Origin of the sequence: Streptomyces sp. ID05-26A, assembly GCF_033794685.1 — a bacterium.
Lineage (GTDB): Bacteria > Actinomycetota > Actinomycetes > Mycobacteriales > Pseudonocardiaceae > Lentzea.
Genome location: NZ_JARAYZ010000005.1, coordinates 510092 through 567762 on the forward strand (window position 1 = coordinate 510092; position 57671 = coordinate 567762).

Sequence of the window (57671 nt, forward strand, 5' to 3'; positions counted from 1 at the left end):
TGCAACACGGCGAACTCGGTGAACCTGCCCTGTGCGTCAACGGTGAACTTGGGGCGCAACAGGTTCAGGCCCGTCGTCTCCAGCCACTGCGCGCTCCACCACGACAGGTCGCGGCCCGACGCCTCTTCCAGAGCGCCCAGGAGGTCGGCCAGCGTGGCGTTGCCCCAGGCGTGCTTCGCGAAGTAGACCCGCAGGCCCGCCAGGAAGTTCTCCAGCCCGACGTACGCGACGAGCTGCTTGAGCACCGAGGCGCCCTTGGCGTACGTGATGCCGTCGAAGTTGACCTCGACCGCCTGCACGTCCGAGATGTCGGCGGCGACGGGGTGCGTGCTCGGCAGCTGGTCTTGCCGGTAGGCCCACGACTTCTCGATCTTCGCGAACGTCGTCCAGGCCTGGCGGTACTCGGTGGCCTCGGCCTGCGCGAGCACGGACGCCCAGGTGGCGAACGACTCGTTCAGCCACAGGTCGTCCCACCAGCGCATGGTCACCAGGTCGCCGAACCACATGTGCGCCATCTCGTGCAGCACGGTCTCGGCGCGGCGCTCGTAGAGGTAGCGGGTGACGCGACTGCGGAAGACGTAGTCCTCGAGGAACGTGACGCAGCCCGCGTTCTCCATCGCACCCGCGTTGAACTCCGGCACGAAGCACTGGTCGTACTTGCCGAACGGGTACTGCACCCCGAACGCCTTGTGGAAGAACCCGAAACCCTGCTTGGTCTCGGTGAACAGCCGCTCGTGGTCCATGTGAGGAGCGAGCGAGGCACGGCAGTAGATGCCGAGCGGGATCGTGAAGTCACCCTCGACGAACTCGTCGCGCCACTCGGCGTACGGGCCGGCGACCAGGGCCACGATGTAGGTCGACATCGGCTTGGTGGTGGCGAACGTGTGCACGTCCGAACCACCCTCGCCGTCCTCGGTGGCGATGATCTCGCCGTTCGAGATGACCTTCCAGTCGTGCGGCGCCGTCACCTTCATCGAGTAGACGGACTTGAGGTCGGGCTGGTCGAAGCACGCGAACATGCGCTTGGCGTCCGCGGTCTCGAACTGCGAGTACAGGTACACACCGCCGTCGACCGGGTCGACGAACCGGTGCAGGCCCTCGCCGGTGTTCATGTACCGGCAGTCGGCCTCGATGGTGAGCTCGTTGGTCTCCGCGAGGTCCGGCAGGGGTACGCCGTCCTCCTCGCGGTACCCGGAGACGTCGAGTTCGCTTCCGTTGAGCACAGCGCGGTGCACGGTCGCCGCCACGATGTCGATCCACGAGGAAGCACCCGGAGTCCGGCTGCGGAACACCACGGTGGTGGTGGAGCGGAACGTGTCCGAACCGGGCTTTCCGCCACCGTCGGTCAGGTCCAGCTCGATCCGGTAGGACTCCACTTCCAGCAGCTCAGCACGGTCCTGAGCCTGGTCGCGGGTGAGGTTGGGCGCGGCCACTGGTCACCTCGTCTGCCACGCGTTTGGTTACGCGCTGACGTCGTCGGGAATGGTTATGACTCCCGCATCCAATCACGGAACCGGCGCTCGGGAAGAGATGACAGGGTGATCTGGTTGGGCTGATGGGGCGATAACGCCACCGACCGTCACTAAAGGGGCACGCATGACCGACAAGGCGAAGGTCGACTTCTACTTCGACCCTCTCTGCCCGTTCGCCTGGATCTCCTCCCGGTGGATCCTGGAGGTGGAGAAGGTCCGCGACATCGACCTGAGCTTCCACGTGATGAGCCTCGCCGTGCTGAACGAGGGCCGCGACCTGCCCGAGCAGTACCGCGAGCTCATGACCAAAGGCTGGGGTCCGGTTCGCGTGGCCATCGCCGCGGAGCAGAAGTTCGGCAACGAGGTGCTGCCGAAGCTGTACGCCGCGATGGGCACGCGCATCCACAACGAGGGCAACCAGGACTTCGACGAGATCATCAAGCTCGCGCTGGCCGACGCCGAACTTCCGGCCGAGCTCGCCGAGGCCGCGCACTCGACCGAGTACGACGAGGCGCTGCGGGCGTCGCACCACCGCGGCATGGACCCGGTCGGCATGGACGTCGGCACGCCGACCATCCACATCGACGGCGTCGCGTTCTTCGGCCCGGTGCTGACGAAGATCCCGCGGGGCGAGGAGGCGGGCACCATCTTCGACGGCGCCAAGCTGCTGGCCGGCTACCCGTACTTCTTCGAGCTCAAGCGGACCCGTTCGGGTGACCTCGACTTCAGCTGAGGCCGTTGAGGGCTTGAGCTGAGTTTTTCTGTCAGGGGTCCTGGCTAGCGTCCTCGACATGGCACACCACCACGTCGAAGTCGCAGTTCAGGGCCCCTGGTCGCTCGGCACGTCCCGGGCTTTCTGGGAGGGCTTCACGCCGTCCGCGCTGCCTCCGCGCTCCGACGAGGCGCTGCAGGCGACGTTCCTGGTCGAAGGCGAGTGGCGCCGTGCCTCGGTCTCCGTGACCCAGCGCGGCACCACTGCTTTCCTCTCTCTGTCCGGCGCCGGCGACCTGGACCTGGCCGCAGCCCAGGTGTGCCGCTTCCTGTCGCTGGACGTGGACGGCCGCGAGTGGCCCGCAGTCGGGCTGCGCGATCCGGTGATCGCGTCGGCCCAGGCGTTGTTACCCGGCTTACGGCCGTGCGGCTTCTACTCGCCGTACGAGGCCGCGGCCTGGTCGGTGCTGTCCCAGCGAATCCGCGTGTCCCAGGCGGCAGCGCTGAAGGCGTCGCTGCTGCGGGACGGCGTGTTCCCCACACCCGCCGAGCTGCTATCCCTGGACCTGGACCTGCCCGGCCGCAAACCGGAGTACCTGCGTGCCGTGGCGGAGGCGGCGTTGGACGGACTGTTGGACTGCGTGACGTTGCGAGCGATGAAGCCCGCCGCCGCCGTGCTGGCGGTGCAACAGGTCAAGGGCCTGGGCCCGTTCGCCGCCGAACTGGTGGTGCTGCGCGGAGCGAACGAGCCGGATGCCGTGCCGCACAACGAGTCCCGGCTGACCGACGAGGTAGCCGAACGGTACGGCCGGCCGCTGGCGGAGGTGTCCGAGGCGTGGCGGCCCTACCGGACCTGGGCGGCGGTGCACCTCCGCGTGCTGCGGGAGCGGCGCCTGGGAGGTGCGCTGGCGTCGGCCTGAAGGCTTGGCCGCGCCGCCGTCGCTCGCTCGCCTCCACCGACCCGCGCTGCCCGCTCACGCCACTGTTGACCCCGCGCACCGTCCACCGGCTCCACCGGCAGCCCACCCGGCGCTTGGCCCGCCGGACCCTTCGCCCAGCCCGCGCTCGCCGCCTGCCTGCCATCCATCCGCCGCCAACCCACGCCTGCCCGCCAATCCACGCCCGCCCGCTATCCAGCTGGTCGCCCATCGCCTACCGCTCGCCCGCAGCCCAGCCGCCGCTCGCCATCCAGTTGCCGCCCACCGCCCCAGCGCCCGCCGCCCCCCAGCGCCCGCCGCCCACCCAGCGCCCGCCGCCAACCCACCTCTGCCAGCCGACACCCACAGCCCCACCCGCTCACCCCCACCAGCCTCACACCGCCTCGACGTGACCCCCGCCCCAAGATGTGACACCCTGACCCATCAACAGCGAAGTCGTGTCACATCCGCCAGGAGGGCTCTCGTGATCGAGGTCGTCAACCCCGCCACCGAGGAAGTCATCGGCACGCTCGCCGAGGGCACCCCGGCCGACGTCGACACCGCCGTGGCAGCCGCGGCAGAGGCCTTCCCGGCCTGGTCGGAGACCTCGCCAGAGGAACGGGCCAAGGCAGTCCGGGCGATCATCGAGGGCCTCAAGGAACGAGCCGGCGAACTGGCGGCGACCATGACGCGCGAGATGGGCACGCCCCTCACCTTCAGCCAGAAGGTGCAGGTCGCGAACCCCATCGCCATCGCGGAAGGCGTGGCAGAAGTCATCGAGGGCGGCTACTTCGAGCCCGAGGAGATCGGCAACTCGCTGGTCTTCCGCGAGCCGGTCGGGGTGGTCGCGGCCATCACGCCGTGGAACTTCCCGCTGCAGCAGATGGTCGCGAAGGTCGTGCCGGCGCTCGCGGCGGGCAACACCGTGGTGCTCAAGCCCAGCGAGCTCGCGCCGCACACGGCCGACCTGCTGGCCGAGATCGTCGCGATGGCCACGCCCGAGGGCGTGTTCCAGCTGGTGCACGGCACCGGCCACACGGTCGGTGAGGCGTTGGCCGCGCATCCGGACGTCGACATGGTGTCGTTCACCGGCTCCACGAAGGCCGGGCGCCGGGTGTCGGTGGTGGCCGCGGAGACGGTGAAGCGGGTCGCGCTCGAGTTGGGCGGTAAGTCCGCGTGCATCGTGCTGGACGACGCCGACCTCGGGCGGGCGGTGAAGATCGCGGTGGCCAACTCGTTCATGAACAACGGGCAGGCGTGCAGCGCGTGGACTCGGCTGCTCGTCCCTCGGGACCGGCACGACGAGGCTGTCGAGCTGGCTGCCCAGGCCGCGAAGAAGTACACGTCGGCTGATCCGGGGGAGCCGTCCACGCGGATCGGGCCGGCGGTGTCGAGGGCTCAGCGGGATCGGGTTGTCGGGTACATCCGCAAGGGTGTCGAGGAAGGTGCGACGCTGGCCGCCGGTGGACCGGACGCGCCGTTGCCGCAGGGGTTCTACGTCGCGCCGACGGTGTTCGGCGGGGTGACGCCGGAGATGACCATCGCGCAGGAGGAGATCTTCGGGCCGGTGTTGTCGGTCATGCCGTACACCGACGAGGCCGACGCGGTGCGGATCGCGAACTCCACCATCTACGGGCTCGCGGGCGCCGTGTTCTCGGCGGACACCGAGCGCGCCATGAAGATCGCCAGGAAGCTGCGGACCGGGCAGGTCGACATCAACGCCGCCGCGTTCAACACGAGCGCGCCGTTCGGCGGGTACCGGCAGTCGGGCAACGGGCGCGAGTTCGGGAAGTTCGGGCTGGACGAGTTCTGCGAGGTCAAGTCGGTCCAGCGGTAATTGGGCTGCGAGTCGCGCCGTACCCGCGTATCACTGCGGGCATGGCTGACTCGGCGCTGAACATCAGGACGATCACCGAATCCGACTTCCCCGACTTCCAGCGGGTGATGGCCTGGGCCTTCCTCGCCGACGTGACGGGGGAGGACAGCAAGTGGCTCAAGGTCCTCGAACCGGACCGGGCGCACGCGGTGTTCGACGGCGACGAGATGATCGGCACCGGCGGGATCCTGACCCGCGAGGTCACCGTTCCGGGGGGTCGTCAGGCCCCGGCGGGCGCGGTGACCGTGGTGGGAGTGAAGCCCGGTCATCGGCGTCGTGGCGTGGCGTCGTTGCTGATGAAGGCACAACTGCACGGCATGCACGAGAGTGGTGAGCCGCTCGCGATGCTGTGGGCGTCGGAAGGCTCCATCTACCGCAGGTTCGGCTACGGCGAGTACACGACGAGCATCGCCATGCTCACGATGCCCACGCGTATGCCGTTCCATCCCAACGTGCACGTCAGCGACGCACGGATCCGTCAGGTGTCGCGAGAAGAAGCGCTGCCCGTCATGCGTGAGTTCTACGAGCAGGTGCGGCGCACACGAGTCGGCTGGCTGAGCCGCGTCGAGCACACCTGGGACGTGCACCTCGCGGACCGGGAGGTCGACCGCGACGGCCTTTCCTCGTACCGCTACTGCCTGCATCCCGAGGGCTACGTGGTCTTCCGGGTGAAGGCGAACGGCGATCCGAGCGGGCCGGCCAGTGAACTGCACGTGCGCGAGCTGGTCTGCACGACCGAACAGGCCTACGCCGACCTCTACCGGTTCCTGCTGGACATGGACCTCGCCGCGTCGATCTCCTTCTACACCGCCTGGGACGACCCGATCCTGCACATGGTCGACAACCCGCGAAAGGTCCGCCGCGAGGCCTCTGACGCGCTGTGGATTCGGATCGTCGACATCGACCGCGCACTACCGCTGCGCACTTATTCGTCCGATGTGGACAGTGTGCTGGAGGTCGAGGACTCGTTCTGTCCGTGGAACTCCGGCAAGTGGCGCCTGACCGTCAAGGGTGGCGAGGCGACGGTCGCGCGCACCGACGACCCGGCGGACGTGTCGCTGGACATCGCCGCGCTCGGCAGCGCTTTCCTCGGTGGTGCACGGCTTTCCGTGCTCAGGCGCGCACATCGCGTGGTCGAGCACACGCCCGGACACGTGGACGCGCTGACGATTGCGTTCCTCGGCACACACGAGCCGCACTGCCCCGAGGTGTTCTGACGGAACTCACGACGGTGCTCGCTCGTTGACGGTTCACCTGGTGTGGGAGGTAAAGCCGTGGGCACCATCGTGTGGGTCGTAGTGCTGGTACTGCTCGTCGCAGGCGTGTTCTACCTGGTCAGTCAGAGCAACGCGCGCAAGGCGCGGGAGCTCGACGACGCCAAGGCGGAAGCACGCCGCTGGGTCGAGCGGCTGGGTGGGCAGGTGATGAGCCTCACCGGCAGCAACACCGCGTCGACGCAGGCGATGGCGGACGCGTCCGAGCGCTTCACCGCCGCCGGGTCCCAGATGGAGCAGGCCCGCACGATCCCGCAGACCAAGCTGGTCACCGAGACCGCGATGGAAGGCCTGCACTACGTGCGCGCGGCGCGGGAGGCCATGGGCATGGACCCCGGCCCCGCGCTGCCCGAGAGCGCGGGTCAGAAGCAGGCGGGTGCCGTCAGCGAGGACCGTCAGGTCAGCGTCGAGGGCCACCAGTACGCCGCGTCGGCGCACTCCGGCCAGGGCACGCCCTACTACTACCCCGGTGGCATGGTCGCCGGACGCCCGGTGCCGCGTGGCTGGTACTCCGAGCCGTGGTGGAAGCCCGCGCTCGTGGCCGGCGCATGGGGCGTGGGCACGTTCCTGCTGATGGACGCCATGTTCTCCGGCATGCACGGTGTCGGCGACTACGGCATGGGTGACGCGGGAATGGGCGACGTCGGCATGGGGGACATGGGCGGCGTCTCCGACGTGGCCGACATCCCCGACTCCGGCGGCTTCGACTTCGGTGACATGGGCGGGTTCGACTTCTAAGTGCTCATCAACTGAGCACTTTCCAGCCGCACCCCAAAAGCCCCCCGACCCAAAAAATCAGGGCTGACAGACAGGGCACCAGAAGAGGTTGCGAGCCGCCAGTTCGGTGGTCAGGACCTCGGTGCCGCAGACCAGGCACGGCTCCCCGGCACGGCGGTAGACGTACACCTCACCGCCGTGCCGATCCACGCGTGGCGCGCGACCCATGGCACGGGGCATGTGCTCGGTGCGGACGGTGTTGATCTGGCCGACCTTCACGCCGTCCTTCATCAGCACGACGAGGTCCGCCCAGATCGCGTCCCACAGCTCACGGCTGACCTTGTTGCCGGTCAGCAGCGGGTTCACGTTGTGCCGGAACAGCACCTCGGCGCGGTAGACGTTGCCGACGCCCGCGAGGACGCTCTGGTCCATCAGCAGCACGGCCAGCGACTGCTTCGACCGGATGATCCGCTCGTAGGCGCGGTCCGAGTCGGCGTCACGACGCAACGGGTCGGGCCCGAGCCGCTGCTGGATCGCCTTGACCTCGGCCTTGTTCAGCACCTCGCACGCGGTCGGGCCGCGCAGGTCCGTCCAGTGCGTCTCGCCGGCCATCCGCATCCGGACCTGGCCCACGGGCAGCAGGACCGGCAGCGGCGACTCGGTGAACGTGCCGTACAGCCCGAGGTGGACGTGCACGATCGCGTCAGGGCCGTAGACGTGGAACAGGTGTTTCCCGTGGGCCTCGGCGCGCAGCAGCTTCCGTCCGTCCACAAGGGACGCCGAGAAGCGCCCTTGCGGACTGGTGACGGACACGGGCTTGCCCGCGTACCGGCGCTGGTGCAGCCGCGCGAGGCGGTGCAGCGTGTGCCCCTCAGGCATCAGGCCTTGTTTTCGTACGCACTGACCTGGTCGATGCGGCGCTGGTGGCGCGGCTCGCCCGAGAACGGCGTCTTGAGGAACGCGGACACGATCTCGGTCGCTTCCTCTGCCGTGTGCTGGCGGGCACCGATGCCGACGAGCAGGGCGTCGTTGTGCTGGCGGGCGAGCTGCGCGGTGTCGACGTTCCACGCCAGCGCGGCGCGGGCGCCCTTCACCTTGTTCGCGGCGATCTGCTCGCCGTTGCCGGAACCGCCGATCACGACACCCAGGCTGCCGGAGTCCGCGACGACCTTCTCGGCCGCGTCGACGCAGAACGACACGTAGTCGTCCTGGGCGTCGTACTCATGGGCGCCGACGTCGACGACCTCGTACCCCTGCTCGGTGAGAGCCGTGGACAGGTGGGACTTCAGCTCGAAGCCAGCGTGGTCTGCTGCCAGATAAACGCGCACGTCACGGAGTCTGACACGCTGGGGGTCGTGTTCAGCCAAGAGGGGTACCAGCTGAGGTTGGAATGGGGGCCTGACGGCGTCCGCGCGCTGCGGGACTGCGACGTGCTGGTCGTGGTGGACGTGCTGTCGTTCACCACGTCCGTCGACCTGGTGGTCGGCAACGGTGGCCAGGTCCGTCCGTCGCGGTGGAAGCCCGCTTCGGGGAAGACGTTGCGACCAGCATCACTCGTGGAGGCGGCCGGGTTGGTCGAGCTGCCGTCGCCGAACGGGTCGAACCTGTGTTCGCTCGCCGGGGAGACGGGCGCCCACGTGCTCGCGGCGTGCCTGCGCAACGCGACAGCGGTGGCCAGGAGGGCGCAGGAACTGGGGAAGACGATCGGTGTGGTCCCCGGCGGCGAGCGGTGGGGACTCGACATTCTCAAGTCCGGCCCCCGGGAGTTCGGGCCGTTGCGGCCGTGTGTCGAGGACTACCTGGGAGCGGGCGCCGTGCTGGCCGCTTTGCAGGGCACCGCGTCGCCGGAGGCCCGGATGGCGGCCACGGCGTTCCGGACCACCGACGTACCGGCGGCGGTGAGGGACTGCGGGTCGGGCCGGGAGCTGATCGAGAACGGCCACACCGCCGACGTCGGCCTCGCGACCCAGATCAACGTCAGCGGCGTTGCCCCTGTCCTGGTCGACGGGGTGCTGCGGTGATCGAGATCGCGCCCGGCGTGTTCGTCCGCCGCCACGCGGAGCTGGACCTGACCCTCGGCCTCATCACCGGGACGGGTGACTCACTGCTCGTCGACTCCGGCATGGACCCGGCGCTCGCGCGCGAGATCCGCCCGTCGCGGATCGTGTTGACGCACAACCACTTCGACCACGTGCTGGCCACCGAGGCGTTCCTGCCGTGCGAGGTGTGGGCACATGAGGGCTGCGTGGTGGACGACTCGCTGCTCGAAGACCGCGCGAAGCACTACGACGACCTGTTCGAGGGCAGGCTCGTCGCGCCCACCCACACGTTCCGCGACACCGTCACCTTCGACGTCGGCGGACGCAGGGTCGACCTGCACCACTTCGGTCCCGCGCACACCTCGCACGACGTGGTCGTGCACGTGCCGGACGCCGGCGTCGTGTTCGCGGGAGACCTGGTGGAACAGGGCGCACCCGCTCAGGCAGGGCCGGACGCGACACCGTCGAACTGGCGCCACGTCCTCGACCTGCTGCTGGAGCTCGATCCGCGGATCGTCGTGCCGGGCCACGGGGACCCGGTCGACGCTCAGTTCGTGCGGGAGATGGTCATCCCGGAGGCCACGTGAGACCGCGCCCGCCGAGGACGTGGCAGTGCACGTGGAAGACGGTCTGACCGCCGTCCTTCCCGGTGTTGAAGACGAGGCGGTAGCCGGAGGAGTCGACGCCCTCGGACTTCGCGACCTGGTGCGCGGTGGCGAGGATCTGCCCCGCGAGCACCGGGTCGACGTCGCCGATCGCCGTGTGGTGCTCCTTGGGGATCACCAGGACGTGCGTCGGCGCCTTGGGATCGATGTCGCGGAACGCGAGCGTCGTCTCGGTCTCCGTCACGACGGTCGCCGGGATCTCGCCCGCGACGATGCGGCAGAACAGGCAGTCGGTCACAACGGCATCGTATTGGTCCCGATGGACTCTGTTGCTGCTCCCCGGCGGCGATGAACCATGACGGCATGAAGGGCACCAAACTGCTGGTCATCGTCCGGTGCCTCATCAGCTTCGCGATCGGCGTGCTGCTCCTGGTCCTCGCGATCCGCTTCGGTGAGGCGCTCTGGCGCGCCGTTCAGTAGGGGTTCAGCGGACGAAGCAGAACTCGTTGCCCTCGGGGTCGCGCATGACCTGGAAGCTGCCCTGCTCGTCGGTGTGCACGACACCTTCGCGGGTGGCCCCGAGGCTCACGGCCTTCACGACCGCCGCCTCGATGTCGTCGACCTCGAAGTCGAGGTGGAACCGGTTCTTCACGTCCTTGCGCTCCGGCACCGGCTGGAACGACATCCGCACGCCGCCGGGCGGTTCGACGTGTGCCCACCCGAGCTCGCGGTTCACCGGCTCGCCGCCGAGCAGTTCCGCCCAGAACCGGACGAGCTTCGCCGGGTCGTTGCTGTCGATGACGATCTGTTCGAGCCTCACGTCTCCACCAGGTTCTCTCGGGCCCAGTCACAACACAGGTCGAGCAGTCCGAGCACCTTGCGCCCGTGCGCCGTCAGCTCGTACTCGACCCGCGGCGGGTTTTCCTCGAACGCCTCGCGCGAAACCGTGCCCTCGCGCTCCATGGCCCGCAACGTCTCAGCGAGCACCTTGGGCGTCACCCAGGACATCCCGGCCCGCAACTCACCGAACCGCCGACGCCCGTCCTGCAGCCCCCGCAACACGTGCGCGGTCCACTTGTCACCGATCTGGTACGGCAGTTCGTGCGCGCATTGCACCTGCTCACCCCCGATATCGTTGCGGAAACCGGCTGTCCGCACCCTACCTTCGCGCTCATGACGAAGATCGTTGTTTTCGGTGCGTCCGGCAAGGCAGGACGGCACATCGCGGCCGTCGCGGAGTCCCGCGGCCACGAGGTCACGAGGATCGGCCGCACCCCCGGCGTGGAGGCGGCAGCAGAGGTGGCGGCGGGCCACGACGTAGCGGTGAGCACGGTGGCCGACCTCTCCCGAGACCCGGCGGAGTTCTACACCTCAGCCGCCCGCGCGCTGGTCGCATCGGGCATCGGCCGCATCATCGTGGTCGGCATCTACCCGCTGCTGGAGACCGCGCCGGGCGTCCGCTTCCTGGACGCCCCTGACTTCCCGGCCGAACACAGGCCGTTCTGCCTGGGACACGCGGCAGGAGTCGAGGTACTGGCCGCCGCCAACGCGAACTGGCTGGTGATGAGCCCGGCAGGCAACTTCGGCGGCACCTCGACGGGCCGCTACCAGGTGAGCGGGCCCGCCCCAGCGGACACCCTGACCTACGAGGACTTCGCACTGGCCGTGGCCGACGAAATCGACAGCCCGACCCACCGCCACACCCAAATCGGCATCGCCTCGACGTAGACCCGCTCTTCGTGACGTGACCCCCCTGCACGAGGTGACCCGCCTGCACGAGGTGACTCGCCTGCACGAGGTAACCCGCCCGCACGAGGTAACCCGCCCGCACGAGGTGACCCCCCACGTGATGGGGGTCCGGGGACCGCCCCGGCTGGGGTCTGGGGGCTCGGCCCCCAGAAAAAGGACGAGAGGCCGACCCGGTCTGCGTTCTCCGCAGACATGGGCCGACCTCGGTCGCGAGCGGGCGACGGGAATCGAACCCGCGTAGCTAGTTTGGAAGACTAGGGCTCTACCATTGAGCTACGCCCGCGTTGCCGCCCTTTGCGGGGCTGCGATCACTACCTTAGCGGGTGGCGGTAAGCTGGGTGCAACCGGGGCGTGGCGCAGTTTGGTAGCGCACCCGCTTTGGGAGCGGGGGGTCGCAGGTTCAAATCCTGTCGCCCCGACGGTTGACGAAAGCCCTCGACGAAGCACGTGGTCGAGGGCTTTCGGCTTACCCGAGGTAGCGCCCCGCCCACGCCGCGAGCACCTCCGCCACGTACGCGGCGTCCGCGCGGTCGGTCAGCAGGTGGTCGGCGCCGTCCAGCGACACGAACGACTTGGGGTGCCGCGCCGAGTCGAAGACGAGCCTCGCGTTGTCGACGCCCACCGTGTCGTCCTGCGGGGAGTGCATGACGAGCAGGGCGCGTCCGAGGCCCGCGATGCAGGCTGTCTGGTTCTGCTGGTTGATGTCGCGCAGGAAGCCGTTGCTGATCCGGAACGGGCGGCCTGCCAGCAGCACCTCGGCCACGCCGTCGGTCTCGATCTTCTCGCGCGACGGGCCGAGCAGGTGCTCGACGTGGGAGGTGTCGAACGGCGCTCCGATCGTGACGACGGCTCTGACCTCGGGGATCTGGTGTGCGGCGGCGAGTACGGCGGCGCCTCCCAGAGAGTGTCCGATGAGGACGCTCGGGGCGCCGATGGTGTCGCGCAGGTGGGTGGCGGCGCAGACGAGGTCGTCGACGTTGGACGTGAACGTGGTGTTGGCGAAGTCGCCGTCGGACTGGCCCAGGCCGGTGAAGTCGAACCGGAGCACCGCCACTCCGCGTTCGGCCAGGCGGCGGGAGATGCGGCTGGCGGCCACCGAGTCCTTGCCGCAGGTGAAGCAGTGCGCGAAGACGGCGGTGGCGGTGATGTCACCCGCGGGCAGTTCCAGGCGGCCTGCCAGTGCCTGGCCGTTGATGCCCGCGAAGACCGCTTTCCGGTTGTCCATGCCCTCTATGGTGCGTCACGTGCGCTATCAGTACCTCGACGACCGGCTGCGGCAGGCGTTCGACGACGCCGGGCTCGGCCGGGGGCAGCGGGCGTTGCTGCAGGGTGTGCTCCGGGCGCTTGATCCCGACGCGCACCTCGGTGAGCACGTCGCGGGGCTCAACAGCGCTGTTCTCGCCGTCACGCGTGCCCAGACCGCGTTGGAGAGTCACGCGGCCGAGGACCAGCCGCGGTGGAACCTGTTGCGTCGCATCATCGCCACCTCGCTCGCGTGCATGGACGCGGCCAAGCCCGCCTACGAGCACGGCGGTGGGCTGGAACTCGCCAAGGCGCGCAGGGTGCTGGTGAAGGTCGACGCGGCCATCGCGGCAGACGGGCAGAAGATCGATCCGCAGGTGACGGCGGCCGCGGCGGCGAAGCTCGACCCGAGGGCGTTGCGCAACGCCGTGCAGAAGTGGGTCACTCCACTGTGGAACGGGGTGGAGCTTCCGTTGCGCGCCAGGATGATCGCCGAGGTCGCGGTCGTGGTGGCGATGCACGGGCGGGACGGCAGGCAGCTCAGGACAGACCTCTTGCGGTGGCTCAAGAAGCCCGGCGATCTCGGTGGCGTGCTGTGGCCGAAGGAGCAGAAGCACGTCGTGGCGCTCGTGGTCAGGGGCGCGCGGGTGCTCAGGCACCTGGACGGGCTGTTGCCCGGTGCGCGGCAGGAGCCGTTGCACCGCAACAGGTTGCCGAAGGACGACTTCCTGAAGGACGCCGTCAACGGGTCGTCGGTGCTGGTGCGGGTGCCGGTCGTGGCAGCGGACGTGCACACGGCCGCCCTGAAGGGCCGCCGCGTCCTCAGCGAGGTGCTCGACCAGTACGCGGCGGGGGAGCGGCTCACCGAACTGCACATCGCGCCCGTCTGGCAGGTCAGCGAGCCGGGTGGGCGGGTCACGCGCGGCACCGAGCACCAGCGCACGGTCGGCAACGCCTACCCGCTCACCGCCTACTGGCCGGCTGAGCTGCGCAGTGCGATGCGGGTGGCGAACCTGGCGCGGCAGGTCGACGCGCCGATGGCCAGCGCCGGGCTCGCGTGGAGTGCGCTGGAGGCGACCGGGCTCGACCCGAGCAAGATCGCGTGGCTGGCCAAGGCGTGTGCGCTGCAGATGCTGCGGCAGCACCTCGTCAGCCTGCACGTCGTGCTCACCACGCACGACACCGAACTGCGCAAACCGCTCGACGCGCACGTGCCGACCACCGGCGTGAAGCACCACCTGAAGTCCGTGGACACGTGGCTCGAGGTCCTCGTCGAGCACAACCGTCCGAACGCGGACCTGGACGCTGCCCAGAAGTCCATCACGGCGCTCGCCGAGAGCGAGGGCGGGCTCGTGCAGGACCTCACCGAACTGTGGCGCGCCCGGCTCGCGGACTCGAAGGTCCTCGCGGGCTGGTTGCGCGAACAGGAGGACACCGCCGCCGCGCTGCTGGAGTGGCTCTACGTCACCCGGAACCTGGCGTTCCACGCGGGACGGTTCGCCTCGCCCGCCGACACGCTGACCGCGCACGCCGGGCAGGCCGTCGCCGACCTGACGCTCGAGTTCCTCGGCAACTGGCGCACCGTGGAACGACGTGCCCAGAACGGGCAGCAGAGCCGGCAGGAGACCTCCGCCGTGGAGATCTACCGCCGGCTCGCGCAACGGGAGGACCAGCTGGTGGCCCGGCTCAAGCGAGCGGGGTCGGTCCGCAGGCTCAGCGTCGAGGACATCTCCGGCCCCGACGAGAAGTGGTGGTCGCGCGGGAGGAGTTGAGGACGGAAGTTACGGCTTGGCCTTCGACAGCCAGTCCTCGACCCGGTCCGGGTTCGCCTCGACCCACCGCTTCGCCGCCTCGTCGGGCGACATCTTGTACTTCGCGATGAACGACGCGACCGTGTCCTGCTCGTCGTTGCTCCACTGGAAGTTCTGCACGAGCCTGGCCGCGGGGCCGCGCTTGTCCATGAACTTCTTCGACGCGATCTTGTCGAGCTCGTAGCGCGGGTAGTCGCAGGCGACCTTGGCCGCGTCCGCGTCACAGCCCGCCGTGTACTCGGGCAGTTCGATCTTGACCAGTTCGATGTCGAGGTGCAGCCACTGCGGTTCGAAGAAGTAGCCGATGAGCGGCGTCTTCTTCTCCTGCGCCTGCCGGAAGGCCTTGATGCTGGCCTCCTCGCTGCCCGCGTAGACGACCTTGTAGTTCAGGCCCAGGTTCTTGACCAGGGCCTCGTCGTTCGTCACGAACGACGGGTCGCCGTCGAGCACCTGGCCCTTGCCCTCGGACTGGGCCGTCCTGAACTTCTCGGCGTACTTGTTGAGGTTCTGCCAGTTCGTGATGTCCGGGAACTCTTTTTTCATCCACGGCGGCACGTACCAGCCGATCACGCCCTTGTTGCCGGACGGGCCGACCCGCACGGCGGTGCGCTTCTCTTCGATGTACTTCTGCTTCAGGTCCTCGTGACCCCAGTTCTCCAGGATCACGTCGATCTCGCCGGAGTCGAGGCCCTGCCAGGCCGTCTGCTCGTCGACTTCCTTCTTCGTCACCTTGCAGCCGAGCCGCTTCTCGGCGAGATACGCGACCACGGCCGCGTTCGCTTCATAGCCGACCCATGGATTGACCGCGATGGTGATGGAGTCGCAGGGCTCGCTGGGGGCTGCCGAACTGGAACGCGGTGATGCTGTTGATCCACCGCCACATCCGGCAATTGTCAACACGAGCATCATTGCCAGAGCGATTCTGGGGGCTTGCACGAACAGCTCCTCATCGGAGGGGGAGAGCGGTGCAGGAGACCGGTTCGTTCAGCTTTTCCCGATCGATCAGACGGCGTCAAGTCATGGGATGACCGGTTGTCCACAAAGGATCAGATTTGTATCAGCCCTTGACCGTACTCGTGCGAAGGTCGATGCTGTCGCGCATCGAGAAACAGTGTGCGCAGTCCGCAACAGGTCGGAGTGGTTTGGCGTGGATCCCGTGATTTCGGTCAGGGACCTGTGGAAGGTGTTTGGCCCCAACGCATCCCAAGTGGTGGCCTCGGACGAGCTCAAATCGTTGTCGCGGCAGGAGTTGATGGACCGCACCGGTGCCGTCGCCGCCGTGCGGGGCGTCGACTTCGACGTCGCTCCCGGTGAGATGTTCGTGGTCATGGGATTGTCCGGTTCGGGCAAGTCCACACTGGTCCGCTGTCTCACGCGGCTGGTGGAACCGACCGCTGGAACGATTCTGTTCGAGGGCGAGAACATTCTCGACGCGGACGCCAAGCGTCTGCGCGACCTCCGCAGGAACAAATTTTCCATGGTGTTCCAGCACTTCGGTCTTCTCCCACATCGGACGGTGGCCGACAACGTCGGTTACGGCCTGGAAATCCGCGGGGTACCGCGGGCGAAACGTGGCGAGCGGTCACAGGAGGTGATCGACCTCGTCGGACTGTCCGGTTACGAGAAGTCCTATCCGGATCAACTCTCCGGCGGTATGCAGCAACGCGTCGGTCTCGCACGCGCATTGGCGGGCGACCCCGACGTCCTGTTCTTCGACGAACCCTTCTCCGCGCTCGACCCGCTGATCCGGCGCGACATGCAGTCCGAGGTCATCAGGCTGCACCGCGAGGTCGGCAAGACGATGGTGTTCATCACCCACGACCTCAGCGAGGCGCTCAAGCTGGGCGACCGCATCCTGATCATGCGTGACGGCAAGGTCGTGCAGGTCGGCACCGGCGACGAGCTGGTCGGCGCACCGGCGGACGACTACGTGCGCGACTTCGTGAGGGACGTGCCCAAGTCGCACGTGCTGACGCTGAAGTGGATCATGCGCCCGCCGCGCCCGGACGACGAGCTCGACGGTCCTGAGCTGTCCCCGGAGACCGTGGTGCGGGAGGCCGTCCGCAGCGTGCTGAGCGCCGACAAGCCGGTGAAGGTCGTGCGGGACGGTGAACTGCTCGGTGTGGTCGCGGACGAGGAGATCCTCGGGGTCGTGGCCGGGGAGGCGTGACATGGTCGCCGTCGCCGCCCCTCGGCAGCTCCCCCGACTGTTCCAGCACAAGAAATCGTTGATCTTCGCCGCGATCGTGGTCGCCTGGCTGGTGCTGTGGCTGGTGTTCCGCAACGTCGGGACGCTCGCGCTCGGTGCCGCCGACCTCACGCCGTTGCACCGCTGGATCAACAGCGTCAACGACGCGGTCGGCGCGTCCAGGAACTCGAACCCCGTCTTCCTGTACTTCTTCAACGAGATCCGGCTCGTCATCGACGAGTTCGTGACGTTCATCCAGGCCCTGATCGCGCAGCCGTCGTTCGGCCGGCCCGTGCCGGTGATCGGCTGGCTCGGTGTGGTCGCGATCGCCGGCTTCGTCAGCCTCGCGGTCGCCGGCTGGCGGATCGCGCTGCTCGCTGTCGCGGGCTTCGTGTTCCTCGGTCTGCAAGGCCTGTGGCAGGAGAGCATGGACACGCTCTCCCTGACGCTGGCCGCGGTCGTGATCTCCTTGCTCATCGGCATTCCGCTGGGAATCTGGGCGGGACTGTCCGATCGGGTCAACCGGGTCCTGACCCCGGTGCTCGACTTCATGCAGACGATGCCGACGTTCGTCTACCTGGCACCGCTGACGCTGTTCTTCCTGATCGGTCCGGCGAGTGCGACGATCGCGACGCTGATCTACGCGGCGCCGCCCGCGATCCGGATCACCGCGCACGCCATCCGCTCGGTGCCGCGCACCACCGTCGAGGCGAGTGAGTCCCTTGGCGCGACGCGGAACCAGACGCTGGTGAAGGTGCTGCTGCCGTCCGCGCGCAAGACCATCGTGCTCGGCGTCAACCAGACGATCATGGCCGCGCTGGCCATGGTCACGATCGCCGCGCTGATCGACGCGCCGGGTCTCGGCAAGACCGTCGTGAAGGCGCTGCAGACCCTCGACGTCGGCACGGCGTTCAACGCGGGCCTCGCGATCGTGGTGCTGGCCATCGTGCTGGACCGCGTGACCACCGCCGCGGCGAGCGAACGCCGCAAGCTCCCGCGCTGGGCGCTGTACGGCGGTGCCGGTGTCACGGCCGTCTGCGTCTACCTCTCCTACACCTACCTGTGGGCGGCGGAGTTCCAGTCGGACGTGGAGATCGGCAGCTCGATCAACAAGGGCGCCACGGCCGTGACGGAGTGGGCGCAGGACTCGCTTCCGGTGCTCACCAACGGTTTCAAGGACTTCGTCACGTTCGCGTTGATCAACCCGCTGCAGGCGCTGCTGGCCGAGTCGCCGTGGTTCCTGGTGGCGCTGGTGATCGTGGCGCTGTCGTTCATGATCGGCGGCGTCCGGTCCGCGATCGTCTCGGCCGTGTGCATCGCCCTGCTGATCGCGACCGGCCTCTGGCAGGACTCGATGATCACGCTGGCGTCCACCCTGGTCGCCACGATCCTGGTGATGCTGCTCGGGATCGTCGTCGGTGTCTGGATGGGACGGAGCAGGCGAGCCGACCGGTTCATCCGGCCGGTCCTCGACGCCGCCCAGGTCATGCCGGCCTTCGTCTACCTGGTGCCCTTCCTGGCGTTGTTCTCCGCGTCGCGCTTCACCGCCATCGTCGCCGCGGTGGTGTTCGCGGCACCCGTGGCGATCAAGATCATCGCGGACGGCATCCGCGCGGTGTCGCCCGCGACCGTCGAGGCGTCCACGGCGCTGGGGTCGAACTCGTGGCAGACGATCGTGAAGGTGCAGCTGCCCATGGCGCGCGGCGCGTTGACGCTCGCCGCCAACCAAGGACTGATCTACGTGCTCTCGATGGTCGTCGTCGGCGGTCTCGTCGGCGCCGGCGCGCTCGGTTACGACGTGGTGGCCGGGTTCTCGCAGGGCCAGTTGTACGGCAAGGGGCTCGCGGCCGGACTCGCGATCGTCGTGCTGGGCGTCATGCTCGACCGCCTCACCCAGGCGGCCGCCAAGCGGTGGACCAACTAGGAGGTCTGGAAAGTGGCAAGGCACAGCGTGCTGGGAGCGGTGCTCGTCGGAGCACTCGCTTTGGCTGGTTGCGGTGGCGCCAAGGTCGGTGACACCTCCTCGGGTGCGACCGGTGACTGCGGCACGTTCAACCTCGCGATCAACCCGTGGGTCGGTTACGAGGCGAACGCGGCCGTGCTCGCGTACGTGGCCGAGAAGGAGCTCAAGTGCAAGGTCACCAAGAAGGAGCTCAAGGAAGAGGTGGCCTGGCAGGGCTTCGGCACCGGTGAGGTCGACGCCGTGGTCGAGAACTGGGGCCACGACGACCTGCGCAAGAAGTACATCGACGAGCAGAAGACCGCCGTCAGCGCGGGGTCCACGGGCGTGAAGGGCCAGATCGGCTGGTACGTGCCGCCGTGGCTCGCCAAGGAGCACCCCGACATCCTGGACTGGAACAACCTCAACAAGTACGCCGACCAGTTCAAGACCTCCGAGTCCGGCGACAAGGGCCAGCTGCTCGACGGCGACCCGTCGTTCGTGACCAACGACGAGGCTCTGGTGAAGAACCTGAACCTCAACTACAAGGTCGTCTACGGCGGCAGCGAGACCGCGCTGATCCAGGCCTTCCGCCAGGCGGAGAAGGACAAGAAGTGGGTCATCGGCTACTTCTACTCGCCGCAGTGGCTGCTCAACGAGATCAAGCTGGAGAAGGTGAAGCTGCCCGCGTACACGCCGGGTTGTGACGCCGACGCCGAGAAGATCGCCTGCGACTACCCGGACTACGACCTCGACAAGCTCGTGTCGAAGAAGTTCGCGGACGCCAACGGCCCGGCCTTCCAGCTGGTCAAGAACTTCAAGTGGACCAACGAGGACCAGAACACCGTGGCGAAGTACATCGCCGAGGACAAGATGAAGCCCGAGGACGCCGCCAAGAAGTGGGCGGACGCCAACGCCGACAAGGTCAAGGCCTGGCTGCCCAAGGCCTAGCCGAGAAGCACGAGTCGTAGGGGGTGTGGTTCCTGGACGAGAGGAACCACACCCCCTACGACTACCCCCGGCATCACGCAGCCTGTGGCCCGGCGGGAACCTCAGGCTCGTGCCGGTGCGTCATCCGGTGCCACCACGACCGCGGCTTCCCGCCGTTGCGGTAGTACTCCTGGACGCGGCGGGCGTCCTCTCGCAGGGCCTCCTGCCGGTAGTCCATCTCCGCCTTGATCGCCTCGGGCGTCCATTCCATCCGACTCACTCCTCGGTTCGTCTTCCTGATGACGATGAGACAACTCCTGAGGGGTGGGCTCCGACATCGGACGATCACCTAAGGTCGCCTCGCCGGACCCCTTACGTCGCACTCCGATAGCCGGATCAGCGGATCCCGCCGGACTGGGTAAGGGGCGACGATCGAGGGCATGACTGTCGCCCACTTACCCACCCGGCCTGCGAAGTTCTTCGATCCCGCGACCGAGGTGCACTTCGATCCGGCGCTAGGCTCGTGGCACGTCTTCTCCCTCGCCGACGTCCAGCGGGTGCTCTCCGACGTCGAGTGCTTCTCGTCCGACTACGGCCTCGACGACGAGACGAGGCCGCTCGCGAACCCCGTGCTGAGCGGCATGTGGGCCGCGGACGGGCAACGTCACCGCGACCTGAGGGCCGCCGTCGCCGACCCGTTCAGCCCGCGGGTGATGTCGAAGCTCGAAACCCTGATCCGCGAGATCGCCACCGAGTTGGTCGACGGCCTCGATCCCACCGGCTTCGACGTGGTCACCGCCCTCGGCAAACCGTTGCCCACCAGGGTGATCTGCCACCTGCTCGGAATCGACCCGAGCGCCGAGACGCGGATGACCGAGTGGCTGGAGAAGTGGTACCAGGACGCCGTCACGACCAACACCGTGCCGCAGCAGGCCGAGATGGCGGAGTTCTTCGCCGCGGAGCTCGACCGCCAGCGCGGGGAACCCGGTGACGGGCTGATCGCCGAACTGCTCGCCGTACAGGCCACCGGCTATCTCGTCGACGGCAGGCCGATGTCGGACTGGGACCTCATCGGCTACTGCGCGATGCTGCTCGGCGCCGGCGTGGACACGACCGCCGCGACGATCCCGAACGCCGTGCTGTTCCTGACCGAGTTCGGCTGCTGGGAGGAACTGGGCGCGGACCCGTCGCTGATCCCCGGGGCGATCGAGGAGACCATGCGCTGGTACCCGGTATTCCCGGGACCGCGCCGGAAGGTGATGCGCGACGTCACGATCGGCGGCCAGGAGATCGAGGCGGGGCAGTGGGTGAGCGCGTGGCTCAGCGCGGCCAACCGCGACCCCGCGCGTTACGCCGACCCGGACACGTTCGACGTCCGGCGCAAGACGCGGATCATGACGTTCGGGCACGGGCCGCACCACTGCCTGGGCGCCGGCCTCGCGCGACTGGAGAAGCGGGTGCTGCTCGAGGAGATGGTGCGCCGGCTTCCCTTGTTGCGCAGGGAAACCGGCTCACCGGTGGTACGGCGTCAGTGGATGCTCGACAACCTCGAGACAGCCACCTTCCGCTTCGACTAGTTCGCCACGGCGTTCGTCCCGGCCGCCTTGCGCACGCTGGTCGTCGTGGCGCGCGCCTGGTTGTCGTCGGGCTTGGCGTCCGAACCCCAGTCGCGGTCGGGCATGGTGGCCTCCACGCGGAACTCCACCGTGCCCTTCGCGGCGTCCTCCGCCGAGTAGGTGTAGGCGAACGGGAAGCCGGTCCTGCCGGACGCGGACGCCGCGACCCACTGCGTGCTGCGGCCGATCTCCAGGTCGTAACCGCCAGGGGCGCCGCCGACCTTGTACAGCGTCACGCGGACGTTCTCGTCGTGCCGGGTGTTGGCGATCATGGCCTTGAACGACTTGGTCTGGCCCGCTCGTGCCGACGCCGGCACGGTGAACGCGGTCACGGCCACGTCGTGCGTGTCGACCTTCAGCGTGCCCGATCCGGTGCCGGTGCGGCCGTCCTTGGTCGTGCCGGTCACGGAGAGCGTGTAATCGCCGTCGGCCGCGTACCGGTGCCGGATCTGCTCACCGGGCACGATCGGGGCCGAAGCGCCGTCACCGAAGTGCACCGTCCCGCTGACGAACGGCCGCGGGTCACCGGTGTACGGCTGCAGCGTGACGTCGGTGAACACCGTGGGGTTGTTGGGGTAGGCGGAGACGTACGGCTTCAGCGGTGCCGCCTCGCCGACCTCCACGAAGAACGTCCCCGCGTCCTCCGGTGAGTCCGCGACCCGGATCAGGTAGGACTCGCCGGGCGTCGCCGCGAACACGGCGTCCGGGTAGATGTCGCGACCGGTCGGTTTGCAGTCCAGTTCGGACAGATCGGACTCCCGGTAGACGCTCACCACACCGTAGCCGGACATCAACCGCACGAACTTCGCCTGCGTCGGCGTGTAGCGGTACCAGACCGACTGCGTCGCACCGGTGCCGCAGCTCGCCGTGGGCTCGCCGGGCTCCGCCGACGCGCGGCGCAGGTCGCCCTCGACGCGCTGGGACAGCTCGACGGGTGCCGCCGCCGCGCGGGCGTCGTTCGGCGCGGCGGCGATCGGGAGCAGGGACACGCTGACCTGGCCGCCGCTTCCCTGGTAGTACTCGACGACCATGACGTGGTACGTCACACCCGCCTGGACGCGGAACGTGTCGTCGTTGGGAGCGCTGGAGGCGCAGGTGCCCTGCACCGGCGTGAGCGCGCCGCGCTGGCCGGTGAACACGCCGAAGAACGGCCCGAACCGGGTGGACTGCGTCCGCAGCCGGACGATGCCGTCCGCGGGTGCGGTGTAGCGCAACCACACCGAGCCCTCGCCCCAGTGGTTGCAGGCGTTCGGGTCGTCGGTCGCCTTGGTGGCACCGGTCGTGTCGATCGTCGACTGGAACGGCAGCGCGGTGACGTCGGTCGCGGTGTCGAAGTCGTCGCCCGCCGGAGCGGCCAGCGCCACCGCGGGAGCGAACGTCGCCAGCACCATCGCGGCGAACGCGGACGCGAGAATTCTCTTGGACAGTCTCATGATCTCCCCCGGATCAGTTCGCGACGGCGGCGGCGGACACCAGCGCCGGCTTGACGGTCGTGGCGATCGCGATGACCTCGTTGTCGCCCGGAACCGAGTCGCGCACCGGGTACGACAGCTGCGGTTCGGCGACCGCGCGGAACGAGACCTTGCCGGCCGCCGCGTCCTGCGGGGTGAAGGTGTACGCGAAGGGGAACTTCACCTTGCGCGTCGGGTGCGCCGGCACGTCGATCGTGAGCGTGCCGACCTCCTGCCATCCGTTGGGACCGCTGCGGTACAGGGTGGTCTTCACCTTCTCCTGGTAGCGGGTGTTCGAGACCTGCACGGAGATCTGCTTCTGCTCGCCCGCCCGCGCGGAGGCAGGCACCGTGAACTTGGAGATGCCGACGTCGTGCGTCTTCACCGTGACCGTCGTCGTGTTCGTCGCCGTGCGGCCGTCACCGGCCTTCGAGCGCACGGTCACCGTGTAGACGCCATCCGCGGCGTAACGGTGCGACTGGCTGTTCGCCGTGCCGGCCGGCGCGGTCGTGCCGTCACCGAAGTCCCACTCGGTCGTGACGGGGTCGTCGTGGTCGTTCGTGTGGTCGAGGGTGAAACCGATGGTCTCGAAGACCGACCGCTCGTGGTCGTACCCGGTGTAGACGATCGTCCGGAGCGGCTCCGACTCGGTCAGTTCGAGGGTCGAGGGGTAGCTGTAGTAGCCACCGCCGGACCACTGGACGTAGTACGTCTTGCCGGCGGTGACGGCGACCGACTTGCCGTCGCTGTGCTGAGGACCTTCACAGCCGAGGAAGGTCAGGTCGTCGATCGAGGTGCCCTCGTAGACGGCCGCGGTGGGGCCGGAACCCCATCCCTCGACGTGCATGAGCACCGAGTGGTTCCTCGTGGGCGTGTAGGCGTACCAGACCGACGGCGCGCTCGAACCGGCGCAACCACCGGCATTCGGCTCGTTGCGCTCGCGGGAGGCGCGGGTGTAGTCCGGCCGCGGCGCGCTGAACGGCAGCGTCGTCACCGGCTCGGCGCCTGCCAGATCGTCGTTGGGAAGGCGGGAGATCCGGTCCAGCGCGAGCTTCACCTGGCCACCGGGACTGTTCGTGCCGCTCACCATGAAGTGGTAGGTGGTGCCGGCCTTCACCGGGAACGTGAGCGGCGTGTCCCGCTCGGTCGTGCAGCCGTCGTAGAAGGAGTTCCAGACCGCCTTCAGGTCGCCGCGCTCACCGGTGAAGGTGGCCACGTTCAGGTCGCGGTCGCTGCCCTCGGTCTTCAGTCGCAGCAGGCCGTCCTCGGTCGCGGTGTAGCGGTACCAGGAGGAGCCCGGCACCGAGTAGCCGTTGCACCCGGCCGGATCGTCCAGCACCTTGGTCGATTCCGTCGTGTCCTGCTCGACGGCGTACGGCAGCGCGCCGATGACCGTGGCGGAGTCGAAGTCGTCGTTGGCGGGCGGCGCTGCGTGCGCGACCCCCGGCGTGATCATCCCCAGCGCGACCGCGGTGACCACCGCGATCGATCTCCAAGAAGGCATGCGAAAGTTCCCCCTCTGACTTTGCCCTCCGGCTGTGGAAGGCCCCCGCCCCCTAACGCAGGAGGGCGGGGTGTCGGTTGCCCACCCCGCCCCAAGTTGCGCCGTCCGGCCTACTTCTGCCAGGCCGTCACGTCCGCCGCCCACCGCCACGGCTCGGTGGTGCCGCCGGGCAGAGAGTTGAAGTACTCCCAGCCCGCCACGCCGCCGAAGTCGGTGTACTTGGTCTTCAGGCTCGTGACGGTGTTCTTCAACGTCGTCATGTTCACGTAGCCCGACCCGCCGTTGGCCGTGCTGGTGAGCGTGCCGAGCACGACCTTGTTCGCCGGGATCACCCGGCGGTTGACGATCTGGTCGTAGTGCGCGGTGCTGCCCGCGTTGCCCCAGCCGTTGTAGAACTGGCCGTTGAACCACGCGATCTTCGAGCCGTGGCTGCGGTACAGGTCCTCGTAGTTGAAGCCGGAGAGGTTGCCGCCGCCCCACAACGCGCTCGCCACCGGGGAGAGCGTGACGATGAAGCCGGCGCCGAAGTCGGTCTTCAACCGGTCGATCACGCGTCGGATGCCCGCGATCGACATGCGTTCCTCGACGTCGAGGTCGACGCCGTTGAGCTTGTACGTGCGGATCGTGTCGCGCAGCAACGGGTAGTAGGTGTCGAACTGGGTGTCGAGCCTCGCGAACGAACCTGGGGCCGCACCGCCGACCATGCCGATCACGTTGACGCCGCGGGCCTGCATCGCGGCGAGGTCCTGCCACATCCGGGTGTACCGCGAGTGCGACGGCGGGTGGTCGTTGAGGTGGACGATCCTGTTGTCGTTGAGGTGGATCGCGGCGACGAGCACGTCCGTGACGCCGGTGCCGCGGTCGAGCAGGGGCTTCGGCGAGACGTACGTTCCGGTCGCGCCGTTGCTGTACTGGGTCTGGTAGTAGACGACGGTTCGCTTCTGGGTGGCCGCCTGGGCCGGTGGCGCGGCGAGCGCCACCAGCAGCAGGGCGAGGAACAGCTTCTTCATGCGCTACCTCGTGATTCGCAGGGTGATCACTTGGAACGGGCGCAGCACCACCTCTGCCGACCGCTCGGCCAGGGGCCGTTCGAGCAGGTCGGTCTCCTGGATCCGGGTGTGGGCGAAGGAGGTGCTGATCGAGGCGCGGGCTCGGCCGCCGTGCGCCTCGTAGAGCCGGACGACCACGTCGCCCGACCGGTCGTCGGCCAGCTTCACGGCCTCGACCCTCACCGCCGGGTTGTCCGTGGACACCAGTGGAGCCGGTGCCTCGGAGCCCCGGACGGTCTGCGGCGGCAGGTTGATGCGGTATCCGGCGTCGATCGCCTCCGGGATGCCCGCGCCGACCACCAGGGCGTAGCGGAAGCGGTGCTCGCCCTGGTCGGTCTCGGGGTCGGGGAACCTCGGCGCGCGCAGCAGGGACAGGCGCACGGTCGTGGTGGTTCCGCCGTCCTCACGGGTGGTGCGGGTGACCTCGTGGCCGTAGGTCGAGTCGTTGACCACCGCGACGCCGTAGCCGGGTTCGCCGACGTGCAGGTAGCGGTGGGCGCAGATCTCGAACTTGGCCGCCTCCCAGGAGGTGTTGGTGTGCACCGGGCGGTGCAGGTGGCCGAACTGGGTCTCCGCCGTGGAGACCTCGGCGCGCAGGTCGAGCGGGAACGCGATCTTGAGCAGCTTCTCCCGTTCCTGCCAGTCGACCTCGGTGTCGAAGTCGACCTGCTTCGCGCCCTCGCGCAGCCGGATGGTCTGGGTGAGGACGGAGTCGCCGAACTTCGCCCTGACCACGAGACCGTCGGAGGCGTCGACGCGTTCGGACGGGGTCAGGTCGGCCTTCCAGTTGCGGTAGAACGGGTCGATGTCCCAGGCGTCCCACTGGTTCGGGTTGTCGCGGTGCAGCTGCGGCATGCCGGCGAACCCGTGCGGCGGCAGGACTTCGCGGTCCTCTTCGAGGTCCAGGATCGAGAGCACGATGCCGTCGGCGTCGATCGTGACGCGCAGCCTGCCGTTGTCCAGCACGCCGTCCACCGGTGCGACGAACGGCCGTGGGGTGTCGCCGCCGAGCACGTCGAACGTGACCTCGTCGTCGCCGTCACCCTTCAGCGCGTTGATGGCTTTCGCCGTGAGCGCCTTGAGTTCGGACGCCACGCGGGCGTAGGTGGCCTCGGCCTCGCGGTGCACCCAGGCGATCGAGCTGCCGGGCAGGATGTCGTGGAACTGGTGCAGCAACACGGTCTTCCACAACCGGTCGAGGTCCTCGTACGGATAATCGGCACCCTGCAGAGCGGCGGCGGTGGCCCAGTGCTCGGCCTCGCGCAGCAGGTGTTCGCTGCGGCGGTTGCCCTGCTTCGTCTTGGCCTGGGTGGTGTAGGTGGCGCGGTGCTTCTCCAGGTACAGCTCGCCCGCCCACACCGGCGCGTCCGGGTACTCGTCCTGCGCGGCCTGGAAGAAGTCGCGCGGGGGTTCGACGCGGACCGTCGGCGAGCCTTCGAGGTTCGCGACGCGGTGTGCGGTCTCCATCATCTCGCGGGTCGGTCCGCCACCGCCGTCGCCGTAGCCGAACGGCACGAGCGAGCGCGACGCCTTGGCGTGCTCGGCGAACTGGCGTGAGGCCCGCGCCAGTTCTTCGCCCGACAGCGACGAGTTGTAGGTGTCGACGGGCGGGAAGTGCGTGAAGATCCGCGTGCCGTCGATGCCCTCCCACCAGAACGTGTGGTGCGGGAACTTGTTGATCTGGTTCCACGACAGCTTCTGGGTGAGGAACCAGCGCGAGCCCGACAGCTTGATCAGCTGGGGGAGTGCGGCGCTGTAGCCGAACGAGTCGGGCAGCCAGACCTCCTCGGTCTCGACGCCGAAGTTGTCGAGGAAGAAGCGCTTGCCGTGCACGAGCTGGCGGGCCATCGCCTCGCCGCCGGGCATGTTCGTGTCCGACTCGACCCACATGCCGCCGACCGGCACGAACTGTCCACTCCGGACCTTCTCGCGGACGCGGTCCCAGACGTGCGGGTGGTGGTCCTTCATCCACGCGTACTGCTGGGCCTGAGAGCACGCGAAGTAGAAGTCCGGGTACTCGTCCATCAGCTTGGTGACGTTGGAGAACGTGCGCGCGCACTTGCGGACCGTCTCGCGCAGCGGCCACAGCCAGGCGGAGTCGATGTGCGCGTGGCCGATCGCGGAGACCTTGTGCGCGGAGGCGTTGGCGGGCAACGCGAGCACGCCGGCCAGTTCCTCGCGGGCGAGGCCGGCGGTCGCGGCGACCTCGTTGAGGTCCAGCGCGTCCATCGCCCGGTCCAGCGCGTGCAGGACCTTGTGCCGGCGCGGGTCGTGGTCCGGGAGTTCCCTCATCAGCGACTGGAGCACCTCGATGTCGAGCATCAGGTGCCACACCTGCGGCTGGAACACCGCGAGCTCGGCCTTGAGGATCTTGTACAACGGCTCGGTGCCCGCCGTGTCCTTGTCGCCCAGCGGGGTCGGCAGGAACGGGTGGAAGTCGAGGATCGTCGGGTTGCCCGCGGCCTCCAGGTAGAACAGGACCTCGGAGCCGTCGACGGGCAGGTAGGTGTTGCGCGGCTCGATGCCCTTGATGGGCAGGCCGTCGGCGGTGTAGGCGAGGCCCTCGGACTGGAAACCGGGGCCGGGGTGGGTGAAGCCGAGGTCCAGCACGACCTCGACCTGCTTGCCCTGCCACGACTCGGGGACGCTGCCGGTGAGCCGGAACCAGCTCGTGCTCCACGGCGCGCCCCAGTCGTCGCCGACGGCGGCCGGGACGTAGGTCGCTTCGAGGGCCTCGGCGACCGGGACGGGCTCGTCCGGCACCGTCCAGACGGCGAGTTCCAGCGGTGCCGTCTCGCCGTAGACGGCCGGGCGGATGCGTTCCTTCAGCGTGCGGTTGAGTCGTTCTTCCAGCAGCGCGCGTTCGTCGTGCACTTCGTCACCCCAGCTCGATCGAGGCCCGCACGCCGTCCCGCGCGAGGCCCATCCACTCTTCGAAGAAAGCACCGCCCGGACCCCACGAGGGCCGGTCGCCGTGCAGCGTGATCGGCGTGCGCTCGACCGGCTCGTGCACTGCTTCGCGCACGATCCGGGCGATCGCCGCGCCGAGCGGCTTGACCTCGCGTTCCGTCGTCAGCAACCCCAACTCGTACTCGCGTTCGGGGAAGTCCACCAACGCACGGTCGACGTCGTGCGAGCACCACCACGTGACGCCCCACAGGTTCGAGCAGGTCAGCACGTTCGCAAGCGTTTGCTCGGCGAACTGCGGTGCCTGCTCGGCGGTGATCTCGGGCTGGGCGGCGCCGACCTCCTGCAGCCACACCGGCCGGTCCGGGTCCTTGGCGTGTGCCTTCGACAGCTCGACCAGGTACTCGGCGTGGTGGACGCTCTCCGGCGAGAGCGACCCGTAGCGCTGCGCGGTGCCGTTGAAGACCCACGAGTGCACGGTCGTCATCGCACCCTTGTTGGCGGCGTGCTCCGGCAGGAACGCGTGCTCGCTCTCGTACCAGACTGCGTCGTACTCGGAGTGGACGTGCGGGAGGCCCGGTGCGGCCTTGTCGCACTCGTCGAGCAGCGTGTCGATCCACTCGCCGGCCTGCTCGGGCGCGCACGGGTTCGACTCGGTCAGCAGGTTGACCTCGTTGCCCAGGGTGAAGCCGAGGAAGTTCGACTTGTCCTTCAGGGCCTCGGCGAGCGTGCGCACGTAGAACCGCTGGCCGCTGATGACGTCCGGGTCGGTGAAGATGTTGCGGCGGTGCCAGGTCTGCACCCACGACGGGTAGAAGTCGAAGCTCGACAGGTGGCCCTGCAGCACGTCGACCTGGACGTCGAGGCCTGTCTCGCGGGCGGCGTCGAGCATCTGGGCGAGCTGCTCGACGGCCTGGGGACGGACGAGGCTCCTGTTGGGCTGGAACACCGGCCACAGCGGGAAGACCCGCACGTGGTCGAGGCCGAGTGCCGCGATGGACTCGAAGTCGGCTTTGACGTCGTCTAGGGAGAAGTCGAGCCAGTGGTGAAACCAGCCCTGGGACGGGGTGTAGTTCACGCCGAAACGCAAGGTTGAGCTCCTCGGGGTGTCAGCCCTTGATCGCGCCTTCTCCCACTCCGCGGAAGAAGTGCTTCTGCAGCAACAGGAACAACAGGATCAGCGGGACGACGGCGATGATCGTGCCCGCCGCCACCAGCCTCTGGTTCTGCACGAACGTGCCCTGGAGGTACGCCAGGCCGATGGTGAGCGTGTACTTCTCCTGGTCGCTGAGCACGATGAGCGGCCACAGGAAGTCGTCCCAGCTGAACATGAACGAGAACAGCGCCACCACGACCAGCGTGCCCTTCACCGACGGCAGCGCGAGGCGGGTGAAGCGCTGCCAGGCGTTGGCGCCGTCGATGATCGCGGCTTCCTCGACTTCGGCGGGGAGTGCGAGGAAGGCGTTGCGCAGCAACAGGACGTTGAGCGCGGCGATCGCGCCGGGCAGCACGACCGCGGTGAGCGTGTTGGTGAGCCCGAAGCCGCGCATCACCAGGAACAGCGAGATCATGATCGCCTCGAACGGCACCAGGATGCTGCTCGCGAAGACCACCGCCGCGAACCGGCGTCCCCTGAACTTCAGCCGTGCCAGGGCGTAGCCGGCCATGGCCGCGCCCAGGCAGTTCGTGATGACGTTGACGCTCGCGACGCCGAGCGAGTTGAGCGCGAAGTTCCAGACCGGCACCACGTCGGCGACGGCGGCGTAGTTGCCGAACGTCGGGTCGTCGGGGATGAAGTCGGGGACGAAGACGTCCTCGTTCGGCCCCTTGACGCTGGTGGCGAACTGCCACAGGAACGGCCCGATGCTGATCGCGAGGACGCTCAGCAGCCCGAGGTAGCGCAGGGCCAGGTAGACGTGGGCGCGCTTCACAGCTGGTCCTCCCTGCGGTTGAGCTTGAGGGTGACCAGCAGCAGGCCCAGCAGGATCACGAACAGGACCACGCTGAGCGCCGACGCGTACCCGACCTCACCGGTCAGGCCGCGGCCGACCGACTGGATGAGCATCACCAGGGTGGTGCTCGCCCCGCCCGGACCGCCGGACCCGCCCGAGAGCAGGTAGATCTCGGAGAACACGCGGAACCCGTTGACCGCGCTCAGCGCCGCGACCAGCACCATCGTCGGCCGCAGGCTGGGCACGGTGACCGACCAGAACCTCCTGACCGGTCCCGCGCCGTCGACCATCGCGGCCTCGTGCAGGTCCTTCGGCACGTTCGCGAGCGCGGCCAGGTAGATCACCATGTAGTAGCCGAGGCCGCGCCAGACCGTCACCACCATCGAGCTGATCAGCAGGAGAGTCGAGTCGGTCAGGAACCCGATCCGGGTACCGCCCAACGCCTCCACCACGTTGTTCACCAGGCCGCGGCTGTCGAGCAGCCACGTCCAGATGAGCCCGACCACGACCGTGGACGCGATCACCGGCGTGAAGAACGCCGTGCGGAAGATCCCGATGCCCGGCACGACCTTCTGCACGAGCATCGCGATCAGCAGCGGCAACAGCACCAGCGGTGGCACGACGCACACCATGTAGAGAGCGCTGTTGCGCGCGGCCGTCCAGAACTTCGGGTCCTGGAGCATCCGCACGAAGTTGTCCAGGCCGGTGAACCGGCCACCGCCCAGCGCGCTCGCGTCCGTGAACGCGAGCACGATCATGTTCAGGAACGGGAAGATCGTGAACATGAGGCAGATGGCCAGTCCTGGTGCCAGGAACAGCCACGGCGTGTACGGGCGATGAGTCATCTCCCGCTGCCTACTTGAGGAGGCGGTTGCACTCGGCGACCGCGTCGTCCAGGGCCTGCTTCGGCGACTTCTTGCCGAGCATGGCGTCGGCCAGTTGCTGCAGCAGCGCCTCGCGCATCTGATCGCTGAACTGCACGGGCGTGTAGTTCACCGCGGTCTTGAGCTGCTTGGCCGCGGCCACCCTGACCCGTGCCTCGTCCGTCCCGTCCTCCGTGGTGAAGTACGGGTCGTCACCGCCCTTGCTGGTGCTCGGGAAGATCGACGCGAGCTTGGCGAACTTCACCTGGTTCTCGGCGTTGGTGGCGAACCTGCCGAACGCCAGCGCCGTCGCCTGGTTCTTGCTGCTCTTCGGCACGCTCATGCCGTGCAGGAACATGTTGGCGCTGCCCGTGTTCGTGATGGGCGTGGAGATGCCGATGTTGGCGTAGAGGCTCGGCGCGTCGGTCTTGAACTTGCCGAGGTCGTACGCGCTGCCGGGGTTGAGCGCGGTCTGCTGCGCCATGAACTTCGCGCCGGCGCCGGTGTAGTTCTGCGTGAGCGCCTCGGGGATCAGCGCGCCCGCGTCGTACATCCGCTTGTAGCTCTCGACGAACTCGACGCCCTTGGCCTCGTTGAACGTGAACTTGTCGGTGTCGAAGAGTTTCACCCCGTACAGGCCGAAGTCGGCGATGCTCGGCGTCTGGCCGAGGATCGCGATCTTCTTCTGCGCCAGCTGGAGCGCTTGGGCTTCGAGTTCCTTGAAGTTCGTCGGTGGCTTGTTCGGGTCCAGGCCCGCCTGGGTGAACAGGGCCTTGTTGTAGAAGATCGGGCCGGTGTTGAGGTACCACGGGAAGCCGTAGCAGCCGCCCTTGCCGGGGATCTCGAACGCCTGCCAGGCGTTGTCGAGGTACTCCGGCTTGGCGTCCTTGAGGCTTTCGTCGAGGTTGACGAGCTGCCCCGCCTTGGCCAGCGGGAAGCTCAGGTCCGGCGGCACGTTGATCACGTCGGGCAGGCTGCCCGCGCTCGCGTCCGCCATGACCTTGGCCAGGTACCCGTCCGCGGGCTGGTCGACCCACTTCACGGTGGTGCCCTGGTGCTGCTTCTGGAAAGCGTCGATGACACCGTTGACGTAGTCGGTGTACTTGGGCTTGAGGGACCAGGTCTGGAACGTGATCTCGCCCGTGACCTGGCCGTTCGTGGCCGTGTTGGTGCTCGACGTGCCGGACAGTCCGCATCCCGCCACGGGCACCGCCGCCAGGCCCGCGAGGAACGTGCGCCTCTTCATTGACACCCACCTCCTTGGTCGCGGACCCTAGCTAAACCGGTTTATCTCCGGCTAGCCTCCGAACGTCTTGTTGTCTCCTTTCGGACAGAGCGGGGTGTGGTGAAGAGGCCGACGATCAAGGACATCGCGGCGGAGGCCGGGGTGTCCAAGGGAGCCGTGTCGCTGGCGTTGAACGGCCGTTCCGGGGTGTCCGAGTCGACCCGCGCGCGCGTGCTGGCCGTGGCCTCGTCGCTGGGGTACCGGCCCTCGGTCACCGCTCGGGCGTTGTCGTCCGCGTCCGCCGACGCGGTGGGGCTGGTTCTGGTGCGGCCGCCTCGTGCGCTGGGGGACGAGGCGTTCTTCTTCCAGCTGATCGCTGGGATGCAGTCCGAGATCTCGTGTGCGCTGTTGCTGCAGGTGGTGTCGTCGCGCGAGGAAGAGATCGCGTTGTACCAGCGGTGGTGGGCCGAGCACCGGGTCGACGGGGTGTTCCTCGTGGATCTGCTGGTGTCGGATCCTCGGGTTGCTTTGATGTCCTCGCTCGGGTTGCCGGCTGTTGTGGTGGGTGGGGCTGGGCATCATGGGTCGCTGGCTTCTGTTTGGGCTGATGACTACGCGGCCATGACGTCCGTGGTGGAGTACCTGAAGTCGTTGGGGCATCGGCGGATCGCCCGGGTTGCCGGGTTGGCTTCGTTGTTGCACACGGTTCGGCGGGATGCCGCGTTTGCCTCGTCCGTTGTGGACGGTGTTGTGGTGCCGGGGGATTACACGGCTGAGGCTGGTGCGGCTGCTACCCGGTCGTTGCTGGGGATGGATGAGCCGCCCACTGCGATCGTTTACGACAACGATGTGATGGCTGTGGCAGGGGCTGAGGTTGCTGCTGCGCTGGGGGTTGCTGTGCCTGCCGAGCTGTCTCTGGTTGCTTGGGACGACTCGGTTTTGTGTCAGCACGGGCGGTTGACCGCGTTGTCGCGGGACACGTTTGCGTTCGGGGCTCGGGCTGCTCGGGCGTTGGTGGCTGTCATCGGTGGGGCTTTGCCGTCGGATGTCGAGGACGTGTTGCCCGAGTTGGTGGTTCGGGGGAGTTCTGGGGGTGCGCCTGGGGTTTCGTAGCGTTCCCCTGTTGCGTTGGCGGCTGTCGCCTTGCGTGCTTCCCCTGGGGGCGCTGCCCCCAGACCCCCGGCAATCTGATCAGGGGGCCCGCGCCGTGCGTGGGTAGATGGCACGCCTGTGGCGTTGGGCGGCTGCCTGTTGCTTAGTGTGGTTGCGTTGGCGGTGGGGTCCCATCACGAGCCGAGCCAAGAGCGGGCCACATGAGAGAAGGGGTGTCAAACCGCCGAAAAGCGTGGCGGTTTGACACCCCTTCTCTCATGCAGCAAGAGCTGTGGCGCGACTCGTGATGGGACCCCACCGCCTGGACCGCTTGGTAAAGACGGCTCGCCTGCGGCTTCGCGTTCGATCTGTGTGCGTGCGTGCGTGTGCGGTCAGGTCAGAGAGGCGACCTGGTCGCTCACCACCTGGGCTGCCGCTGAGACCAGGGCCGTCACCGCCGGGTTCGTCGAGTTGTCCTGGCGCCAGCCGAACTGCGTGTAGACGCGGAACGTCGGGGACCAGGGCAAGCGGACCAACCTGCCGTCGGCCAGTTCTGCGGAGACTGTCACCTCGGGCATCAGGGCGATGCCCAGGCCTGAGGCCACTGCTCGTTTGGCTGCGTCCACCGAGTCCAGTTCCAGGACCGGAGCTCTGGTGTCGTCGTAGCCCAGGGAGTGTTCGAACAGTTCGTGGTAGCTGGCGCCGTTCTCGGCCCGGATGAGGGTGCTGCTCGTGATGTCGTCCTCGGCCAGGGTCTGGCGTTGGGTGAGCATGTGGTTCGGGCCCGCGACCACTACCAGGGGTTCGGGGCAGAGGACTGTTGTTTCCAGGCCCTCGCGGGGTTCTATGGCGCCTATGAAGAAGGCGCAGTCCAGTTGGCCGTCTCGCACCGAGTTCAGGTTGTTCAGCGCGTTGCGGGAGTGCAGGGAGAGTTGGACCGACGGGTAGCGCCAGCACATGTATTCGATGAGCGGTAGCAGACGGTAGTCGGTCAAGCTCTGTGCGGAACCGATGATCAGTTTGCCGTGGGGCTCGCCGTTCATCGTGATGGCTTTTCGGGCCTTTTCGGTGAGGTTGATGATGTTTCGCGCGAACGGGAGCAACTCCACGCCTGCGGAGGTCATCTGGATACCTCGGGGGAGGCGCCGGAAAAGGACGACCCCGAGGGCCTCCTCCAGCGCCTTGATGCGGGTGGTGATGGTCGGCTGCGAGCAGTTGAGCGTGGCAGCGGCCTTGGTGAAGCTCCCTGTCTGAACCACGGTCGTGAACGCGAGAAGCTGGCGTGTCTCCATCAGGCGGATCCTCGGGGTAAAACGGTGCGACGACTTTTTCTCGTTCGTTCCCGTGGTCCTGTTACGGATGGTGCGGGAGCAGTAACGCTACCTGCCCTCTGAGCTGGGGTGATTGGTGCTTATGGAGTCACCTTGATCGGTCTGGAAAGGCTGTTTCGGCCGAAAGAGTGAAATTGGAACTGCCGTCTTCGACGGGCGGTAGTGGGGCGAGTCGTTTCTGTTATGTGGTTCGCCAGGCGAAGAATAAAGAGCCGCCACCGTCGTGGTCTGGCGGCGGCGCTGAAGTGTCCGGCGCTGAAGAGGTCAGGCTCCGGAAGTCGGGTGAAGCCCCTCGGAACGGTGCGAATCGGCCGTCTGAGAGGGCGGTGGTGGAGGGGCCGGCGGTCCTGGACGGGCGTGCTCGCCGGGGTGGCGGCGGTCACAGCGCGGGTCTCGCCTAGACTCGCTGGGAATCCGGGCGCCCTGGTGGCGGTATCCGGCTGTCTTGCACGTTCTTGTTCGTATCGAGGAGTCCACGTTGAAGAGCACCGTCGAGCACCTGAGCCCGACGAGGGTCCGGATCAACGTCGAGGTGCCGTTCGACGAGCTCAAGTCGAACTTCGACCAGGCGTACCGGAAGCTCGCGAAGCAGGTCCGCATCCCCGGGTTCCGTCCGGGCAAGGCCCCCGCCAAGGTCCTGGAGAACCGCATCGGCCGCGCTCCGGTGCTGGACGAGGTCATCCAGGAGGCCATCCCGGCCAAGTACCTGGAAGCGGTCAACGCGGGTGAGGTGCGCACGCTCGGCCGTCCCGACTTCGAGGTCACCAAGATCGAGGACGGTCAGACCCTCGAGTTCACCGCCGAGGTCGACGTCCGTCCCGAGATCGTCGTGCCCGCGTTCGGCGAGCTCGCCGTGACGGTCGACGAGCAGGAGGTCACCGACGAGGACGTGACCACCCAGCTCGACGAGCTCCGTGCTCGCTTCGGCACGCTGACCGGCGTGACCCGCCCGGTCGAGACCGGTGACTTCGTCATCGTCGACCTGTCCGCGACGGTCGACGGCGAAGAGGTCGAGGAGGCCCGCACCAGCGGCCTGTCCTACGAGGTCGGCTCCGGCCAGCTCGTCGAGGGCATCGACGACGCGCTCGTCGGCGCGGCCGAGGGTGAGACCAAGACCTTCGCCACGACGCTCGTCGCCGGTGAGCACGAGGGCCGCGAGGCCGAGGTCACCGTCGTGCTGAGCAGCGTCAAGGAGCGTCAGCTCCCCGAGCTCGACGACGAGTTCGCGCAGCTCGCCAGCGAGTTCGACACGCTCGACGAGCTCAAGGCCGACCTGCAGACCCGCCTCGCCCGCGTCAAGAAGATGCAGCAGGGCGTGCAGGCGCGCGACAAGGTCCTCGAGGCTCTGCTGGAGACCACCGAGGTCCCGCTGCCCGAGGGCATCGTCCAGGGCGAGATCGACGCCCGCAAGCACGACGCCGTGCACGCCTTCGACCACGACGACGCGAAGTTCGCCGCCTGGCTGACCGAGCAGGGTCAGTCGGAGGAGGAGTTCGACGCCGAGCTCCGCAAGGCGGCCGAGCAGGCCGTCAAGACGCAGCTCGTGCTCGACTCGATCGCCGACGCCGAGCAGGTCACGGTGTCCGACGGCGAGCTGACCGAGCGGATCATCTACCAGGCCCAGCGCTTCGGCATCTCGCCTGACGAGTACGTCAAGCGCGCGCAGCAGTCCGGCCAGCTCGGCGCGATCTTCGCCGACGTCCGCCGGGGCAAGGCGCTCGCGAGCGTCGTGCGCCAGGCCGAGGTGTCCGACGCGAGCGGCACCAAGCTGGACCTCGACGAGCTCTTCGGCGAGACCAAGTCCGATGAGGACGGCCAGGAGTAAGGACCGACCCGCTCGCCCTTCCCCGCGAACGGGCGAGCTTCGGAAATACAGCTGATAGCGAACGCGGGCGGTGTCGGGCATCTGACGCCGCCCGCCTTCGTTAAGGTCGATCGCAGAGAGTTTTTGCTTCCAGATTCGTTCCACCTGGAGTTAGGCAGGCAGACGTGACGCAGCACTCCTTCCCGACCCCCGAATTGCGGTCGGCCACCGCCGGGATGAACCTCAACGACTCGGTGTACGAGCGGCTGCTCCGCGAGCGGATCATCGTCCTGGGATCGCAGGTCGAAGAGGGCATCGCCAACCAGATCACCGCTCAGCTGCTGCTTCTCGCCGCTGAGGACCCCGAGAAGGACATCACGCTTTACATCAACTCGCCGGGTGGTTCCGTCACGGCGGGCATGGCCATCTACGACACGATGCAGCTGATCCAGCCGGACGTGGCCACGGTCGCCATGGGCCTCGCGGCCTCGATGGGCCAGTTCCTGCTGTCCGCGGGCGCTCCTGGCAAGCGTCAGGCGCTTCCGCACGCGCGCATCCTCATGCACCAGCCCTCGGCCGGTGTCGGCGGTACGGCCGCGGACATCGCGATCCAGGCGGACATGCTGACGCGCACCAAGCTCGAGATGGCCGAGCTCATCGCCGAGCACACCGGGCAGTCGGTGGAGACCATCACCCGCGACTCCGACCGCGACCGCTGGTTCACGGCGCAGGAAGCGCTGGAGTACGGCTTCGTGGACAAGGTCGTCACCCGCGCGCAGCCGGTCGGCTCGAGCAACTAGCAGCTGAGGAGATCTCGAAGTGAGCCAGTTCCACGCCCCTCAGTCGCGTTACGTGCTGCCGTCGTTCGTCGAGCGCACCAGCTACGGCATGAAGGAGTCGAACCCGTACAACAAGCTGTTCGAGGAGCGCATCATCTTCCTCGGCGTGCAGGTTGACGACGCTTCGGCCAACGACGTCATGGCGCAGCTGCTGGTCCTCGAGTCCGAGGACCCGGACCGCGACATCCTGATGTACATCAACTCGCCGGGTGGCTCGTTCACCTCGCTGATGGCCATCTACGACACGATGCAGTTCGTTCGCCCGGACATCCAGACGTACTGCCTCGGTCAGGCCGCCTCGGCCGCCGCGGTGCTGCTGGCCGCCGGCACGCCCGGCAAGCGCCACGCGCTGCCAAACGCGCGAATCCTGATCCACCAGCCCTCCATGGAGGGCGCGTACGGTCAGGTGTCCGACCTGGAGATCCAGTCGAACGAGATCCAGCGCGTGCGCCGCCTGATGGAGTCGACCCTCGCGCGGCACACGAACCGGACGGCGGAGGAGGTTCGCGAGAGCATCGAGCGCGACCGGATTCTGACGGCCGACGAGGCCAAGGAGTACGGCATCGTCGACACGGTGCTGCCCTACCGCAAGCTTTCCGCCAAGTCCTGAGCGCGGCGTCCTAGGGGCTGGGAAACACCCGGCCCCCGGACACCGCGTGCCCACCCGACACGCCGATGTGACCGGGCAACCGGCCTGATCGGCGCGTCGGGGGACGCGGGTCCTCCCCTGAAACGGGGTCGGCCAGGTACCGTCAGGAGAACGGGCTCAGCACCCACAGCCAGTGGGACTGCCACAGCAAGTCAGCAGGCGCACTACAGCAGGTGTGCGCCGGAGGGGACATAGGTCAGCGGTCATGGCGCGTATCGGTGACGGCGGCGACTTGCTGAAGTGCTCTTTCTGCGGAAAGAGTCAAAAGCAGGTGAAGAAACTCATCGCCGGCCCCGGCGTCTACATCTGCGATGAGTGCATCGATCTCTGCAACGAGATCATCGAGGAGGAGCTGGCCGAAGCCGGCGACGTGAAGCTCGACGAGCTGCCGAAGCCCGCCGAGATCCACGAGTTCCTCGACCAGTACGTCATCGGCCAGAGTGATGCCAAGCGCACCCTCTCCGTCGCCGTCTACAACCACTACAAGCGCATCCAGGCGGGCGACCGCGGGCGCGAGGGTCGTGACGACGGCGTCGAGTTGGCGAAGTCGAACATCCTGATGCTCGGCCCGACGGGGTGCGGCAAGACCTACCTGGCACAGACCCTCGCGAAGATGCTGAACGTTCCGTTCGCCATCGCCGACGCGACGGCGCTGACGGAGGCCGGGTACGTCGGTGAGGACGTCGAGAACATCCTCCTGAAGCTCATCCAGGCCGCGGACTACGACGTCAAGCGCGCCGAGACGGGCATCATCTACATCGACGAGGTCGACAAGATCGCTCGGAAGAGTGAAAACCCGTCGATCACTCGCGACGTGTCCGGTGAGGGTGTGCAGCAGGCGCTGCTGAAGATCCTCGAGGGCACGACCGCCTCGGTGCCCCCGCAGGGCGGCCGCAAGCACCCGCACCAGGAGTTCATCCAGATCGACACGACGAACGTGCTGTTCATCGTGGCCGGTGCGTTCGCGGGGCTCGAGAAGATCATCCAGGACCGGGTCGGCAAGCGAGGCCTGGGCTTCGGCGCCGAGGTCCGCTCGAAGGCGGAGACGGACTCGGCGGACTACTTCGCCGACTCCATGCCGGAGGACCTGATCAAGTTCGGCCTGATCCCCGAGTTCATCGGGCGTCTGCCGATGGTGGCCTCCGTCACGAACCTCGACAAGCCGTCGCTGGTGATGATCCTCACCGAGCCGAAGAACGCCCTGGTGAAGCAGTACCAGAAGCTGTTCGAGATGGATGGCGTCGAGCTCGAGTTCACCAAGACCGCACTCGAAGCGATCGCCGACCAGGCGATCCTGCGCGGTACCGGTGCTCGTGGTCTGCGCGCGATCATGGAAGAGGTCCTGCTCCCGGTGATGTACGACATCCCGAGCCGCACGGACGTCGCCAAGGTCGTCATCACCGAGCAGACGGTGAAGGAGAACGTGAACCCGACCATCGTGGCCCGGCAGCCCTCGCGCCGTGAGCGCCGCGAGAAGTCGGCCTAGGTTCGATCGTTCAGGCGAAGGGCGTCCGGGAAACCGGGCGCCCTTCGCTCGTTCCGGCGCCGAGCGGCGAACGCAGCCGCGCGGACCTTGCGGGTCAGGCAGCGTCGCAAGGCTCCGTCCGCAGGTCTGGTGCCGCGCTCCCGCGTAATGCCCGCCCACCCCTCTGGTGCCTCGCAGGTGTGGTGTCGACCGTGTGTGGCGGCTCCCGCACGTGGTGACGCCCGTACGGCTAGTGCCGCCCGCACGCCTGGAGTCGCATGTGTGTGCTGGTGTCGCCTGCACGCCAGGCGCCTCGCGCCGCTCGCCCCGCGCCACCTGCACGCCACGCGTCGCTCGCCCGCGCCGCCTCCGCGCCGCTTGCCCTGCGCTCTCACCAGGACAAGCGGGAGCGGTGCCCCGAGGCGTGCCACCGGGCAAGGATTCACCGGTGGCTCCCCGCACCACGCCACTAGGGTGGAGGCATGTCGCTGCCCCACGTGCTCCTGCTCCACGGCTACACCGGCTCCGGCCCCGGCCACTGGCAGCGCTGGCTGGCCCAGACCGTGTCCGAGCACGGCGGCCTCGCGGACATGCCGCACTTCAGCAGCCCCGAGGCGCCCGACCGGGACACCTGGCTCCGCGAGCTCGACACGCACCTCGAAGCGCTGCCCGTCGACCGTGAACGGGTCGTCGTCGCGCACTCGCTCGGCTGCTACCTCTGGCTGCACCACGCGGCCCGCGAGGACATCGCCCACGTCGACCGGGTGTTGCTCGTCGCCCCGCCTGCGCTGGACCACCCGGAGCCGGCCATCAAGTCGTTCTTCCCCGCTCCGCTCGATCCGGCGGGGTTGCGTCGTGCCGCCACCCACACGCGGCTGGTCGCTGGTGAGGGTGATCCGCACTGCTCGATGCAGTCCGCGAAAGAGCTTGCCGAGGCGTTGCGGATCGAGATCGACGTTCTGCCGGGGGCTGCGCACGTCAACATCGACGCGGGCTACGGGGAGTGGCCCGCGGTGCTCAAGTGGGTGCGGTCGAGGACGGTGCCGCTCTCACCGCGCTAGCTGATCACTTCCTGGGGGGAACGTGAACGACACTGCAGAGTGGTTACGACGCAGGCTTCCCGAACTCGTGGCGGAGCACGGTGTCGGTGCTCAGGTCGCGGTGCTCGCGGACGGCGAGATCCACGACGCGGCCGCCGGTGTGCTCAGCACTGCCACCGGTGAGCGGGTGACCGTCGGCTCCTTGTTCCAGATCGGGTCGATCACCAAGGTCTGGACGGCGACGCTGGTCGCGCAGCTCGTCGGTGAGGGCCTGCTCGATCTCGACCGGCCGGTGCGTGAGGTTCTGCCCGAGTTCCGGCTCGCGGACGAGCGGGTGGCGCGGGCGGTCACTCCTCGGCAGTTGCTCTGTCATCTCGGTGGCTTCGAGGGCGACCAGTGGTTCGACACCGGGACGGGCGACGACTGCGTCGCGAGGTTCGTGGCTCTGCTCGCTGACGCGCGTCAGCTCACCGAGCCCGGCGAACTCTTCTCGTACTGCAACGCGGGCTACGTCGTGCTGGGCCGGATCGTGGAGGTGTTGCGCGGCCGGCCGTTCCACGTCGTGCTGCGGGAACGGCTCGTCGGTCCGCTGGGGTTGACGAACGTGGCCACGCACTACGACGAGTACCCCGCGCACCGGGGCGCCGAAGGGCACCTGTCGGCCGGGGGACCACCCGTCGACACCATGATGCCGGGCTCCGACGCTCCCGCCGGCTCGGCTTTCGCCATGAACGCGCGTTCTCTCGTGCGCTTCGCCCGGATGCACCTCGAGACGACGGCGTACGACGCGATGCGCGTGCAGCAGGTGAAAACGCCGGATGGCGGTGGCTGGGGTCTTGGTTGGACGGTGCACCACTACCCGAACGGCACCATCGGCGTTGGCCACGGCGGGGCCACCATGGGCCAGGACGCGGCCTTGCGTGTCCTGCCGGAGGCGGGCGTGGCGATCGCGGTCCTCACCAACGGCGGGGCGGAGGCGAAACTGCAGCGTGCCGTGTTCTCCCATCTGCTCGGCGAACTGGCGGGCGTTCATCTTGCCGAACTCCCCGTGCCGCCCGAGCCGCCCGTTCCAGTGGACGCCGCCGAGCTCACCGGCGTGTACCGCTCGTCCGCGCTGGACGTCCACATCACTCCGGCGGCGGAAGGCAGGGTCCGGGTCCGGTACGAGCCGAAGCACTGGATCTGCGAGACGACGATGACCGACCGGGATCGCGGCACCGACTACACCACCTTGAGTGACGACGCCCTGATCGCCGTGGACGAACCGCACACCGTGCTCCGGCTGGTCCGTCGCGACGACCAGGTGAGGTGGGTGCACTTCGGCCGGGCGGCGGTGCGCCGGTGAACGCGACCGAGTGGATCACGCGCAGACTGCCCGGACTGACCGAGGAACACGGCGTTGTCGGCGCCCAGTTCGCTCTCCTGGCCGACGGAGAGATCACCGACGTCGCCACTGGTGTGCTGAACGCAGACACGCGTGCGCCGGTGACGGTGGACTCGCTCTTCCAGATCGCGTCGATCACCAAGGTCTGGACTGCGACGCTCGTCCAGGAACTGGTGAACGAGGGCCGTCTCGACCTCGACCGGCCGGTGCGCGACGTGCTGCGGGGTTTCCGGCCGGTGATCACGCCACGGCACCTGCTGACCCACACGTCCGGCATCGATGGCGACCTCTTCCACGACACCGGCTCGGGCGACGACGCGATCGAGAAGTTCGTGGCACGGCTGGCCGACGCGCGGCAGCTCTTCGCGCCGGGTGAGGTGTGGTCGTACTGCAACAGCGGCTTCACGGTGCTCGGCCGGATCGTGGAAGTGTTGCGGGGCAAGCCTTTCAACACCGTCCTCAAGGAACGGTTGGCGGCGCCGCTCGGTCTCGCGGTCGCGACGACCTACGCGGAAGCCACGGCCGCGCATGCCGTCGGTCACGAGGACGGTCGGCCGGTGACCGATCCGGGACCGGAGTCCGACTGGCCCGCCGGATCGGCACTCGCGATGAGCGCACGGGATCTGCTCGCGTTCGCGCGCATGCACCTGGCCACGCCGGCGTTCGCGGTGATGCGCGAACCCCAGGTGTTGTTGCCTGACTTCGGACATCGCGCTTCGTGGGGCCTGGGCTGGGAGCTGCCGGGCTACTCCGGCGGCCCGGTGATCGGCCACCACGGGAGCAACCGGGGCCTGGCGTCGTTCCTGCGGATCGCACCGGAAAGAGGGATCGCGGTCGCCCTGCTCACCACCGGCGGCGACGCTCGCGCGGTGTTCGACCAAGTCATCGACGACGTCTTCAGCGAACTCGCGGACGTGCACAGACCGGAGTCACCGGTGCCGCCCGCGGCCCCCGAGCCGGTGGACGAACGCTTCATCGGCACCTATCGCAGTGCAGGCCACGAAGTCGTTGTCACACAAGCAGATCACGGCCGCGTGCTGGTCGATCTCGATGACGACGCACGAGAGTTCGTGGCCTTGCGCGAGGACGCGTTGATCGCCGTGGACGACCCGCACACCGTGCTGGTGCTCGTGAACGGCTTGCTGCACTTCGGCCGGGCAGCCGCCCGGGCCTGAGAACTCCTGGGGGAGTGACATGATCAATCTGGATGAACTGATCGAGGAACACGGCGTCGTCGGCGCCCAAGTCGCCGTGCTGCACAACGGCGAAATCACCGACATGGCAGCAGGTGTGCTCAACAACGTCACCGGCGAGAAGGTGACGCCGGACGCCATCTTCCAGATCGGGTCGATCACCAAGGTCTGGACTGCGACGCTCGTCCAGCAACTGGTGAACGAGGGCCTGCTGGACCTCGACCGTCCGGTCCGGGACGTGCTGCCGGAGTTCGCGCTCGCCGACGAACAGGCCGCGCGCGTCATCACGCCACGGCACCTCCTCACCCACACCGCAGGCTTCCAGGGCGACCTCTTCCACGACACCGGAAACGGCGACGACATGCTGGAGAAGTACGTCGTGCTCCTGGCGGACGCGCGGCAGGAGGCGCCGCCCGGCGAGCTCTACACGTACTGCAACAGCGGCTTCACGTTGCTCGGCCGGGTCATCGAGGTGTTGCGCGGCAAGCCTTTCCGCGCCGTCGTCCGTGAGCGTCTCATCGACGAACTTGGTCTGTGCACCGCGGTCGCGAGCCACGCCGAGTACGCCACGCAGATCGTCGCCACCGGCCACGTGGGCAAGGAACCGGAGCCTGCGGGCAAGTTCATGGCCGAGGGCGACGCGCCGGCGGGCACGGCGCTTGCGATGAGCGCGCGGGACCTGCTGGAGTTCGTGCGGATGCACCTCGGCACCAGCGAGTTCGACGCGATGCGCGAGAGCCAGGTCGTGCCACCGAACTTCGCGCACGGCGGCAGCCAGGGGCTCGGCTGGGCGGTGCACGAGTACGCGGACGGGGTCACCGGCATCGGGCACACCGGTTCGACCCTGGGGTACCGGGCCTACCTGCGGGTGATCCCCGCGGCCGGACTCGCGATCGCCGTTCTCACCAACGGCGGTGAGAGCCTGGCACTGGCGCGCGCGGTCTTCGAAGAGGCGCTGGGCAGGGAGGACATCGCCCTGCCCGGCCTGCCCACACCACCGCCGTTGCCGGTGCCGGTGGACGTGGAACGGGTCGTCGGCGTCTACCGGTCGACCGGTCTGGAACTGCACGTCACCGAAGGCGACGGCGGCAGGGTCAAGCTCCGGTACGTGCGGCTCGACCCCGGCTGGGAGTCGTTCGTCGACGGTGACGAGCACGAGTTCACCGGACTGCGGGAGGACGCGCTGATCGCCGTCGACAGCGAGACCGGCTATCACCAGGTGGTCGTCCTGTGTGGACGCGACGAGCAGGACCGGGTGAAGTACCTGCACTGGGGCCGCGCGGCCCAGCGGGTCTAGACGGCGCGCTTCGCGTACTTGGCGAGGAACTGCACGACGTCGGGCGTCACCTTCCGGTACAGCCCGTCGTCGTGGCCGCCGCCCTTGACCGTGCCCACCTCGGGCCGCACGTCGCGGATGAATCGGCGGGTGCCCTCGATGAACCGGTCGCGGTCGCCGATCCACACACCGAGTGCGGTCGGGCCGGTGGCCTTCAGGTGCCGCAACGGGTCGAGCGACGCCCACTCGCCCTCGTCCTTGAACGCACGCCGCTTGGCCATCTCCGGCCACGTCGTGATCAGACCGGGGGAGATGGCCGCGGCGGCCGCGACCGGGTCGCCGCGTTCGGCTCGGCGACGCGCGTAGAGCAGCGAACCGAAACCACCCATCGACACGCCCGTCACCGCGAACGGTTCGCCGTAGCCGCGTTCCTTGAGCCAGCGCGGGACCTCGTCGAGCAGCATCGCCATCGGGTCGTCGCCGGGGACGTTCTCGTGCCAGTAGCTGTTGCCGCCGTCGACCGCGACGAAGCCGAACGCGGGCACGGAGCCCTTGGCGACGGCGGCGGCCAGGACGTCGGGCAGGTTGCCCACGGGGGCGTGCCTGGCGTCACCGTTGAGGCCGTGCAGGAGGATCGACATCGGCAGGCCGCGGGTGTTCGCGCCGGCCGGGAGGTAGAAGGCGAGGGTGACCTCGCGGTGACGTGCGGCCGAGTACACGCGTTCGAAGCGGATCACCGGCTTCGCGGCCGAGGTGGCCCGCACCCGGTCGGTCGTCGCGATCTGCTGCTCGACGGCGTTGGACGACGACACGTACGTCGCGACGCCCATGGCTGTCGCGATGACCACGCCGATCGCCGCGAGGAGGGTGCGGCGGCTGTACCTCGGTTCCCCCATGCTCACCTCATCGCGTGGGCACCGTTCCTCGTTTCCTTCTCAGAGGACGGAACGCACGCGTAAGGAAGACAGTTCCTCACTCGAACAGCCCAGCCACGTCAGCACGTCGTCAGTGTGCGCGCCGAGTGCCGGAACCGCAGCCGGTGACCACTCGAAACCGGCCACCGGCGGCGGCAGCATCCGGGCCGTTCCGCCGGGAACCCGCACGTCAACCCACGTGCCGAGCTGCGGGTGCGTGGGTAGTTCGGTGATCGAGCGGGTCAGCGCCGCGGGCACGTCCGCACCGTCCAGAGTGATCAGCAACTCGGCCGCGGTGAGATCCGAGAAGGCCTGTTCGAGCAGCTTCTGAAGCTCCGCGCGGTGCTCGACGCGGGACGCCACTGTGGCGAACCTCTCCTGCGGGGCGAGCCCGATCAGATCGCACAGCCGCTGCCACTGCCCGTCGTTCTGCACGGCCAGGTGCACGGCGCCGTCCGCGCAGGCGACCGGCCCGTACGGCGCGATGCTCGGGTGGTGCGCGCCCGACCGCGGCGCCGCGGCCCCCGTTCCGGCGGCGTAGAGCATCGGCTGGTGCATCCACTCGGCCATCGCCTCGAAGAGCGACAACCGCAACCGCGCGCCCTCCCCGGTTCGTCCGCGCTGCAACAACGCCGCCAGCACCGCGGCCTGCAACTGGACACCCGCCGCGATGTCCGCGACCGAGATGCCTGCGCGGGCCACCACGTCGCCCTCACCGGTCAGCGACACCAGCCCTGCCTCGGACTGCACCAGCGCGTCGAACGCCTTGCGGTCCGCGTACGGGCCTTCCCAGCCGTAGCCGGACAGCTCACCGACGATCAGCGACGGCGGCAGGTCGAGCGCCAGACGCGACCACACCCGCGGCGACAGGTTGCACAGCAGCACGTCCGCCCGCGCGACGAGCCGTTCGAGCACCTCACGGCCGTCGGGGTGGAAGATGTCGAGGGTCACCGACTCCTTGCCGACGTTCGTCCACGCGAAGTACGACGACACCTCGCCGCACGACGAGTCGTAGTGGCGAGCGAAGTCACCGGTGCCAGGCCGTTCGACCTTGATGACCCGAGCGCCGAGATCGGCCAGCAGCCGCGTCGCGTACGGCACGGCGACGGCCTGCTCCAGGCTCACCACCACGACACCGTCAAGCGGTCTCAACCACGCGCTCCCCACCGGTGTAGACGTTCATCGAGTCGCCGCGCAGGAAGCCGATCAGCGTCATGCCCTGCTCCTCGGCCAGTTCGACCGCGAGCGACGACGGCGCCGACACCGCCGCGAGCACCGGGATCCCGGCCATCGCGGCCTTCTGCACCAGCTCGAACGACGCCCGTCCCGACACCATCAGCACCGCGCCGCGCAACGGCACCAGGTTCTGCAGCACCGCCCAGCCCAGCACCTTGTCGACGGCGTTGTGCCGGCCCACGTCCTCGCGCACGACGAGCAGTTCGCCGTCGACGAAGAGCCCGGCCGCGTGCAGCCCGCCGGTGCTCTCGAAGACCTTCTGCCGCTCCCGCAACGCGTCCGGGAAGCCCGTCAGCGCCTCGGGTGTGACCCTCACCTCGTCCAGCGCGGGGGAGTAGCGGGTCTTGAGCTTCACCGCGTCCAGCGCGCCCTTGCCGCACACCCCGCACGACGACGTGGTGTAGAAGTTCCGCTCCACCCCGGTGTCCGGCGGCGGCACGCCCTCGGCCAGCGCGACGTCCAACACGTTGTAGGTGTTCATCCCGTCCGGCCCGGTGCCCTCGCAGAACCGGGCGATCGAGATGTCCTCGGACGACCCGATCACACCCTCGCTGAGCAGGAAGCCGTGCGCCAGTTCCACGTCGTGGCCAGGCGTGCGCATCGTGACGGCCAAAGCCTTGCCGTCGACCCGCAACTCCATGGGTTCCTCGGCGGCGAGCGCGTCGATCCTGCGGCGCCGACCGCTCGGCGACACCCGTTCGACCGCTCGGCGCACCGTCACTCGGCCCATGTGCACATCTCCTTCGGACCGCTAAGTTCCCACCGACCAGGCTACGTGGGAGGGATTCCGGGGCATGGACGACGTCGTGATCGTGGGGGGCGGCCACAACGGGCTGGTGGCGGCCGCGTACCTCGCCAGGGCGGGGAAGTCGGTCAGGGTGCTGGAGAAGCTGCCGCACGTCGGCGGGGCCGCGGTGAGCGCCTCGCCGTGGGAGGGCGTGGACGCCCGCCTCTCGCGCTTCTCGTACCTCGTCTCGCTGCTGCCCGACCGGATCGTGTCGGATCTGGGGCTGAAGCTGGCCCTGCGGTCTCGTGCCGCGTCCTCGTACACACCGAACGGCCGTGGCGGGTTGCTGGTCGAGCGTTCACCCGGCGAGGCGACGGTGCGGTCGTTCGAGGCCGTCTGCGGGTCGCTCGACGACTGGGAGACGTGGCAGCGCTGGTACGCCGACCTGGAGTTGATGGCCCAGGCGCTGGCGCCGACCCTGCTGGAACCGTTGGTGTCCGAAGAACACCTTCGCGTCCACGTCGACGCGGTGGTGCGCGGCCGGTTGTGGGAGCAGGTCTTCGAACGACCGATCGGCGCGACGCTGCAGGAGTTGTTCGACGACAACCTGGTGCGCGGGGTCGTCGCCACGGACGCGTTGATCGGCACGCACTCGTCGCTGCACTCGTTGAGCGCCAACAAGTGCTTCCTCTACCACGTGATCGGCAACGGGACGGGGGAGTGGAAGGTCCCGGTCGGCGGCATGGGCGGGGTCACCGCCGAGCTGGAACGGGTCGCGCGCGAGGCCGGTGCGCGGATCATCACCGGTGCCGAGGTCACCGCCGTCGAGTCCGACGGCAAGACCGCCGCGGTGACGTACGGGGGTGAGACGGCCGAGGCCCGGTTCGTGCTCTCGAACGTGGCGCCGTCGGTGCTGGGACGGTTGCAGGGCAAGGACGTCCAGGACGCACCCGGCTGCCAGCTGAAGATCAACATGCTGTTGCGCAGGCTGCCCGAGCTGAAGTCCGGTGTCGACGCGCGGCTGGCGTTCGCCGGCACGTTCCACCTCGACGAGTCCTACGACCAGCTGGAGACCGCGTACCTGGAGAGCGCCGCCGGCCAGGTGCCGTCGGTGCTGCCCGGCGAGATGTACTGCCACTCGCTGACCGACCCGTCGATCCTCGGGCCGTCGCTGCGGGGTCACGAGACGCTGACGCTGTTCGGCCTGCACCTGCCGGCGTCGTTGTTCGAGGGCCGCAACGACGAGCTTCGCGACGAGCTGGTGAAGCGCTACCTCGATCAGCTCAACGTCCACCTCGTGGAGCCGATCCAGGACTGCCTGGCCGTGGACGCCGCCGGGAACCCGTGCATCGAGGCGCGCACCCCGCTCGACCTGGAGTCCGAACTGGGCCTGCCGGGCGGCAACATCTTCCACGGAGAACTCGACTGGCCGTTCGCCGAGACCGACGAGCAGGTCGGCAAGTGGGGCGTGGAGACCGAAGTGGACAACGTCCTCGTCTGCGGCGCGGGCTCCCGGCGCGGCGGCGGGGTCAGCGGCATCGGTGGCCACAACGCGGCGAAGGCGGTTCTCGAAGCCCTGTAAGACATTCTTGATGACACCCCGCGTCATCTCTGGTTACAGTTGCCGGCGTGGGGGACTTCTACGGAATCGCCGAGATCGCCGACGCCATGGGGCTCAGTCGGCAGCTGGTGGCTGTCTGGCGCAAGAGACGCTCGCACGGCATTCCCGAGCCGGACGCGGAACTCGCGTCCGGTCCGATCTGGCGGCGCGAGACGGTCGAGCCGTGGATCGAACGCACCCGCGGACGACTGGGTCTCGCGGGTACGCGGGAGTCCGCGAGCAGGAGCCTGCGGCTGCGCACCTGTCGTCGCGTGCTGCGGCTGGCGGCGTTGATGCTGGAGGACCCGCAACGGCCGCGCGTGCTCAACGAGGCCGCGGACCAGTTGCGCGACCTGATCCACGAGGTCGACCAGTCCGCGGACGACGTCGTCGGCGCGTTGTTGCGGGAGCTCGTCGAGCCGGTGCGCGACCCCGATGTGCCCGCGGAGTTGTTGCGGGTGCCGGTGATCGAGTCGTTGCCGCTGGTCACGGCCGTGGCGCGGAACTCGCCGGACTGGTGACCCGCTAACTCAAGACTTCTATATCAAGGAACCTTGCTAAAGGTTCCTTGATACGCGTACCTTGGTGTCATGACGGACTCTCCGATCACTGACACCAAGGCGCTGCGGGCGCTCTCGCACCCGTTCCGGTGGAAGCTGTTGCAGCTGCTCATCGAGTTGGGGCCGTACACCGCGACGCAGTGTTCGGAGAAACTCGGAGAGAGCGTCGCGAGCTGCTCGTACCACCTGAACATGCTGGCCAAGTACGGCTTCGTCGAAGAGGTCGAGGGGCCTGGGCGGCAGAAGCCGTGGAAGATCGTGTCCAAGCGCCAGTCGATCGATCCCGACGGACTGGAGGGGGAGGCCGCGATGGCGGCCGAGGCTGCCTCGATGGCCTATCTGGATCAGGAGTTCGAGCGCATCCGCCACCGTTTCCGGCAGCGCGAGCACCTGCCGGAGGAGTGGCGCAAGAAGGTCATCACCGAGGGCACGATCAAGTTCCTCACGCCCGAGGAGGCTGCCGAGTACCAGCGCGAGTTGGAGGCGTTGCTGGACAAGTACGAGGACCGCCGCCTCGACGAGTCGGCGCGGCCGGAAGGCGCGCGACCGGTCAGGTACTTCTTGGCCATCACGGTCACACCCGAAGCCGAATAACGAACAAAGGGAGATCTGCCATGTTCTCGCACCACGAAGCGTTTGCTATCGCGAAGTACCGTCAGCAGGACTTCGAGTCCGACGCCGCCGCGCGCCGACTCGTCAAGAAGACCGAGGAGACCGCGCCGAAACCCGAACGGCGCCGGTTAGGGCTCTTCGTCCGGGTCCGGCACGCCTGACAGGGTCAGGCAGCGGCTTCGAGCCGCACGATCACCGACTTCGACGTCGGCGTCCCCGAGATGTCCGCCTTGGAATCGAGCGGCACCAACGGGTTCGCCTCCGGGAAGTACGTCGCCACACACCCGCGGGCGGTCGAGTAGGACACGATCCGGAACGACTCGGCGCGGCGTTCGACGACGCCCGTCGGGTCGTCCTTCCACTCCGAGATGATGTTGACCATCTGCCCGTCCTGGAAGCCCAGCGCCGCGATGTCGTCGGGGTTCACGAACACCACGCGACGGCCGTCCTTCACGCCGCGGTAGCGGTCGTCCAGGCCGTAGATCGTGGTGTTGTACTGGTCGTGGCTGCGCAGCGTCTGCATCAGCAGCCGGCCCTCGGGGATGTCGATCACCGTGAGCTCGTTCGCCGTGAAGTTCGCCTTGCCGGTCGCCGTCGCGAACTCCTGCGAGTCGCGCGGCGGGTGCGGCAGCACGAAACCGTCGGGCTGACGCACGCGGGTGTTGTAGTCGGTGCAGCCCGGCACGACGCGGGAGATGTGCTCGCGCACGACGTCGTAGTCCTTCTCGAACTCCTCCCACGCCACGGGGTGCGAGGTGCCGAGGGTCTTGCGCGCGAGCCGGCAGACGATCGACACCTCGGACAGCAGCTGCTCCGACGCGGGCGCCAGGCGGCCACGGGAGCGGTGCACGACCGACATCGAGTCCTCGACCGTCACGAACTGCTCGCCCGAGTGCTGCACGTCGCTCTCGGTGCGGCCCAGCGCGGGCAGGATCAGCGCGGTACGGCCGTGGACCACGTGCGAGCGGTTGAGCTTCGTGGAGACGTGCACCGTGAGGGAGCACTGCTCCAGGGCCTTCTCGGTCACCGGGGTGTCCGGGGTGGCGCTGACGAAGTTGCCGCCCATCGCGATGAACACCTTGCCGCGGCCGTGGCGCATCGCGTTGATGGCGTCGACGGTGTCGAAACCGTGCTTGCGCGGCACGGAGATGCCGAACTCGTTCTCCAGCGCCTTCAGGAAGAACTCCGGCATCTTCTCGTAGATGCCCATCGTGCGGTCGCCCTGCACGTTGGAGTGGCCGCGCACCGGGCACAGGCCCGCGCCCGGCTTGCCGATCATGCCCCGCAGGAACATGACGTTCGTGATCTCGCGGATCGTCGGCACGCTGTGCTTGTGCTGCGTCAGACCCATGGCCCAGCAGGCGATCGTGGCCTTCGAGTCGACGAACATGCCGGCCACGCGGGTGATCTGCTCGCGGGTCAGGCCGGTCGCGGTGAGCACGCCGTCCCAGTCGAGCTCGCGCACGCTCTCGGCGTACTCCGCGAACCCGTGCGTCTTGTTCTCGATGAACGTCTTGTCGAGCTTGTCCCACTGCAGGATCAGGTGACCGACGGCCTGGAACAGCGCCTGGTCGCCGCCGACCCTGATCTGCACGAACTCGTCGGACAGCGCGGTGCCCTTGCCGACCACGCCCGCGACGTTCTGCGGGTTCTTGAACCGCATCAGGCCGGCTTCCGGCAGCGGGTTGATCGCGATGATCTTCGCGCCGTTCTTCTTCGCGTCCTCCAGCGCGCTGAGCATGCGCGGGTGGTTCGTGCCGGGGTTCTGGCCGATGACCACGATGAGGTCGGCGAGGTCGAAGTCCTTGATGGACACCGAGCCCTTGCCGATGCCGATCGTCTCGTTGAGCGCCGAGCCGGACGACTCGTGGCACATGTTCGAGCAGTCGGGGAGGTTGTTGGTGCCGAACGAGCGGACCAGCAGCTGGTAGAGGAACGCGGCCTCGTTGCTGGTGCGGCCGGAGGTGTAGAAGATCGCCTCGTCCGGGGATGACAACGCTGTCAGCTCGCCGGCGATGAGCGTGAACGCGTCGTCCCAGCTGATCGGTGTGTAATGCGTCGCACCGGGCCGCAGGACCATGGGTTCGGTGAGCCGGCCCTGCTGTCCGAGCCAGTAGTCGGTCTTCGTCCGCATGCTCTCGATGGAGTGCTCCGCGAAGAACGGGCGCCCGATTCGTCGTTTGGTGGCTTCCTCCGCGACGGCCTTCGCGCCGTTCTCGCAGAACTCCGCCATCTTGCGGTGACCCTGCGGTTCGGGCCACGCGCAACCAGGACAGTCGAAACCTTCACGCTGGTTGAGCAGTCGCAACGTCTTGACCGTGCGCCCGACACCCATCTGCTCGACCGCGCGGTCGAGCGACACGAGCACACCGGGAATACCCGCTGCCCAGGTCTTGGGGGTGCTGACTTCGAGCGCGGACTCGTCGACGTCGTGCTGCGGGGGCTTGCTGCTCATGCGTCCCATTGTTCGCTGATCGAGGTCGGCGCCGCCAGCGCCCCCGAAGAACGCGGCGGCGTCGCCCGTCACGGGCCCTAAGGGGTTCAACGGTCCGTGACGGTCAATTGTGATCGCCGTCACTCCTGCTCGGCACCTCTGAAAGAGTGATCAATCGCAGGTGTTCTCCGCCGGCATCTCCTCGTCCGCGGAGAAGTACCGGCGGTCGTCGGCCACCATCCCCGAACCCTGCTCGAAGGGCTCGGTGAACTGCGGCGCGAGGAACCCGTCCCGTGCCGCCCCGCACGCGACCGAGTAGTGGAACCCCCTGGCGCCCGAGGGCCACAGGCCGTCCGGAGTGACCGTGAACGACACCCGGTGCCTGCTCACCGCGATCATCTCCCGCTGGTCGCGCAGCTTCGCGGGATCCGGCGGCCGGAACGCGTAGGCGAAGACGTAGTCCGTCGTCACGTCCGGGAAGCCGTTCTTCTCGCCCAGCGTCATCTTCCCCGCGACCTTGATGCCGAGCAGCGTCGTGCCGGCCCGGAGCCGGGTGGTCCAGCCGGGGAGGTTCCCGGCGATCTCGTCGCGCACCTGCGGCGCGATCATCGTGAGGAAGTGCTCCGGGCGGTGGTCCACGAGCATCGCGAGGTCGGTGCGGGACGCGATGAGTGCCTGGCGGACCTGCCTGAACACCAGGTCTCCCGCCGGCACGACGATCCCCTCCTCGCCGTCGGCCCACTGCTCGGCGGGCGTGCCGGCGAACGGGACCTCCAGGTTGATCGCCGGCGGTGGCACCCGCGGCAGGTGCAGCGCGACCAGCACCACGACGATGACGACCAGGGAGATGGCGGACACCGTCTTGTTGTTCACCAGATGACCACGTTCGCGGGCCCGCCGGGGTTGCCCGCCGCGTTAGCAGGTATCTCGTTTCAAGTCGAGACCCCGACCTCCGTAGACTTCACCGCTGTGACTGAACTCGACACCGCAACCCAGCGTCCTGACCTCCCCGCCGCGTGGACTCCGGCGGAGGTAGAGGCGGAGCTGTACCAGCGGTGGGTCGACCGGCGTTACTTCGAGGCGGACGTCAAGAGCGACAAGCCGCCGTTCACGATCGTCCTGCCCCCGCCGAACGTCACCGGTTCGCTGCACATGGGCCACGCCATGAACCACAGCGTGATGGACGCGCTGTCCAGGCGCCGCCGCATGCAGGGCTACGAGGTCCTCTGGCTGCCGGGCATGGACCACGCCGGCATCGCGACGCAGAACGCCGTCGAGCGCGACCTCGCGAAGCAGGGCCTGTCGCGGCAGGACCTCGGGCGCGAGAAGTTCATCGAGCGCGTCTGGGAGTGGAAAGAGGAGTACGGCGGCAAGATCCTCGACCAGATGAAGAGGCTCGGCGACGGCATCGACTGGTCGCGCGAGCGCTTCACCATGGACGAGGGGCTGTCGCGCGCCGTCCAGACGATCTTCAAGAAGATGTACGACGACGGCCTGATCTACCAGGCCGAGCGGATCATCAACTGGTGCCCGCGCTGCCAGACCGCGCTGTCCGACATCGAGGTCGACCACAGCGAGGACGAGGGCGAGCTCGTCTCGATCCGGTACGGCGACGGGGAGAACTCGATCGTCGTCGCGACCACGCGCGCCGAGACGATGCTGGGTGACACCGCGGTCGCCGTCCACCCGGACGACGAGCGCTACCGGCACCTCATCGGCACCGAGGTCGAACTGCCGCTGACCGGCCGCCGCATCCCGATCGTCGCGGACGCGCACGTCGACCCGAAGTTCGGCACCGGCGCGGTCAAGGTCACCCCGGCCCACGACCCGAACGACTTCGAGATCGGCCAGCGCCACGGCCTGCCGAACCTCACGATCATGGACGGCCGCGCGACCATCACCGCGCACGGCCCGTTCTTCGGCCTCGACCGCCTCGAGGCGCGTCCGGCGATCGTCGCCGCGTTGCGCGCGGAGGGCCGGATCGTCGCGGAGAAGCGGCCGTACGTCCACTCCGTCGGGCACTGCTCGCGGTGCAACACGGTGGTCGAGCCGCGCCTGTCGCTGCAGTGGTGGGTGAAGGTCGAGAACATCGCCGCGGCCGCGTCCGCCGCCGTTCGCGACGGCCGCACCAAGATCCACCCGGCCGAGCTGAACAAGCGGTACTTCGACTGGACCGACAACCTGCACGACTGGTGCATCTCGCGCCAGCTGTGGTGGGGCCACCGGATCCCGGTCTGGTACGGCCCGGCCGGCGAGGTCGTCTGCGTCGGACCGGACGACGAGATCCCGACCGGTGAGGGCTGGCGTCAGGACGAGGACGTCCTCGACACCTGGTTCTCGTCGGGCCTGTGGCCGTTCTCGACGCTGGGCTGGCCGGACTCCACCGAGGACCTGAAGAAGTTCTATCCGACGTCGGTCCTCTCGACCGGCTACGACATCCTGTTCTTCTGGGTCGTCCGGATGATGATGTTCGGCCTGTACGCGATGGATGAGGTCCAGCCGTTCGACCACGTCTTCCTGCACGGCCTGATCCGCGACCAGCACGGCAAGAAGATGTCGAAGTCCAAGGGCAACGGCATCGACCCGCTGGACTGGATGGAGCGCTACGGCGCGGACGCCACCCGGTTCACGCTGCTGCGCGGCACGAACCCCGGTTCGGACATGGCCGTCGCCGAGGAGTGGGCGGCGGGTTCCCGCAACTTCACCACGAAGCTGTGGAACGCCACCAGGTTCGCGCTGGCCAACGGCGCCACGGTCGAGCGTCCGCTGCCGGCCCGTGACGAGCTGACGGCGGCCGACCGCTGGATCCTCGACGAGCTCGACGCGCTGGTGTCCACTGTGGACACGAACTTCGAGGCGTTCCAGTTCTCCCGGGCCTGCGACGCGCTGGCCGCCTTCACGAGGGACGAGTTCTGCGACTGGTACCTGGAGATCGCGAAGGTCCAGGTCGCGGACGGCCGCGTCGAGGCCACGCAGTCGGTCCTGGGTCACGTCCTCGACACGCTGCTGCGCCTGTTGCACCCGGCGATCCCGTTCATCACCGAGACGCTGTGGACGTCGCTGACCGGCGGCGAGTCACTCGTCGTCGCCGAGTGGCCGAAGCCTTCCGGTGCCGAGCGCGACCTGGACGCGAAGGCCGAGATCGAGGGCTTGAAGAAGCTCGCGACCGAGATCCGCCGCTTCCGTTCCGAGCAGGGCCTCAATCCGGGTCAGAAGGTCGCGGGCAAGGTCCGCGGCGCGTGCTGCGTCGGCCTGATCGACCAGGTCCCGTCCGTGCGGTCGCTGACGCGTCTTACGGAGCCGGGTGACGAGTTCACCGTCTCCGCGACGCTCGAGGTCGGCCTGCCCAAGGGCGCGGTGAAGGTCGAGCTGGACCTGTCCGGCACGATCGACGTCGTGGCGGAGCGCAAGCGCCTCGCCAAGGACCTGGCCGTCGCGCAGAAGGAACTCGAGGGCACGACGAAGAAGCTGGGCAACGAGGCGTTCCTCGCCAAGGCGCCCGCCGACGTCAAGGCCAAGATCGAGGAGCGCAAGGCCACCGCCGAGTCCGAGATCGCCCGCATCAACGAGCGCCTGGCCGCGCTGCCGGAGGCGTAAGCACCGTGGAAACCAACCTCGACGAGTTCCTCGACGTCGAGAACGAGCTCAACCAGCGGTGGCCCGAGACCAAGCTCGAGCCGTCGCTGGACCGGATCAAGGCGCTCGCCCACGTGCTGGGTGATCCGCAGACGTCGTACCCCGTCGTGCAGTTGACGGGCACGAACGGCAAGACGTCGACGTCGCGGATGGTCGATGCGCTCTTCACGCGCATCGGCCTGCGCACCGGCCGGTTCACGAGCCCGCACCTGCAGCTCGCGACCGAGCGGATCAGCCTCGACAACCAGCCGATCTCGCCCGAGCGCTACGTCGAGGTCTACCGCGACGTCGAGCCGTACATCGCGATGGTCGACGCGCAGTCCGAGATCCGGATGAGCAAGTTCGAGGTGCTCACCGGCATGGCCTACGCGGCCTTCGCGGAAGCGCCGGCCGACGTCGCCGTGGTCGAGGTCGGCATGGGCGGCACGTGGGACGCGACGTCCATCGTGGACGCCCAGGTGGCCGTTCTGACGCCGATCGGCGTCGACCACACCGAGTACCTGGGCAACCGTCCCGAGGACATCGCGGTGGAGAAGTCCGGCATCATCAAGCCGGGCTCGGTCGCCATCATCGGCGAGCAGACCCCCGAGGTCATGAAGGTCATCCTGCAGCGGGTGGCCGAGGTCGACGCGACCATCGCCCGTTTCGGCAGCGAGTTCGGCGTCGTCTCCCGCGCCGTGGCCGTCGGTGGCCAGATGATCACGTTGCAGGGCCTCAGCGGCGTCTACGAGGACATCTTCCTGCCGCTGCACGGCGAACACCAGGCAGCGAACGCGGCGCTGGCGCTGGCCGCGGTCGAAGCGTTCTTCGGCGCGGGCCCCGAGCGTCAGATCAACATCGACTTCGTCCGCGAGGGCTTCGCCTCGGTCATCACGCCGGGCCGTCTCGAACGGGTCCGCTCAGCCCCCAACGTCTTCGTCGACGCGGCTCACAACCCGCACGGCGCGGCCGCTCTGGCCCGCGCGCTGGAATCCGAGTTCGGCTTCCGCAAGCTGGTCGCGGTCGTGTCCGTCATGGCGGACAAGGACGCCGAGGGCATCCTGTCCGCACTGGAACCGGTCGTGCAGGAACTGGTGATCACCACCAACTCCTCGCCGCGCGCCATGGACCCGGACGTCCTCGCCGGTCTCGCCGTCCCGATCTTCGGCGAGGACCGCTTCGAGGTGCGTCCCCGTCTCGTGGACGCCATCGAGGAAGCCATCCACCTCACCGAGGACGAGCAGTCCGGCGGCGGCATCATCGTCACCGGCTCGGTCGTCACCGCGGGCGAGGCCCGCGCGCTGTTCGGAAAGGAGCCGGCATGACCACCCCGGCCCCTCTGAAGAAGGACCCGATGAAGGCGTTCCGGGGCATCATGGCCGGAACGCTGATCCTCGAGGTCATCGTCGTGGCCCTGGCCCTGCCGGTGATCGCCAAGCTGCACGGCGGTGTCACGTCGCTGGTGGGCTGGACCGCGTTCGGCTTCATCGCCGCGTTCATCACGATGTGCGCCTTCGTCCGCAAGCCGTGGGCGATCGGCGCCGTCGTCGGGCTGCACGTGCTGCTGATCGCCAGCTGGCTGCTGCTGCCCGCGATGGGCGTGATCGGCGTGATCTTCGGGCTGGTCTGGGCGTACCTGCTGTGGCTGCGCAAGGACCTGCTCAAGCGCATGGCCGAGGGTCGCCTTCCGGCCCAGCAACAGCAGCAGTCCTGACGTATTTCCACGCAATTCGGCAAAAGCATTACCTGTTCACCCGATCGTGCTTTGAGTCCGGCACGGCTACCGCTACCTGGCGCTATGCTGCTCGACGCACGATTCTGCGGGAGGAACCGGGATGAGCGGGACCAAGGTCGATCTGGAGA

General features: G+C 68.2%; 53 protein-coding genes and 2 tRNA genes (2 of these 55 running past the window's edge). 31 read left to right on the forward strand and 24 right to left on the reverse strand.

The window, feature by feature from the left end:
- Positions 1-1433: the 5' portion of an aminopeptidase N gene (pepN, locus tag PV646_RS37055; protein WP_500346968.1), read on the reverse strand. The gene continues 1129 nt to the left of window position 1, outside the view; only the first 1433 of its 2562 coding nucleotides appear in the window; its start codon is at positions 1431-1433; its stop codon lies beyond the left edge, outside the window.
- A 163-nt stretch (positions 1434-1596) separates the two neighbouring features.
- Between pepN and PV646_RS37060 the strand changes: the two genes are divergently transcribed.
- From PV646_RS37060 to PV646_RS37080, 5 genes are all read left to right on the forward strand, one after another.
- Positions 1597-2205, forward strand: coding sequence for a mycothiol-dependent nitroreductase Rv2466c family protein (locus PV646_RS37060; protein ID WP_500346969.1), 609 nt, complete (start codon positions 1597-1599; stop codon positions 2203-2205).
- 58 nt (positions 2206-2263) lie between these two features.
- Entirely contained in the window at positions 2264-3103 is an 840-nt protein-coding gene (locus PV646_RS37065; protein ID WP_500346970.1) for a DNA-3-methyladenine glycosylase family protein, read from the forward strand.
- Positions 3104-3584: 481 nt separating this feature from the next.
- Positions 3585-4937, forward strand: a complete 1353-nt coding sequence (locus tag PV646_RS37070) for an aldehyde dehydrogenase family protein (protein WP_500346971.1) — start codon at positions 3585-3587, stop codon at positions 4935-4937.
- A gap of 41 nt (positions 4938-4978) precedes the next feature.
- Entirely contained in the window at positions 4979-6193 is a 1215-nt protein-coding gene (locus PV646_RS37075; RefSeq protein ID WP_500346972.1) for a GNAT family N-acetyltransferase, read from the forward strand.
- A 57-nt stretch (positions 6194-6250) separates the two neighbouring features.
- Positions 6251-6988 carry a hypothetical protein gene (locus PV646_RS37080; RefSeq protein ID WP_500346973.1) on the forward strand — a complete coding sequence of 246 codons (738 nt, stop codon included), beginning with the start codon at positions 6251-6253 and terminating at the stop codon, positions 6986-6988.
- A 57-nt stretch (positions 6989-7045) separates the two neighbouring features.
- Here the strand turns inward: PV646_RS37080 and PV646_RS37085 are convergent, their stop codons facing one another.
- Positions 7046-7846: an Fpg/Nei family DNA glycosylase gene (locus PV646_RS37085; protein ID WP_500346974.1), complete on the reverse strand. Its 801-nt coding sequence runs from the start codon at positions 7844-7846 to the stop codon at positions 7046-7048.
- On the reverse strand, positions 7846-8295 hold the full coding sequence (locus PV646_RS37090; protein WP_500346975.1) for a ribose-5-phosphate isomerase: 450 nt from the start codon (positions 8293-8295) through the stop codon (positions 7846-7848). The genes PV646_RS37085 and PV646_RS37090 overlap by 1 nt, the downstream gene beginning before the upstream one ends.
- A gap of 27 nt (positions 8296-8322) precedes the next feature.
- On the opposite strand from PV646_RS37090, the gene PV646_RS37095 reads away from it, so the two are divergent.
- The gene (locus PV646_RS37095) at positions 8323-8988 is read left to right on the forward strand and encodes a 2-phosphosulfolactate phosphatase (protein WP_500346976.1); all 666 of its coding nucleotides are present in this window, start codon (positions 8323-8325) and stop codon (positions 8986-8988) included.
- Complete coding sequence (locus tag PV646_RS37100) at positions 8985-9593, forward strand: MBL fold metallo-hydrolase (RefSeq protein WP_500346977.1); 609 nt, start codon at positions 8985-8987, stop codon at positions 9591-9593. The genes PV646_RS37095 and PV646_RS37100 overlap by 4 nt, the downstream gene beginning before the upstream one ends.
- On the opposite strand, the gene PV646_RS37105 is transcribed toward PV646_RS37100, so the two are convergent.
- The 3 genes from PV646_RS37105 to PV646_RS37115 form a co-directional block, all read right to left on the reverse strand.
- The gene (locus PV646_RS37105; protein ID WP_500346978.1) at positions 9574-9909 is read right to left on the reverse strand and encodes a histidine triad nucleotide-binding protein; all 336 of its coding nucleotides are present in this window, start codon (positions 9907-9909) and stop codon (positions 9574-9576) included. The two genes, PV646_RS37100 and PV646_RS37105, sit on opposite strands and share 20 nt — an antisense overlap.
- 186 nt (positions 9910-10095) lie before the next feature.
- A complete protein-coding gene (locus tag PV646_RS37110) occupies positions 10096-10431 on the reverse strand; it encodes a VOC family protein (protein ID WP_500346979.1) in 336 nt (111 codons plus the stop codon).
- On the reverse strand, positions 10428-10727 hold the full coding sequence (locus PV646_RS37115) for a winged helix-turn-helix transcriptional regulator (protein ID WP_500346980.1): 300 nt from the start codon (positions 10725-10727) through the stop codon (positions 10428-10430). Before PV646_RS37115 ends, PV646_RS37110 begins: the two co-directional genes overlap by 4 nt.
- Before the next feature lie 57 nt (positions 10728-10784).
- Between PV646_RS37115 and PV646_RS37120 the strand changes: the two genes are divergently transcribed.
- Complete coding sequence (locus tag PV646_RS37120) at positions 10785-11339, forward strand: NAD(P)-dependent oxidoreductase (RefSeq protein ID WP_500346981.1); 555 nt, start codon at positions 10785-10787, stop codon at positions 11337-11339.
- 233 nt (positions 11340-11572) lie between these two features.
- Here the strand turns inward: PV646_RS37120 and PV646_RS37125 are convergent.
- A tRNA-Gly gene (locus PV646_RS37125) sits at positions 11573-11643 on the reverse strand.
- Between the two features lie 62 nt (positions 11644-11705).
- Between PV646_RS37125 and PV646_RS37130 the strand changes: the two genes are divergently transcribed.
- Positions 11706-11779, forward strand: a tRNA-Pro gene (locus PV646_RS37130).
- A 47-nt stretch (positions 11780-11826) separates the two neighbouring features.
- Here the strand turns inward: PV646_RS37130 and PV646_RS37135 are convergent.
- Complete coding sequence (locus PV646_RS37135; protein ID WP_500346982.1) at positions 11827-12585, reverse strand: alpha/beta hydrolase family protein; 759 nt, start codon at positions 12583-12585, stop codon at positions 11827-11829.
- A gap of 19 nt (positions 12586-12604) precedes the next feature.
- Here PV646_RS37135 and PV646_RS37140 point away from each other — a divergent pair, with 19 nt between their 5' ends.
- Positions 12605-14374: a hypothetical protein gene (locus PV646_RS37140; RefSeq protein ID WP_500346983.1), complete on the forward strand. Its 1770-nt coding sequence runs from the start codon at positions 12605-12607 to the stop codon at positions 14372-14374.
- Between the two features lie 9 nt (positions 14375-14383).
- Here PV646_RS37140 and PV646_RS37145 read toward each other — a convergent pair whose 3' ends face one another.
- Positions 14384-15322 carry an ABC transporter substrate-binding protein gene (locus PV646_RS37145; RefSeq protein ID WP_500347076.1) on the reverse strand — a complete coding sequence of 313 codons (939 nt, stop codon included), beginning with the start codon at positions 15320-15322 and terminating at the stop codon, positions 14384-14386.
- Positions 15323-15437: 115 nt separating this feature from the next.
- Between PV646_RS37145 and PV646_RS37150 the strand changes: the two genes are divergently transcribed.
- Genes PV646_RS37150 through PV646_RS37160 form a run of 3 tightly spaced genes read left to right on the forward strand, consistent with a single transcriptional unit; the run spans position 15438 to position 19491 of the window.
- Positions 15438-16583: a quaternary amine ABC transporter ATP-binding protein gene (locus tag PV646_RS37150; protein ID WP_500346984.1), complete on the forward strand. Its 1146-nt coding sequence runs from the start codon at positions 15438-15440 to the stop codon at positions 16581-16583.
- Between the two features lies 1 nt (position 16584).
- The gene (locus PV646_RS37155; RefSeq protein WP_500346985.1) at positions 16585-18525 is read left to right on the forward strand and encodes an ABC transporter permease; all 1941 of its coding nucleotides are present in this window, start codon (positions 16585-16587) and stop codon (positions 18523-18525) included.
- Between the two features lie 12 nt (positions 18526-18537).
- A complete protein-coding gene (locus tag PV646_RS37160) occupies positions 18538-19491 on the forward strand; it encodes an ABC transporter substrate-binding protein (RefSeq protein WP_500346986.1) in 954 nt (317 codons plus the stop codon).
- Positions 19492-19564: 73 nt separating this feature from the next.
- Here PV646_RS37160 and PV646_RS37165 read toward each other — a convergent pair whose 3' ends face one another.
- Positions 19565-19741: a hypothetical protein gene (locus PV646_RS37165; RefSeq protein WP_176946758.1), complete on the reverse strand. Its 177-nt coding sequence runs from the start codon at positions 19739-19741 to the stop codon at positions 19565-19567.
- Between the two features lie 169 nt (positions 19742-19910).
- Between PV646_RS37165 and PV646_RS37170 the strand changes: the two genes are divergently transcribed.
- Positions 19911-21047, forward strand: a complete 1137-nt coding sequence (locus PV646_RS37170) for a cytochrome P450 (RefSeq protein WP_500346987.1) — start codon at positions 19911-19913, stop codon at positions 21045-21047.
- Here the strand turns inward: PV646_RS37170 and PV646_RS37175 are convergent.
- The 8 genes from PV646_RS37175 to PV646_RS37210 all read right to left on the reverse strand — a co-directional run bounded on the left by PV646_RS37175 (position 21044) and on the right by PV646_RS37210 (position 32064).
- On the reverse strand, positions 21044-22519 hold the full coding sequence (locus PV646_RS37175) for a hypothetical protein (RefSeq protein ID WP_500346988.1): 1476 nt from the start codon (positions 22517-22519) through the stop codon (positions 21044-21046). The genes PV646_RS37170 and PV646_RS37175 overlap by 4 nt on opposite strands.
- Positions 22520-22532: 13 nt before the next feature.
- Positions 22533-24041, reverse strand: coding sequence for a PKD domain-containing protein (locus tag PV646_RS37180; RefSeq protein WP_500346989.1), 1509 nt, complete (start codon positions 24039-24041; stop codon positions 22533-22535).
- Positions 24042-24151: 110 nt separating this feature from the next.
- Complete coding sequence (locus PV646_RS37185) at positions 24152-25051, reverse strand: glycoside hydrolase family 18 protein (protein ID WP_500346990.1); 900 nt, start codon at positions 25049-25051, stop codon at positions 24152-24154.
- A 3-nt stretch (positions 25052-25054) separates the two neighbouring features.
- The gene (locus tag PV646_RS37190) at positions 25055-27964 is read right to left on the reverse strand and encodes an alpha-mannosidase (RefSeq protein WP_500346991.1); all 2910 of its coding nucleotides are present in this window, start codon (positions 27962-27964) and stop codon (positions 25055-25057) included.
- 4 nt (positions 27965-27968) lie between these two features.
- Positions 27969-29087 carry a glycoside hydrolase 5 family protein gene (locus tag PV646_RS37195; RefSeq protein WP_500346992.1) on the reverse strand — a complete coding sequence of 373 codons (1119 nt, stop codon included), beginning with the start codon at positions 29085-29087 and terminating at the stop codon, positions 27969-27971.
- A 19-nt stretch (positions 29088-29106) separates the two neighbouring features.
- Positions 29107-29928: a carbohydrate ABC transporter permease gene (locus PV646_RS37200; RefSeq protein ID WP_500346993.1), complete on the reverse strand. Its 822-nt coding sequence runs from the start codon at positions 29926-29928 to the stop codon at positions 29107-29109.
- Positions 29925-30794 carry a carbohydrate ABC transporter permease gene (locus PV646_RS37205; RefSeq protein WP_500346994.1) on the reverse strand — a complete coding sequence of 290 codons (870 nt, stop codon included), beginning with the start codon at positions 30792-30794 and terminating at the stop codon, positions 29925-29927. Before PV646_RS37205 ends, PV646_RS37200 begins: the two co-directional genes overlap by 4 nt.
- 10 nt (positions 30795-30804) lie before the next feature.
- Positions 30805-32064, reverse strand: coding sequence for an ABC transporter substrate-binding protein (locus tag PV646_RS37210; protein ID WP_500346995.1), 1260 nt, complete (start codon positions 32062-32064; stop codon positions 30805-30807).
- A gap of 93 nt (positions 32065-32157) precedes the next feature.
- On the opposite strand from PV646_RS37210, the gene PV646_RS37215 reads away from it, so the two are divergent.
- A complete protein-coding gene (locus PV646_RS37215) occupies positions 32158-33150 on the forward strand; it encodes a LacI family DNA-binding transcriptional regulator (RefSeq protein WP_500346996.1) in 993 nt (330 codons plus the stop codon).
- Positions 33151-33521: 371 nt separating this feature from the next.
- Here PV646_RS37215 and PV646_RS37220 read toward each other — a convergent pair whose 3' ends face one another.
- Entirely contained in the window at positions 33522-34421 is a 900-nt protein-coding gene (locus PV646_RS37220) for a LysR family transcriptional regulator (RefSeq protein ID WP_500346997.1), read from the reverse strand.
- A gap of 517 nt (positions 34422-34938) precedes the next feature.
- Here PV646_RS37220 and tig point away from each other — a divergent pair.
- The 8 genes from tig (at position 34939) to PV646_RS37260 (ending at position 44131) form a co-directional block, all read left to right on the forward strand.
- Entirely contained in the window at positions 34939-36285 is a 1347-nt protein-coding gene (gene tig / locus PV646_RS37225) for a trigger factor (RefSeq protein ID WP_500346998.1), read from the forward strand.
- 164 nt (positions 36286-36449) lie between these two features.
- Positions 36450-37064 (forward strand): ATP-dependent Clp protease proteolytic subunit, encoded by a 615-nt coding sequence (locus tag PV646_RS37230; protein WP_500346999.1) that lies wholly within the window; start codon positions 36450-36452, stop codon positions 37062-37064.
- A gap of 19 nt (positions 37065-37083) precedes the next feature.
- The gene (locus PV646_RS37235; protein WP_500347000.1) at positions 37084-37713 is read left to right on the forward strand and encodes an ATP-dependent Clp protease proteolytic subunit; all 630 of its coding nucleotides are present in this window, start codon (positions 37084-37086) and stop codon (positions 37711-37713) included.
- A 244-nt stretch (positions 37714-37957) separates the two neighbouring features.
- The gene (gene clpX / locus PV646_RS37240) at positions 37958-39238 is read left to right on the forward strand and encodes an ATP-dependent Clp protease ATP-binding subunit ClpX (protein ID WP_500347001.1); all 1281 of its coding nucleotides are present in this window, start codon (positions 37958-37960) and stop codon (positions 39236-39238) included.
- Positions 39239-39699: 461 nt separating this feature from the next.
- The gene (locus PV646_RS37245; RefSeq protein ID WP_500347002.1) at positions 39700-40278 is read left to right on the forward strand and encodes an RBBP9/YdeN family alpha/beta hydrolase; all 579 of its coding nucleotides are present in this window, start codon (positions 39700-39702) and stop codon (positions 40276-40278) included.
- Positions 40279-40300: 22 nt separating this feature from the next.
- Positions 40301-41602: a serine hydrolase domain-containing protein gene (locus PV646_RS37250; RefSeq protein ID WP_500347003.1), complete on the forward strand. Its 1302-nt coding sequence runs from the start codon at positions 40301-40303 to the stop codon at positions 41600-41602.
- Entirely contained in the window at positions 41599-42816 is a 1218-nt protein-coding gene (locus PV646_RS37255; RefSeq protein ID WP_500347004.1) for a serine hydrolase domain-containing protein, read from the forward strand. Before PV646_RS37250 ends, PV646_RS37255 begins: the two co-directional genes overlap by 4 nt.
- 19 nt (positions 42817-42835) lie before the next feature.
- Entirely contained in the window at positions 42836-44131 is a 1296-nt protein-coding gene (locus PV646_RS37260) for a serine hydrolase domain-containing protein (protein WP_500347005.1), read from the forward strand.
- On the opposite strand, the gene PV646_RS37265 is transcribed toward PV646_RS37260, so the two are convergent.
- The 3 genes from PV646_RS37265 to fdhD are packed head-to-tail and all read right to left on the reverse strand — an operon-like array spanning position 44128 to position 46990.
- Positions 44128-45006: an alpha/beta hydrolase gene (locus PV646_RS37265; protein ID WP_500347006.1), complete on the reverse strand. Its 879-nt coding sequence runs from the start codon at positions 45004-45006 to the stop codon at positions 44128-44130. The genes PV646_RS37260 and PV646_RS37265 overlap by 4 nt on opposite strands.
- A 39-nt stretch (positions 45007-45045) precedes the next feature.
- Positions 45046-46176, reverse strand: coding sequence for a CaiB/BaiF CoA transferase family protein (locus PV646_RS37270; protein ID WP_500347007.1), 1131 nt, complete (start codon positions 46174-46176; stop codon positions 45046-45048).
- Positions 46163-46990, reverse strand: coding sequence for a formate dehydrogenase accessory sulfurtransferase FdhD (gene fdhD, locus PV646_RS37275; RefSeq protein ID WP_500347008.1), 828 nt, complete (start codon positions 46988-46990; stop codon positions 46163-46165). The genes PV646_RS37270 and fdhD overlap by 14 nt, the downstream gene beginning before the upstream one ends.
- Before the next feature lie 64 nt (positions 46991-47054).
- On the opposite strand from fdhD, the gene PV646_RS37280 reads away from it, so the two are divergent.
- From PV646_RS37280 to PV646_RS37295, 4 genes are all read left to right on the forward strand, one after another.
- Positions 47055-48569, forward strand: a complete 1515-nt coding sequence (locus PV646_RS37280) for a phytoene desaturase family protein (RefSeq protein ID WP_500347009.1) — start codon at positions 47055-47057, stop codon at positions 48567-48569.
- A 47-nt stretch (positions 48570-48616) separates the two neighbouring features.
- The gene (locus PV646_RS37285; RefSeq protein ID WP_500347010.1) at positions 48617-49108 is read left to right on the forward strand and encodes a hypothetical protein; all 492 of its coding nucleotides are present in this window, start codon (positions 48617-48619) and stop codon (positions 49106-49108) included.
- A gap of 69 nt (positions 49109-49177) precedes the next feature.
- Positions 49178-49741: an ArsR/SmtB family transcription factor gene (locus PV646_RS37290; protein ID WP_500347011.1), complete on the forward strand. Its 564-nt coding sequence runs from the start codon at positions 49178-49180 to the stop codon at positions 49739-49741.
- Positions 49742-49761: 20 nt separating this feature from the next.
- A complete protein-coding gene (locus PV646_RS37295; protein WP_500347012.1) occupies positions 49762-49920 on the forward strand; it encodes a hypothetical protein in 159 nt (52 codons plus the stop codon).
- A gap of 5 nt (positions 49921-49925) precedes the next feature.
- On the opposite strand, the gene PV646_RS37300 is transcribed toward PV646_RS37295, so the two are convergent.
- Positions 49926-52214 carry an FdhF/YdeP family oxidoreductase gene (locus PV646_RS37300; protein WP_500347013.1) on the reverse strand — a complete coding sequence of 763 codons (2289 nt, stop codon included), beginning with the start codon at positions 52212-52214 and terminating at the stop codon, positions 49926-49928.
- Between the two features lie 150 nt (positions 52215-52364).
- Positions 52365-53066: a hypothetical protein gene (locus PV646_RS37305; RefSeq protein ID WP_500347014.1), complete on the reverse strand. Its 702-nt coding sequence runs from the start codon at positions 53064-53066 to the stop codon at positions 52365-52367.
- A gap of 96 nt (positions 53067-53162) precedes the next feature.
- Between PV646_RS37305 and PV646_RS37310 the strand changes: the two genes are divergently transcribed.
- The 4 genes from PV646_RS37310 to PV646_RS37325 all read left to right on the forward strand — a co-directional run.
- Positions 53163-55790, forward strand: a complete 2628-nt coding sequence (locus PV646_RS37310; RefSeq protein ID WP_500347015.1) for a valine--tRNA ligase — start codon at positions 53163-53165, stop codon at positions 55788-55790.
- A 5-nt stretch (positions 55791-55795) separates the two neighbouring features.
- On the forward strand, positions 55796-57133 hold the full coding sequence (gene folC, locus PV646_RS37315) for a bifunctional tetrahydrofolate synthase/dihydrofolate synthase (RefSeq protein ID WP_500347016.1): 1338 nt from the start codon (positions 55796-55798) through the stop codon (positions 57131-57133).
- The gene (locus PV646_RS37320; RefSeq protein WP_500347017.1) at positions 57130-57522 is read left to right on the forward strand and encodes a DUF4233 domain-containing protein; all 393 of its coding nucleotides are present in this window, start codon (positions 57130-57132) and stop codon (positions 57520-57522) included. Before folC ends, PV646_RS37320 begins: the two co-directional genes overlap by 4 nt.
- Positions 57523-57643: 121 nt before the next feature.
- Positions 57644-57671: the 5' end (the start) of a PE domain-containing protein gene (locus PV646_RS37325; RefSeq protein WP_500347018.1), read on the forward strand. The gene runs 269 nt beyond the window's last position; 28 of the gene's 297 nt are visible here — the first part of the coding sequence; the start codon lies at positions 57644-57646; the stop codon falls past the right edge of the window.

Excerpts from the sequence above, each read along its gene's own strand:
- PV646_RS37060 (WP_500346969.1), top strand. The coding sequence starts at position 1,597 with ATGACCGACAAGGCGAAGGTCGACTTCTACTTCGACCCTCTCTGCCCG.
- PV646_RS37065 (WP_500346970.1), top strand. The coding sequence starts at position 2,264 with ATGGCACACCACCACGTCGAAGTCGCAGTTCAGGGCCCCTGGTCGCTC.
- PV646_RS37075 (WP_500346972.1), top strand. The coding sequence starts at position 4,979 with ATGGCTGACTCGGCGCTGAACATCAGGACGATCACCGAATCCGACTTC.
- PV646_RS37085 (WP_500346974.1), bottom strand. The coding sequence starts at position 7,846 with ATGCCTGAGGGGCACACGCTGCACCGCCTCGCGCGGCTGCACCAGCGC.
- PV646_RS37120 (WP_500346981.1), top strand. The coding sequence starts at position 10,785 with ATGACGAAGATCGTTGTTTTCGGTGCGTCCGGCAAGGCAGGACGGCAC.
- PV646_RS37135 (WP_500346982.1), bottom strand. The coding sequence starts at position 12,585 with ATGGACAACCGGAAAGCGGTCTTCGCGGGCATCAACGGCCAGGCACTG.
- PV646_RS37145 (WP_500347076.1), bottom strand. The coding sequence starts at position 15,322 with ATGATGCTCGTGTTGACAATTGCCGGATGTGGCGGTGGATCAACAGCA.
- PV646_RS37150 (WP_500346984.1), top strand. The coding sequence starts at position 15,438 with ATGACCGGTTGTCCACAAAGGATCAGATTTGTATCAGCCCTTGACCGT.
- PV646_RS37155 (WP_500346985.1), top strand. The coding sequence starts at position 16,585 with ATGGTCGCCGTCGCCGCCCCTCGGCAGCTCCCCCGACTGTTCCAGCAC.
- PV646_RS37165 (WP_176946758.1), bottom strand. The coding sequence starts at position 19,741 with ATGGAATGGACGCCCGAGGCGATCAAGGCGGAGATGGACTACCGGCAG.
- PV646_RS37170 (WP_500346987.1), top strand. The coding sequence starts at position 19,911 with ATGACTGTCGCCCACTTACCCACCCGGCCTGCGAAGTTCTTCGATCCC.
- PV646_RS37175 (WP_500346988.1), bottom strand. The coding sequence starts at position 22,519 with ATGAGACTGTCCAAGAGAATTCTCGCGTCCGCGTTCGCCGCGATGGTG.
- PV646_RS37180 (WP_500346989.1), bottom strand. The coding sequence starts at position 24,041 with ATGCCTTCTTGGAGATCGATCGCGGTGGTCACCGCGGTCGCGCTGGGG.
- PV646_RS37185 (WP_500346990.1), bottom strand. The coding sequence starts at position 25,051 with ATGAAGAAGCTGTTCCTCGCCCTGCTGCTGGTGGCGCTCGCCGCGCCA.
- PV646_RS37205 (WP_500346994.1), bottom strand. The coding sequence starts at position 30,794 with ATGACTCATCGCCCGTACACGCCGTGGCTGTTCCTGGCACCAGGACTG.
- PV646_RS37220 (WP_500346997.1), bottom strand. The coding sequence starts at position 34,421 with ATGGAGACACGCCAGCTTCTCGCGTTCACGACCGTGGTTCAGACAGGG.
- clpX (WP_500347001.1), top strand. The coding sequence starts at position 37,958 with ATGGCGCGTATCGGTGACGGCGGCGACTTGCTGAAGTGCTCTTTCTGC.
- PV646_RS37245 (WP_500347002.1), top strand. The coding sequence starts at position 39,700 with ATGTCGCTGCCCCACGTGCTCCTGCTCCACGGCTACACCGGCTCCGGC.
- PV646_RS37260 (WP_500347005.1), top strand. The coding sequence starts at position 42,836 with ATGATCAATCTGGATGAACTGATCGAGGAACACGGCGTCGTCGGCGCC.
- PV646_RS37265 (WP_500347006.1), bottom strand. The coding sequence starts at position 45,006 with ATGGGGGAACCGAGGTACAGCCGCCGCACCCTCCTCGCGGCGATCGGC.
- fdhD (WP_500347008.1), bottom strand. The coding sequence starts at position 46,990 with ATGGGCCGAGTGACGGTGCGCCGAGCGGTCGAACGGGTGTCGCCGAGC.
- PV646_RS37280 (WP_500347009.1), top strand. The coding sequence starts at position 47,055 with ATGGACGACGTCGTGATCGTGGGGGGCGGCCACAACGGGCTGGTGGCG.
- PV646_RS37290 (WP_500347011.1), top strand. The coding sequence starts at position 49,178 with ATGACGGACTCTCCGATCACTGACACCAAGGCGCTGCGGGCGCTCTCG.
- PV646_RS37295 (WP_500347012.1), top strand. The coding sequence starts at position 49,762 with ATGTTCTCGCACCACGAAGCGTTTGCTATCGCGAAGTACCGTCAGCAG.
- PV646_RS37300 (WP_500347013.1), bottom strand. The coding sequence starts at position 52,214 with ATGAGCAGCAAGCCCCCGCAGCACGACGTCGACGAGTCCGCGCTCGAA.
- PV646_RS37320 (WP_500347017.1), top strand. The coding sequence starts at position 57,130 with ATGACCACCCCGGCCCCTCTGAAGAAGGACCCGATGAAGGCGTTCCGG.